Here is a 55,262-nt window from a genome sequence, read left to right as displayed (position 1 = left end):
CTTGAAATGCGCGGCCAGCTGCATCATCGTCACGCAGGCTGCAATCGGGCGCGGAGAAAGCGCCATCGCCTGCAGCAGCGCCGCCGCGGAGCTTTCACAAGCCAGCGCCGCGCCCAGCCAACGGTCCTGGGTCACGCTGTCCGCCCAGCCATAACCGCGTATATCGGCCGCGCGGCCATAGCAGAAATTGCCCATCACCAACTGCGCGTGATACGAGTCCGGGCAGGCGGCTATCCAGGCTTGCAGAAAGTCCGAAGCGTCCTGGTACGACACGGTCGAATAGTCGAACAGCGTGCCGGAATTGGCCGCCTCGAAATAGGGCGCGCCGGGGTTTTCCGTGTCCGCCCAGTCTTGCTGTTCCAGGTCGGCGTAATAGGCGTCGAGCTGCGCGTAGGCGCGGGATTGAACCAGGGCGCGGACGTCGCGGCGGATGGAGGAGAGGGATTGCAAGGAGGCACCTGATGAAAGGGACGTGATTTACCCGCGGGCGGGGCGGGCAGATGATGCCTGAGTTGGGCGCAAGGTTGCGAAACCAATGCGACAAAATGGCAAAAAATATGACAAATAGAAAGCTGGTGCTGGCTTCACGTTCAGGCCCTGCTGGGGCCTGGGAAAGAAGGGGCAAAAGCTGCCTTAGTTTCGGAGTTGAACGCCCCGCCAAAAATGACAGTATACGAATATAGGTTTCAAAATGTATTTTCGCCGAGGCTGAACAGGCGTCGTGTCATCGCCCGCAGCGCCTTGTAGCCAAGACCAAGTTTGGCGCGCAAGGCGGCGCCGGACGGTGTGGTCTTCAGCCAATACCCCGCGTCGCCCCAATCACCAGGGATAAGGCTGCAACATGGCTCACAAGATCTTCAATTGGCAGGACCTCGAAAATGACTTCTCCGACACCTTGCTCGTCGGCAATGGAGCGAGCGTCGCCGTCAGCGGCGAGTTCGGATACACGGGCTTGTTCGAAGCCGCGCAGGTGCACAGCTTTATCGACGCCAAGGCGCAGGATGTATTCGAGCGCTTTGAGACCGATGATTTTGAATTCGTGCTCCGGCGGCTCTGGCAAGCAAAGCAAGTGAATGCCGCCCTGGGTATCGCCGTGAAAGAGGTGGACGAAGCCTATGCCGCGGTACGCAAGGCGCTCATTCAAACGGTCCGGAAAGTGCATGTTTCCTACGAGGAGGCCAGACCCCACCTGGAACCGATCTACAAGTTCATGCGGCGGTTCCGCACCGTCGTTTCATTGAATTACGACCTCATCGTCTACTGGGCAGCGCAATTGGGAAATGAAGCGCTGGGCAGCCGCTATCACTTCAAGGACGGCTTCAACAAGAACGCCTTCGCGGATAACTGGGCGATGTATCGGCAATCCTATGGATCTGTCGATAATCCAACGATCTATTGCTACCCGCACGGCAACATCGTGCTGGGAGTGACGCCGTCCTTCGAAGAACACAAGCTCGTAGCCGGACCGCAGGGCTTGCTTGATCTGATCTTCGAAGAGTGGCGCTCGGGCGGCCGCGTGCCGCTGTTCGTGTGCGACGGCACGTCCGACCAGAAGTTGGACGCCATCCAGAAGTCGCATTACTTGCGCAGCGTTTACAACGGCCCCTTGAGCGAGGTCGGAGAGTCCCTCGTCATCTATGGCTGGGGCATCGCCAAGCAGGAAGGGCACATTCTCAATCAGATCGCCGTGGCAGCGCCCGATCGCGTCGCCGTGTCTGTCCACGAAGGCATGCAGACGTATTGCGACCATGCGCACAAAGCGCTTACGGATATAGGCGTCAAGGACGTGCGGTTCTTCCATTCAGATAGCGACGGCGCCTGGCACAACCCCTAATCCTTCAACCCGATCGGCTCCCATTGATCGGTCCGGTATTGCGTTGCTGGCAGCAGACAGGAGCCTGCGCGGCAAGTTTCTGTCCAAGGAGTACGTATGGCGGCAAGAAAGACCAAGCGACCTCAGAATGCGTGCCGCGAATGCGGCCACACCTGGTATCCAAGGGGCAACAGCCGTTCGCTGAAGTGTCCGAACTGCGGCAATCGGGATGTGAAAATCGTGGGGCCGGGCATATTGGGAGTCGCAGTGCTAGCCGGTTTCCTGTTTCTTTCGAGCGGCAACAAACCGGATACATCGAAGGCGTCGGCGCCGGCCAATCCCGCAGTCAACGCCGCGATTGCGCAAACGTCGCCAGCACCTGCTGCAATGGGTACCCCTCAGCGGCAGGAGCAGGCGCTCAGCGTACCCAAAGCGCCGAACGGGGCAACGTGGCCGACCGGAGCAGGATACGTCAACGGATATGAGTCGCGGGATTTCGGTGGTTCGGTCGTCAACCTGGTCAATCAAAAAACAGGCAACGCATTCTTTGTGAAGCTGGTCAGCAGCGCGCGGGGCGTCCAGTTCAGCAGCAGGCATGTCTATGTAGGACCCAACCAACAATTCTCGATCGTCAATGTCGCGCCGGGCGATTACTACCTGGCGTTCCAGGACTTGATGAGCAGGAAGTTCTACAGGACCAAGGACTTTTCCCTGACCCAGGGGCCGTCGTCGGTGGATGCCGGCAGGCTGCGCTACACCACCATCGGATTCGAATTCACCGGGCAGGGCGGCGGATATGAGGATGCCCAACAGATTCCGGCGGCGGATTTTGGGGGCAGGTGACCTTTGGGTTTGGTTCAAACAGCTTCCGGTTTGATGCCTGCCGCAATCAGACGCCAGGATGGAATTCGATACTCGTACGATGCCTCCTCCAGCGTCTGATACCGCTGAAACCAGGGCGCAAGATGGTTTTCAACATCCGTTGCCAAGGTCGACAGCCAGTCTTCCATGTCTTGCGCATCGCTGATCTTGAGCACAGCGACGCTGCCAAGGGTGGGTTCCTGGACCAGCCCCTCTCCCGGTTTCAAATAAGCGCGGCGGTACATGCGCCCCTTGTTCCATACCTCGGCCGGCACGTAGACCGGCCATTCCTTTTCATATGGAAAGGACACGTAGACGCCCAAGGACACGTGCTGCGCGTTGTCGAACGAACCCTTGTAGCGGATCAGTTCCACGCCTTGCTGCAATTCGCCGCAGGCTCGCCACAGGCAACGCTTGCCCTTTTTCTTCCAGCCCGCGAACGCAGGCTGCGCGCGCAACCGCTCCATGACGCCTTGCTCCAGATCGGCCAGGGCTATCGGCATGCGAGCCTCCAGGGCATAAGGGCAAATTTCTGATTGCAATATTGCAAATGCATGTTCGTAGGTCCTCCGTGCTGGAGCTCTTCAGGCTTCAACGGTGTGTCGCAAGGTATCATGCGCTGGTTTTCACGGCTCGACCTCCTTGACAGTCAGAAGGCTCTTCAATGAAAAAAAGCATGCCACTGGTATTGCTGTCGTCCATGCTGCTGACGGCTTGCGGTCCCGACAAAATCATCGCCGATCTGCCTTCGCCTGACGGGAAATATCACGTTGAGGTCCGCAAGTGTCCGCAGCGCGGGTCCCTGACCTGGGACGAGCAGACCCAGGTATCCGTGGTCGAGGCGGGCGTATCGGAAAAGTGCAATGCGTTCATCGTGGCGCTGACGCAGTTCCGGTCCTATACGCCTGATGAGCAACTGCAGCTTGAATGGATTTCCGATACGGAACTCAGGGCCTGGCATCCCGCGTTCGAGCCGAAGAATGGCCCTTGGGCCAGCACGATCAAGCAGGGCGCGCCGGTCAAGGTGATATTCGCGCCCAAGAGCTAGTCGGAGGCCGGTCATACCGCGATCTGCCGGGGCCGTGTCGTAAACGTGATAACTTGTTGCCCCGTCGGCGCAGTTGTTACTGCTTGAATCCACAGCTTCCAGTGAGTTCGGATTATCCGCAGGCATATGCCATGGATTGCCGATTTTTTGCCCATCCGTGCAGTGCCATTTGTGTTTGAATACGCGCCGTTTGCGCGCGTGGTTTGGCCAGCCGCAAGACCCATATTCGACGGAGCCTGATCCAGTATGCATTTCAGAGTTTTGGCCATAGGGCTGCTGATGGCCGGCGGCAACATTGCGCAGGCCGCCACGGTGCAGGACGTCTTCAACGGAAAAATGCTGGGCAAGAGCCAGGCGCATTTGGAATCGATAACCGGCGCGCCGCAGGAATCCTACGGCGATGATCGCGTGTTCGAGGTGCAGGGCTGCCTGATCACCGCGACGATCAAGTCGGGCAAGGTATCGGCGCTGAGCATGGATGCATCCGAAGCCTGCCAGCCCGACCTCGCCAGTTTCATTGGCGAATATGCGCCCAAGCCAGGGCAGAAACTCACCCCCGCCGCCTTTGGTCCGGACCTGACCTATACGGCCGATTGCCTGACGGACTGCGGCAATGCCGCCGATCCCTGGGTCTACGCAAGCTGGACCGCGCCGCGCGCAGCCGGCGGCATGGAGGTCATGCTGGGCTTTGTGCAGGCCGGAGACGAGGCGCTGGATGCAGCCGAAAGATGGGCCTCGCAGATGGAAAAGGCCGAAGGCCAGGATTACCTGCTCAACAACAAATTCAATTGCGACGCCCGCTACAACGATGTGGCCGAGGCCGCCTTCAGGAATGTGGCCGCGACCAGCGTCAAGGTCGGGTTCGATCTGCCGAAGGAACCTTGCCGCTAGGCTGCGCCGCAATGGGTTGAGATTGAGCATGGACATCGACAAAATCAAGGGCCGGCTGGCCTTTCTGCAGGAAGCCGAAAAACTCAAGAGCGTGCTGCGTAGCGGATTCACGTCCACGGGCCGCCCGGAAAGCACTGCTGAACACAGCTGGCGCTTGTGCCTGATGGCCATGGCCTTTGAGGACGAGTTGGCCGGCCTGGACATGCTCAAGGTCCTGAAGCTGTGCGTGCTACACGATCTGGGCGAGGCCATACACGGCGACGTGCCGGCCATCGAGAAACACCAGCACCCGGACAAGAGCGAGCAGGAGAAAGTCGACCTGCTGCACCTGACGCGGTCCCTGGACGAGAAGCAGCGCGCAGGAATCATGGCGCTTTGGCAGGAATATGAGGATGCCGCCACGCCGGAAGCCAAGGCCGTCAAGGCCCTGGACAAGCTGGAGACCATCTTGCAGCACTCGCAGGGTTTGAATCCGCCGGATTTTGATTATGGGTTCAATCTGACCTACGGCCAGAAGCATACCGACGCGGATCCCTTGTTTGCGCTGGTGCGCAGCGTCCTGGACGAGAAAACACGCGCCCGGATCAATCCAGAGGCCTGAACGGTTTGGCGGCCCGGAGGCCGCTCAAGCGGCGTTTGCGGGTGCGCTTGCGCGCCGTTCATGCGTGCCGAACCAGACGCCGGACAGGACCAGAACAAAAGCCCCTGTCAGGCGCCAGGTCAACGGATACGAGCCACTCAATAGCTCGATCAACACGGCCGTGATCGGCGCCAGCGCCTGAAACGACATGACGCGGCTTGCCTCCAGGCGGCTCAGCGCCCACAGCAGGCAGAAATAGCCCACCGCGCTGGACAGTCCGATGAACACCACATTCGCCCACTGAAAGCCCGACAGACTGGGCAGCAATGGCGCGCTTCGCGCCAGGCAGACGCCCGCCAGGAACAAGACCGAGACAAGCATCGCCACCACGCTGACATACATGGATGGATAGCGACGCAGGTACGGACGATATAAAAGACTGCAAGCCGCGCCGATAAACGTCGCGCCCAACAAGGCGGCCCAAGCCCAGCCATCCGCGGCGCTGCCCACCGCGGCGGCAGAAGGTTGCAGCAATAGTGCAATCCCCGAGACCGCCACGCCCGCGCCGATCAGCCGCGGCCAGCTGAACCGCTCGCGTCCCGTGGCAATCGCCAGGCACAGCGTCACCAGCGGCAGCGTGGAAAACACCAGCGCGCACGTGGCGGCCGGCAGGCGGGCCAGCGCGTAGTTCAACAGCAATATCAGCATCGCGAATTGCAGTATGCCCAGGCCCGCCACCGCGCAGAAATCCTTGGCCGTAAACCGTACCGACCATCGCCGCAGCATGGGCGCGGCAAGCATGAGCGCCCCGATGGCATAACGCAGGAAAGCCAAGGTCTCCGGTGACACGTCGTTCGACACTGCGCGTGTCGAGACCATTGCGGCCCCCACCAGCGCGCCCGTGATCGCGGCGGCGCAAATGGCCTGGGTGCGTTCACTCATCGGAGCCGCGCCTGTCCGCAAGCACGGATTTCATCTGGTTGCTGGGATGCATTGCGCTTCCTACAGATCCCGCGCCCAATACTGGCCCACCAGATCCTTGCCGAAGCTGTGATGCTGTTCTTCCTCGACCAGCTCGAAACCGGCCTTTTCATAGATCCGGCGCGCATCCGTCAGCACGCTGTTGGTCCACAACACCATGCGCTGGTAGCCTGCCTGCCGCGCAAAACGCAGACACTCGTCCACCAGCCGATGCCCTATGCCCAGCCCGCGCGCGGCGCCGTCCACGTACAACAGGCGCAGCTTCGCCGTGGTTTCGTCCTGCCGCACCACGAAGACCGAGCCCACCATCTTGCCGTCCTTCTCGGCGATCCAGCAGCGCTCTCGCTCGCGGTCGAATTCCCGGATGAACTTCGCCACGATCTCGGCCACCAGCGCCTCGTACTCCGAGTTCCAGCCGAATTCCTGGGCATAGACCCTCGCCTGGTTCGCCACTACCAGCCCCATGTCGCCCGGCCGCGGATCGCGCAGCACGTAGGGCAGGGGAGCTTTGTCGCCGAGCAGGTTCTGGATTTCGTTCATGGCATTGACCAGCTGCGCTTGCGCCGGCTCCGATAGCTGTTTGAGGATGGCGATGATCTCGTTGCGCGACGCTTCATTGAGCGGCGCAAACGCCGCCCGGCCCGCGTCCGTCAGTTCCAGCAAACCCACGCGCGCGTCCGCCGCCGAGCGCGTCTTGGCGATCAAACCTTTCTTTTCGAAGCCCGAGATCACGCGGCTGACATACCCGGCGTCCAGGTTCAGCTCCCGGCACAGGTCCGAGGTGCTGAGCGCCGGTCGGTGAGCCAGCTCGTAGAGAATGCGGACTTCGGTCAGCGAGAACTCGCTGGCCAGCAGATGCTCGTGCAGCACCCCGATCTGGCGGGTGTAGAAGCGGTTGAAATGCCGGACCGCTTCGGCGCGGTCGTAGAGCGATTGCTCTGTCATGGAAAGTTCCAATTACTTGCTTAAGGCATATTATTGTTTGCTTTAGGCAAGTATTGGAAGATCTTTTTCTGTTCGACGGCGATCATTCCGATAGGCCGGCGCTATCCGGCGCGCGGCACGGGAGGGGCCGCCATTACCGCTGCCGGAACTGCTTCCGATACCCCGCAGGCGACACCGAGAACGCCGCCGTGAAATGCTGCCGCAGCGACACCGTCGACCCGAACCCCGTGGCCTCGGCCACCCGGTCCACCGACAGCCCGCCCGTCTCCAGCAGCCGCTGCGCGGCGGCCAGCCTGTGGTTCAGCACCCATTGCGTCACGGTCGTGCCCGTCTTCAGCTTGAAGCGCCGCGTGAAATTGCGGCGGCTCAGCCCGGCCTCGTTGGCCAGGCGGTCCAGCCCCAGCGGCTCCTGCAAATGCTCGATGGCCCATTCCATGGCCACGCTTATCGGATCGCCGCCGTCCTCGCGCGTGAGCGGCCGTTCGATGTACTGCGCCTGCCCGCCATCGCGATGCGGCGCCATCACCATGCGGCGGGCCACCCGGTTCGCCAACTCCGCGCCATGGTCGCAACGCAGCAGATGCAGGCAGCAATCGATGGCGGCAGCGGTGCCGGCCGAGGTCAGGATGTCGCCGTCGTCCACGTACAAGGCCTTGCGGTCGAGCCGGATCTGCGGGTACTTGCGGGCGAAGTCATCGCTCCAGACCCAGTGCGTCGAGGCCGGACGGCCGTCGAGCAAACCCGCCTCGGCCAGCACAAAGGCGCCCAGGCACAGGCCGATGACGCGCGCGCCGCGCGCATGCGCATCGCGCAGGGCCTGCAACATGGTTTCCGGCGGGCGCTCGTCCGGATCGCGCCAGGCGGGCACGATCACCGTGTCGGCCTCGGCCAGGGCCGAATAATCGTGCGGCACATGGATATCGAAACCCGACATGGTCGTGACCGGCCCGACCGCTTCGCCGCAGACCAGCAGGCGATAGCGCGGTACGCCCAGCCGGGCCAGGTCGTCGCCGAACACCATGCAGGGTACGGACAGGTGAAAGGAACTGATGCCCGCGAAGGCGACGACGGCGATGGTATGCATGGCGCAATGGGCAGGAATGCGGATTTGGCCCGATCCTATCATTTATTGGTATTCGGGCCACTTTCGGGTTCCAACCCGATGGCGCATCCTTGATGCCGTTCGCCCTCGTGCGTGAACGGCACACTAAACGCCTACAGATCAAGGACCTACGATGAACCACCCGACCATCCGCGCCATCGCCGGCGCCACCGCCCCGCAGTCCATCGACCCGACCAGCACCGCCTTGCTGGTGATTGACTTCCAGAATGAATATTTCAGCGGCAGGTTGCCCATTCCCGAAGGTCCGGCGGCCCTGCGCAACGCGGCTAAGCTCGTCGCCCATGCCGATCGGCATGGCATTCCGGTCTTCCATATCCAACACGGCACGCCCGCCGGCAGCCCGGTCTTCGCCGACGGCAGCGCCGGCATCGAGTTCCATCCCGACCTGCAGCCCGCGGCGGGCCATACGGTGCTGCGCAAGTCGACGGTCAGCGTGTTCCCCAGCACTGACATCGACCAGCGCCTGAAGGCGGCGGGCGTGCGCACGCTGCTTATCACCGGCCTGATGACCCACGCCTGCGTTGCAGGCGCTGCCCGGGACGCGGTGCCGCTGGGGTATCAGGTGATCGTGGCGGCTGATGCCTGCGCCACGCGCGACCTGGATACGGGTGCGGGGGAGCAGGCTGCGTTGCCGCACGCGATGCTGCATCGTGCGGCGCTGGCGAGCATCGATGACACCTTCGGCGACATCATGACGACGAAGCAGGTGCTGGAGCTGCCGTTGGCTTGAGAGGATAAGGGGCCGGGCAGGTCAGCCGGTCTGGTGCGAGTCCATCGGCATCTTGCCTGTGAGCGCGCGTTCGGGCACATGGCGTCGGCCTGCTTCATCTCTGGTGTTCACGGTGCCTTGCTTACCGGCTGGGCTGGGAGCCCTCGCGTTTCGGGGGATTCAGCAGCGAATCGATGATCGGATCGGTTGGCGCCAGCGGCGCTGCGGTATCGGCGGTAGCCAGGGCGGCTGCCACTGAAGCAGGGACTACCGGAGACCCCGTCTTTACGCATGAGTCGATATCCAGGAGGGCCAGCTTTACCTCCTTGGCGAGCCGTTCAGCTGCTGCGTAATCAGGAATGGTTTTGCCCAGGACAGTCACGGCTGAACCTTTTAGCGGCGTACCCTGCATCTTGTAATAGCCGTTGTACGCAGCCAGTACGGCAGCGGCATCGATGGGAGCAGGTGTCAGCGCGTTGAGATTCTGGCGCAGCTGCGATTGAATCTCCATCGACGCGAAATTCATGGATCGCACCAGGATGGGTAGCTTGTTGAGCTCGTCGCTCAACTCCGATGGGGCGCTGTTCTGCAAGGCGTACGTCACCGTGACCACACAGCCCGCCTTCTTCGCCGCCGCATCGAAAAGGCCGCGCTGAGCCTCCAGGTGATACCGCGCACCCAATTGACTCGCACCTGCCGCAATGCCGGCGCCGGTAGCCGTGGTCGCCACGTTTCCAATCAAGCCGCCCGTGACGCCGACGACCACGCCTGCCAACGTCCAGTCGCTCTGTTCATACAAGGCTAGCTGCGCCCGGTCCGCGCGGTCTTGATACGCCGTCCGTTCGGCGACAAGGCGGTCATTGCCTTCGGGGACGGTGGCGAAAGGCTTGAGTGGCGCGGGCGTGTACATCGGATAGGCGCCCGGAGGACGGGCGGCACAGCCGGCCAATAGGACCGAGACCAAGAATAATGGCAACCAATGGCGGCTCGCCGTCCCTTGCGCCGACAGCCGCAATAGCCGAGCAAAAGGGGTATTACCCTTCAGGCGCTTGAGCATATTCTTGGGTGGAAATAATTGGACCGAGCGTTTCTGGCGAATGCTGGTAGCCAGCGTAGCAACGAGGATCCGATGCGGCTAGCCATCCAAAAGCACGATGCAAGAGGTCCGAGGAGCCCATCCAGGCACCCCGGCGCCTAGCGGCCGACCACCTTATTTGGTCCCGGACCCGGTCCGCTCCACGTAGATCGGGCTGGAATAGATGAAGAAGCCGTCCTCGGTCGTGATGCGCAGGTACACCGCATTGTCGGAGTCTGTGTGCAGCGGCACGCGCACCCGCGCCTGCATCCGCCGCACCGGATTCTCGTCAGGTAGGCGATAGACTTGAAGCCGGCGCCGGATGCCGCCGTTTTCCACGACGACCGGCTCCAGTCCAATCTGGTCGACGGGGATCTCGGTACGCACCACCGGCGTGTCGATTTTCAGCACGCCGGCGCGCGGATTGCTCAGCCGCACATCGATGCCGCTGTAGCCGCCGGTGGTCAGCGAGCGCCAGCTCAGCATGTCGGGGCGAGGTTGCGCCAAGGTCTTGTCCAGGTTCCAGAAATTGATCGGTAGCGGATCGACGAAGGTGTTGCCTTCGAGGGTCGCGCTACCGTCCCAGACCGTCTGGCGGCCGCGCCCGCGATACTCGGATCCTTCCCAGACGATGCGGATCCGGCTGCCCAGCGCGGCCTCGTCGTAGGGGTACAGCGTCTGCACCACGTCCATGCGGTTGCGGACTTCCACGCGCTCGATGGCGCCATGGGTCAGGACCTCGAAGGACAGCTCCAGCGAGTCGCCGTCGTACGACAGGATGGCGCCCATATCGGCCTGCGTGACGGGCTCGCGCGTGACTGGGGCGCCCAGCTTGGGATCGTCGGAATAGCGCTGCGCCGGCCTGTCGAAATGCGCTTGCACGTCCAGGTAGGCGCGGCATCCGGTGGTGGCGTAGTGGCGGCGTTGGCGCAGGCATTCGGCGATCGACTGGCGTGTCAGCTGGTCGGCAATCAGACAGCTCAGGCCGCCATATGCGCCAAACAACGATGCGCCCGGATGGCTGGCGCCATGCCGGCCCTTGTGCCCGTCGCTATTGGCCAGGATGCCCACCCGGTAGCCCAGCCGGAAGGCATCCTCCAGCAGCCATTCGAAGGTGCCCCAGTCGGAGTGGATCTCGATGGAGCGCTCCAGCCGCGCGTCATGGGACCGCGTAATGTCGGCGTAGCGGCCGCCTATGTGCGCGAACACCACCACATCCTCGTCCTTCAACGCGTCGAAGAGCGCATCGGCATCGTTGGCGTCCAGCGCCAGGTCCGACAGGTCGTCGATCAGCGCGTGCGAGGAACGATGAATGGGGCGGCCTTCCTTCAGGTACAGCACGTTGCGGTCGCCGCCCAGGCCGGTGTTGCCCGACCATTCATAGCCGGGAAAGATGATGAACGATCCATCCTGGTTGTATTGCGCGGTCAGCTGGTTCAACTGTTCCCAGAACGGCGTGGTGATCTGGAAGTCATTGCCCTGATGGCTCATGACGTCCAGAAAGGCGCGGTCGCGCGCGAACAGGATCAGGTCCTCGGCGGAATTGGTGCCTATGGTTTCCTCGGACTGCCCGTGCAGGTCGGCCCAGTAGTGCCCGCGTGTGCCGCCGCCGGCCGCGACGATGCGGCAGGGCGTGCTTTGCGCCACGGGCAGGCCGTCGCGCAGCACCTCGATGCGCAGCTCGCCGGGCGCTTCCGCCACCAATCCCTCAAGCCGCGCGGCAAACTCGCCCTCGCGCATCAAGAACGTGGCGGGCAGGCCGCGCAGCGGCAGGCTGCTGCGCAGGGTGAACTCGCCCGCGACCTGATCGCTGGGGTTGCCCCATTTGTCTTCGCCCTTGAAACCCAGGCTGAAGGACTCGCCCGCGACCGCCTGGCTGGGCAGGATGGCCTTGTAGGCGACCGGCGGCCCGGCCACCACGGCAATGGTGGGCGAGTGCTGGAGCTCGGTGTAGTTGTAGGTGGCGAAGGCGTCCACCAGCACCTTGAATTCGAACGTAGGCTCGCTGAACGTCTGCACCCGCATGCCGGGCGAGCCCTGCCGCGTATCGCCGAAGCGCACCACGATTTGATCGCCTTCCTCCAGGTAGCCGCGCACCACCCGGATGAATAGCGTCTTATCCCAAGGCCGGATGTTGCGCTTGCCGTCGTACTCCACCTGCAACACCGCGCCGTTGGAAGCCTCGACCGTGGTGTAGTTCCAGCCGTCCGGCTGATCGAACTGCGGCTTGCCCATGTCGCTGGCGAAACGGTGCACGATCTTGATCGATCCGGTGTCGTCGATGCCGAAATAGCCCGCGGTGTACGTCAGCGTGAACGACGCGAAGCTGCCCGCTTCGAAGCGGCCGGTAGGTTCGACGATGGCCGATCCCATGCGGTCGGCGGCGTAGGAAGAGTGGGGCATTGCGGTTCCTGGCGGGTTAGGGAAATCCCATCTTAGGGACCGCACATCCATATAGCTATAGTATGCAAACTATTCCATCATGACGTCACTACATGACCGAGCCGATCGAGTCCGTCTCCCTGCGCCAACTGCGCGCGCTGGTCGCTATCGGTGAAACGGCCAGCTTCACGGCCGCCGGCGAACGCCTGGGCCTGTCGCAACCCTCGGTCAGCCACTTGATCCGCCGCCTGGAGGCCGAAGTCGGCCAGCCGCTGGTGGTGCGCGGCCGCGAGGTCTCCTTGACGCGCGACGGCCAGGCCATGGTCGACGCGGCGCGACGTGCCATCCTGGCCATCGACAGTTCCATCCAGGAATGCCGCGAACACTCCGACCTGAAGCGCGGCAAAGTCATGGTCGCCGTGGGCCACGTCAGCGCGGCCACCTTGTTGCCGCACATCCTGATGGAGTTCCGCCAGCGCCACCCCCAACTGGACCTGATCGTGGTCGATTGCATGGTGCAGCAGATCCGCACGCGCCTGCTCTCGCACGAGGCCGATGTCGGCCTGGGCGCGGTCATGCAGGACGACGACTCCCGCATCATGGTGGAACAGCTTTCGGACAGCGGCGTCGCGCTCTTCGCGCGCATGGATCATCCCCTGGCCAGGCTCGACCAGGTCGATGCCAAGGTGCTGGCCGAATTGCCCTGCATCCAGCTGAATCCCGAAGCGCCCGCCTGGCTCAACATCAGCCGCCGCTTGATCGCCGCGAATATCTATCCGCGCGTCGAACAGCGCGTCGTCCTGCTGTCCACGGCCATCGGTCTGATACAGGCCGGCATGGGCGTGGCCATGCTGCCGCAGATCGCGCGCGGGCAGATGCCCGCCGGCATCAAGGGCATCGCCTTGCGCAACCCGGCGCTGGAATGGCCGATCTCCATCGCGCGCCTGGCCAACTACCCTTTGTCTCCGGCAGCCCAGGCCTTCGTCGCCGCGGTCCGTTCCGTCTCCCAACGCCTGCGCCGCGACGCCGCCATGCCGTGATGGCATGACGCTATAGCACCCCGCCTATTTTTCGGGGTTGGCTCCTCCGATACGCTGCTTGGCATCATGCAAGCCCGCATGGTTTCCATTGCTCGCGCCAGCGCGGAGGCATCATGAAAACACTACAAGGGGTTCTACTGGGGGCCGTACTGGCCTGTGCGTCGCTTGTCGTGACGCCAGCCGAGGCGGCGCCGTTTCCGGATCGTCCTATCACGCTGGTCGTGCCGCTGGCGGCGGGCAGCACGGCCGATATCCTGGCGCGCTCGATCCAGCCCGGCCTTAGCCAGCAACTGGGGCAGACGGTCGTCGTCGAGAACAAACCCGGGGGCGGAGGCCAGATCGCCATGAGCTACGTAGCCAAGGCCTCGCCCGACGGCTATACGCTGGTGCTGGGCTCTAACAATACCTGGGCCATCAACCTGGGACTGTTCTCGAAGCTGTCCTACGACCCGACCAAGGACTTCGTGCCGGTCGCCTATCTGGCCGGCGGCTCCAATGTGCTGGTCGTGCCGTCCGACAGCCCGTACCGCTCCGTGCGCGAACTGGTCTCGGCCTTGAAAGCCCAACCCGGCAAACTGATGTACTCGTCCGGCGGCAACGGCACCACGCACCACCTCTCGGCCGAACTGCTGCTGTCGATCACCGGCACCCAGGCCGCGCACATTCCCTACCGCGGCGCGCCACAAGGCGTGGCCGCCGTCATGGCGCATGAGGTCGCCTTCGCGTTCTACAACACGCCAAGCGTGTCCGGCCTCGTCAAGGAAGGCAAGCTGCGCGCCCTGGCGGTCACCGGCGAGGCCCGATCCCCCTTGCTGCCAGACGTGCCGACCATGATGGAAGAGGGCGTGCCGAGCTACGTGATCACCGTCGATCTAGGTCTGATGGCCCCCGCCGGCACGCCGCCGGACGTCGTGGCAAAACTCAACGCCGCGGCGCGCAAAGTCATGGACAGCGCCGAACAGCGCCAGCGGTTGCAGGGCTTGGGGTATGAGATCTTCCACGACGGGCCGCCCAGCGGTTTGGCGGCATTTATCCAGGCGGATATCGCCAAATGGGTGCCGCTGGTGCAGCGGTCGGGGGCGAAGGTGGATTAAGTGTTTGCATTGCCTGATTCCTCTGCCTGGGGAAATGCGCGGGGCGCCAGCTTACAATTCGCCGGCCCCAGCCACCTCAGCAGAGAGAGTCTCGCCCATGTCCGAACACCACCAGTTCCTGTGCCCCCGCGACATGCATTTGCCGCCGCCTGATTGGCGGGCGCTGGAAACCAAACTGCTGGAAGGCGGATATGTGATGGAACCGCGCGGCGACGGTGTTCCGTATCGCGCGCTGTTGAACCTGAGCTTCGACCTGGCCAGCTTGAACGAAGGCTCGTACCAATATCAGGAAGGCCTGCGCACCACGGGAGATGTGATCGCCATGTACGTGGGGGCGGGGTATCTGCCGGCGGAGATACCGATACGCCACAACGACACGATGGAAGAGGCCATGGCGTTGCTGGCTGAGCACGGCATTACGCCGGGGGATCGGTATGCCGATAACGAGAGCAGCGACTGGAATAGTCCGCAGTACTGCCTGGGGCCGGTGGCTCGTGCTTTTCTGACTGACGATACGCGGGCTTCTTATGATGCAGATCCCAAGAATTTTCCGTTGATGCTGCTGGCATATGACGGCCCTGAGCCGCATGTGGCGGTGGGGGAGAATCTCTCGGAGCCTAGCTTGCCGGGGTCAGATGAATTGTTGGAAGCCATGCCGCCGTTTGACTCGCATGTTGATTTCATTGGAGCGGCTTACGAGGATCCGGCGGCGCAATGGCATTGTGCGGAGAATGGGCGCGATTACCGAATATTGGAGTTGGATTGGCAGTACAGCCTGGCGATGGGGTTTCGGATGGTTCGGACGGAATGGCTGGATGATGGCAGCGCGAGGGGGCTGGCCAGGCTGATCGAGGGGCTGACTGGGCAGGTTATGGTTTGCAGCCATCGGCATTTGTGAATGCGGGGTAGGGGATAGGTGCTGGGCTGTTATTCCCTGGTTCTTGCGAGACATAAACCTGCGGTGCGGATGAGAGGTGTCGCTACGGCTGTTCTAGCGGCCACACCTCAACGACCCCGTGCGCGACGGCGCAGGGCGTTTGCGACACCATCGCTATAGCTTCGGCCATGTCGGCGGCTTCGATGATGGCGAAGCCGGCTACTGGCAAGGATGATTTCATGAATGGGCCGTTTGTTGTTTCGACCCGAGCGGCCTCGCGGTTGCGCACTTGCACTGGCATGCCTGCAATGCCCATCAGTACACCGTCTTTCTGCAATTTTGCGTCGTGCGCATGCGCTGCGTTTCGGATGGTCGCGGGCGTACGATCGTAGCCCTCTTGATCGCCATATCCGATGGTCACGAATTTGGGCATGGTTTGTCCCCTTTGCGCGTGGGAGAAATGGTGTCTGGCTGCAATCCGCCGAGAGAATTGTAGTCTGACACCATTTCTCCATTTTTCGCACGGTCGCCAGCAGCCCATCACTAACGACGGCTCGCGGCCAGGAACAGTCTCTCGGCCTCCGTTCCGAAATCGTTGACAATATTTGTGAGGAGTTGTCGACTGACGGCTTCTAGGTAAGCGCTAGCAACATCGCCCGTGCATCCAAGATGGAGAAGCCAGAAATGCAATCATTGCTTCCACATGACCAACAGAAGGTGGACGAATTCTCGTCGCTATATGCGGCCTATGCCGATGCCTATAAATATCCGAATTTCAGCTTTATTGCGGTTGATGGGCCTAACGGCTTGGAACTTGCTCAAGGTCATATTAGCCATCCAATAGGGGGTCCATCGTTCCCGGAATTGACCGTCAGAACATCGACTATTTGCGGATGCTCAGTACCCTTATCAAGGCTTGGCGTTGACTATGCGGGCCTGATTTCGGCTTTGCAAGGTGATGGAATAGAAACCCCCGTTGGCTGGGTGCGATTTGGAAGGGAAGAATCCACTCACAATAATTTCACTGTCTATCTTGAGAAGTTGCCATCGAATTTCTATACACCAATCATTCATCCGCTGCGGATGTCAATTTCGACAGGTTCCCACGTTTTCCAGAGTCGTATGGCTGAATTCCAGAGCGATCTTCGCTCGGGAATTGTGCCTTACGACTCAGTGGCCGAATTGGCAGGCGAATTAAATCTGTACCCGTTAAGATGGGACATCTGTTCTCTTGACGTCACGGCGGAAGGAATCGTCGCCATAGACTTGAGTGGTCGCGCACGTATACAGAATGGTGTCGCCAGTTTGATGATTCGTGTTGCAAAAGGGACCGATCGTAAGCAGGCAAGGCTTGGATATCGCGTGCAGGCCCCTGATAGGAGGGCAACTAAACGAGGGGCGTTTGATTCAAGTCAGCTAACGTGGTCTGAAGACGGAGACTATGCTGTTGTAGGCTCCGTTGACATCGATGTGCCAAAAGGATCAGTTGTGCAGGCGTTTGCATCGTATGGAGGCCGATGGATTCATCAGGGTTGGATTACTGATCCTGACAATTCAGCCAACGTCCGTCGTTCAATGCATGAGGTATTCGATCAAAATCTCGAAGGAACCAAGAAATCTCTATTTGATGTGAAATCACATAAACAAGATGCTCGAATACTTGAGGCAGGAGTGGGCAACCTCTTGTTCATGTACGGCTTCGCCGTAAATCCTCTTTCGAGTCACTTTACAACTGATGCGGCCGATCTACTGGCCGTTAGTCCGAACGGTAACATTGCGGTCATTGAGTGCACGACTGGGGCAATTAATAGCAATGGAAAGTTGTCCAAACTCCTTGCTCGATCGGCTGCATTGTTGGAGAAGCTAGAGCAAACAGGAAATCCGCATTTGAAAGTTCTGCCAATCGTCGTTACAACCATGAGGCGAGAGGCTCTGACGGACGAAGAAATCGCATCAAGCAAGGGGATATGTATTGCTACCTGCGAAGACCTTGAGAGATTGGTTGGGGAATCCTTAATTCCCCAAAATGCCGACCAGGCATTTGAATCGCTGTGGTCTCTAGTTCACTCGCCACAAGAACAGCTAATTCTTGATCGGTAAGAAAAATGGTGTCAGATTACAATTTAGCGAGTTAAATTGTAGTCTGACACCTTAATCCGATGCAAAAAGTCTGTCCACGCGTTTGATGCGATGCCTTATAGCCTGTCCTGTAGGCAGACCACGCGCCAACCCGCTGAGCGTCAGGCGCCGTGTTGTCATCGCACTTCGCACTGTGCTTATCAGGGCCTTGAGCCGGTTCAGATGTAGGCTGGGGATCGAATCCTGGAGCAGTTTCTGCAATACTCCGACTGCGGGCATGGCCTATCTTCTTTCAAACGGTTCGGTCGCCTGATGAAGGGTATAAGACTGGCGCCATGCACGCCCTGATCACCGACGAGCGAGTCTTCAGACTTCGCCTCGCATCTCAAGCCTCTGAAGTGAAATGGATTTCCCTGGAAATTCGTGGGGAAACCTCAGAGTCTGACACCATTTTTCGCTTTGGTATCGGTCGTCTCCTTCATGTGAATGGAATTTGAGCGGGCTTGAGGTATAAATTTACAGAATACAAAAAAGTGTTAGCCTTCGATTTCGATAGTCGTAGTCTGATTCCTACTTTTCATAACGTTAAATTAATATTGCGATGATGAAAGATATCTCTGCTCTTCCCGATTACGCTGCACTAAAGAAACTCGCATTGACACTTTGGCAGCAGGATAGCGCCTATCACGGGGCGGCAGTCATGGTGGGGGCAGGCTTTAGCAGAAGCGCTGCCTCGACGGGTGATGTCACTAAGAAACTACCTCTCTGGAACGATTTTTCAAAAACGCTTTCCGCTGAGTTGGATTCAGACAGCATGGATCCTCTGCGCTTGGCGGAAGAATATTGCGCCTATTTCGGCAGGCAAGCGCTGCATGATCTGATCAAGAAAGAACTAAACGATCCAGCTTGGACGCCTGGCGATCTACATAAATCTCTACTGGAATTGCCATGGTCAGAGGTTTTGACAACAAACTGGGATACTCTGCTAGAGCGTGCATCAACCGAGGTGCATCAACCCGTTTACAGCGTGGTATCCAAACAAGAGGATCTGTCCAGCGCAAGATCACCAAGAATCGTCAAATTGCATGGGACGATCGATAAAACCCAGGACTTAGTCTTCACTCAGGAAGACTATCGAAAATACCCGCAACATCATGCAGCATTTGTCAATTTTGCGCGTCAGGTATTTATCGAAAACGAACTGTGTTTGTTAGGCTTTTCTGGCGATGATCCAAATTTCATCCAATGGGCCGGGTGGGTCAGAGATCATCTGGCAATGCACGCCAGACGAATATATCTCGTTGGAGCCCTGGGATTGAACTCCGCAAAGCGGAAATATTTGGAATCAATAAATGTTGCGCCAATCGACTTGGGTGACTTGGTTGCAGCCTACGATGAACGCGATATCAGACATCTAGAAGCGACAAGGATATTCATCCAAGCGCTAAAAGATCTTAAGCCTAAACAAGCTTGGGAATGGGCTCCAGCGCAACTGCATAGTACAACAGCGACTGGAACCGAGGCTTCCAGAGCTAATCAAGATGCCAGCCGTGCGGCCAAGTTGCTGGAGGAGAGGCTTCCGTCTTTGGAGAAAGATAGATCCTCTTACCCTGGTTGGTTGGTCTGCCCATATCCGGAGCGATTCGAGTTGCAAGGGCAGATAGCCGATCCTTGGCCAACCCCCAAGAACTTGTCTGCAATGGACGAAAATTATAAAGCCAAGCTATTGTACGAGATCACATGGAATTACCAAGTAACCTATGAGGCTATACCATCTTGGTTGGCGAATGAGTTGCTTCTCGTATGTGATCCAGATAAGCCATGCATTTTGACAAAAAAACAGCAGTTGGAAATTGCTCTTCTTCTATTGAAAAACACGCGTTGGATGGATAGTCCAGAAGCCGAGCATATTTTTCAGGTAACAAACGCCATATTGAGGAAAGGAAAGAGATACTGGCCGGAAAGCAGCGATGAACTCACATATCATAATGCCCTCGCAGTGCGCGATAGGTTCGATTATGCTGCGTTGGAGCAATGCGTCGAGAAAATTACTAGTAGCGATCCTGTTTGGAAATTGAGAAAAGCTGCTCTGCTTGCCGAACTTGGGAGTTTTGGTGATGGCGAGACGCTGATAGCAGAGGCATATAAGGAGCTCTTAGTCCAGTATCGAAATGATCGCAACTCGATTCATGTCCTTTCGCGCTTAGCTTGGGCGCATTGGTTAATGCGTGGTGTCGATATGTCGTCATTTAGCGAAGACTTCAAAGCGTTCCCATCCAGCTATCGGGATTCCAAGTGTGATCCATGGAATCACGTTGAGTATATTAGAGAACGGATAGCCAAAGGGCTGGATAAACAGGAGAAAGAACGGGCAATCGAACCTTTATTCGAACCGGGATGTTACAGAGATAACGCCAATACACTGAGTTTTAGCAATGAACTGCATCCATTGTTTCTGCTCGAGGGTGTTTCTGGTGCCGTAGGCATTCCACTGCGATGGAACGGTGTTAGTTTTCTTGGTGAACAAGCGGCTAGGCTCGCCGAGCTGGAAGGAATTGATAATGTTCATCGCTTTGCATTGGCTATCCGTTCAGCGAATAGTGATACCTCAGATGTCTTAAAAAATATATTCTCAAGAATTCGGGTTGCTTGTTATTCGGACGATGATGTGGTTTTTTTACTGAATCAATGCACTCGGGCGATTAACTATTGGGCAGAAAAATGGAGAGAGAAATCTACATCTGTTGCGCATATCGCTATTGAGCGTCTGCGAGTCTTTGTTGAGGTTATGGCACGTGTTTCAGTGCGAGCCACACCGGAAAAGGCAAAAGAGATTTTTCGTTTTACCATGTCTCTAGGTAAAAGATCTGAGTTTCATCATTTTTGGCTTTTCGATCCAGTTAATCATCTGGCAAATTTCTCTCTCGAGAGTATTCCAGAGTCCCAGCAGTATGATGTTCTGCTGGATGCTTTGTCGTTTCCGCTTTCAAATGAAATAGGGGTTAATGACCGTAAAGAGTGGCCTAATCCAGTCGTAAAATATCCTGGGAAAAGGAAGCAAGACTCTGCTCTTGATCGTCGTATAGATGAAATAATAGACCTCATCGCGCCGTGCTCATCTCAAAGCGCGCCAGCCCTCATGCGCCTTTTGCCGTTGATTGAGAAGTGCTTTCTGACAGATCTAGAGCTCAAGAAAATCGCAGAGAAAGTGTGGGGGAGTGATCCCGATATTCATGCTCTTCCTGAAACAGGTTTGCTCAGGTATGTACTACTTGAACTCCCCGCGCCAGAATCTTTTGCTGTGAAAGTTCTTGTCAGGCGCTATCTGTTTGAGGCAAAAGGTGCAAACTTGCTTAGTAGGGAGCTTCTGACAGATATTGCCAATGCCGCGCAAGCGAAAAATATCAATGAATTGCCGTCTGCAGATCAGGCTGTCGATTACTTCGAGCAGCTAATTGTTTGGCGGCCGAAGAAAAAAGGTGACATGTTCGGCTTTTCCCAGCATGAAGAAAACCGAACTGCTGAACTAATCGGCAAGGTTTTGGCTCGATCAGTTGTTCCTTCACTTCCTAAGGAGAGATTGACTGAAGACCGCTTTCAAAGCCTATGTGCGTTTTATTCCGACAACGAAGCGCCAGCAGTCTTAGTCGCATTCTCGTACTTTGTTGTAGCGAACGAGAAATTTTCTGAGCGCGTGGAAAGGTTGATCAGACAAGGGTTTCAATCGGGCAGTGAAAGTAGGCTGGCATATGCTTCATATGCCCTTTTGATCTGGAGAAATCAGAACGAGTCGCCTGCTCTGGATAGATTGATCTTAAGGCTGATTTATCTTATAGGGGAAAATAGAATAAAAGGTTTGTCCGCGCTGCTTTGGACTGTTGATCAAATGTATTGCAAAAATTATCTTTCTGACGAAAATGTCGAATCATTGGTAGAAATACTTCCAGTTATATTTGATAATTCAGACTACAGAAAAATATCTCCCTCCGGTCGGGAGTCGGTTAGTGTTTCGTTTGTGCGTGCGGCGTGTGTCAGGCTGGTAGGAAATATCGTTAGAAATAGTCAGAATCAGAATGGCGAGTTACTTCGAATCTTGGAGGATGCTAAGCACGACGCCCTTCCCGAAGTTAGGTTTGTTGAAATAAATAATGCATAGAAAAATAAGGTGGTCAGACTAAAATTTGACCATCCAAATTGTAGTCTGAAACCTTTTTTGCATTTTCGAAAAATACGGAGAGGGCAGCAATGGGAGTGCTTTGGACGGTTTGGCCAATAGACACGCAGATGAAGGCTTGGCTTGATGAACAAGGCATTGCACATTCGGATGCCTGCTCGCGCTTTCCGACTGGATGCGAGATCAAAGCAGTCTTATCTAAGCTTCAGGGTTTTAACGTAGAAAGCCGCGCCAATGGGATCGACGGTTCGTGGCAAGCATGGATTACGTCGGCTCTCGGTGGGGAGAGTGCCGAATGGACACTGCTTAACATCAGTGAGTATTCGGGCGACCAAGAGGAACAACGACTTTGGTTTGAGAAGGGCTCGGAATCTCTGATAAAGAGAGTTCTCGGTGGACTGGTCAAGTCAACAGGACCTCTTGTGCTAATCGACGACGCGAGTGGTCAGCCGCAGGTCATTGTCTGACTTCGTCGCCGAGATGTACACGTAGCGATGCTTCGCCCTCAGTGAGATATATTCTAGGGTAGTAGCGGATAATGTGTCAGACTACAATTTCATCTACCGCATGCAGTCAATCGTCACCCGGTGCGCTTTCCCCAAGATTGGATTCGTCAAGATTCGACCCCACAAGGTCCGCCATGTGATCGCATAGGCTTTCAATTCCTCCGATCAAATTGGACATAATCCAAGCATCTAGCGGTCGCCCGCCACTAGCCTCAGGCTCATTCGCGCCGTTCCCCACAATTCGAGCAATAGCCCAAATCGCAGCGCACGCCCGTTCCATTTTCCGAAAGTCCGCAAACCGCACAGTGCAGAACTCCGGATCGTCCGGCGTAGCCCATCGGTCATGAGTCAAAGGGTGATCGTTCATCAGCCGCTCCAGTATTGACGTAATAAAGAGAAGGCAGTCGCTATTGCAGCGACCATGTCGTCCGTCTTTTCCAGCTGTCAATCTGGGCGATCTTTGTGGGATTGCGATGCCAGTATCGAGTCCGGCGGGCATCGCAATCAAGCGTGACCCGTGCCAAATTGAGCACACTTGAGCCCAAATCCACGCCATGCATTGCGGCCATTTCCAGTTCAGGCTCAGGTCACGCCGGCTCAGTCGTCATCTCCATCCCTTACACTTACTCCGATCACCAGGGAGCGATATGTCGATTCAAAGATTGGGCCGTTGCAGCATCCTCTTGTTCCTTGCCGCCTTGAGCTCCGGATGCTCATTAGGCGGCGAGTGCGGATGGAACCGCAGCAGCTGCATGTATGAGGGCAAGTACGAAGAGGGCGAGGAAGACTACGCGGAAGACGAAGCGAAGCGCTTGAACAAGAACTCGTCCGATCGGTTGCGCCGCAGTTCTGGCAATTGATCCGCGGATCGAGCTTTTCAAGCCTGTGAGGCCTTAGCTTGAGACCCGCCAGTCGCGAAACTGCTTGAACAAGCGAAACCCGACATAAGTTTCGCTTCTGGGCCAACGCCGCCGGTAGTAGCAATCCCAGTAGCTGGTCATGCGTTGCTGCGCCAGATCCAGAAGGGCCGGATTGCCTCGCAGAACCGTTCCATAGACGCGCTTGTCCAGCAAGGGCAAGCACGCCTCGATGTCCTGCAGGATTTCAACGACGTACTCGCTGCAGAGCTGCACCACGAACGGCACAACCCAAGGCTCGGATGCCTCTGCCAGCCGCTCAATTTGGCGCTGGCGCACGTGGCCGTCATGATGGCGTGACTGTATGCACGCGTAGATCAGTGCCTGGGGTTCGTCCAGCTTGGAAAACAAGGAGTCGCTGCCCTCATGCTGAACGCGATAGGGCAGCGTCAATGACTCGTCCTGCACGATGACGGACAATCCGCGGCCGCTCATGACCGAGGGGCAGATCTCCTCGGCGATATGTGCCACTTCGGTTCGCAGTCGCGCGGGGAAGGCCGCTGTTAGCAGCGCCGTCTGCTCCGGGGATGCCTTGCGCGGGCGAGAGGACATGTGGGGAATGCTGCTCGAATGGCGTTCACCGCGTCATGCGGTGCATCCGGCAGCAGACGACGGCACGCACCACGGATGCTGACGCTGCTGCATGAAGCACGACAGGCGCTTATGCCGCCGCCTCTGCAGGTTTCTGCACAAAGAACCGATCCTTCAATTCTTGCAACCCAATCCTCTCCAGCATCTCCGTCAGTCGCTCAGCCGCCTTCCTGCGCGGCAAATCCTTGTACTGCGCGATGATGAGCTCATTCTTCATCGAATGCTCCCATCCCACCAGCTCAGTCACGCTGACCTGATACCCATGCGCTTCCAGTTGCAAGCAGCGCAGCACATTGGTGATCTGGCTCCCAAACTCCCGCGTATGTAGCGGATGCCGCCAAATCTCAGCCAGCGGATCAGCCAGCGCCTTCGCCTTGTTCTTGCGCAGCACCGACGCCACTTCCGCCTGGCAGCAAGGCACGACGACGATGTACTTGGCCTTCTTCTCCAAGGCGAAGTGGATCGCGTCGTCGGTGGCGGTGTTGCAGGCGTGCAGGGCGGTGACGACGTCGATTGTGGCGGGCAGTTTGTCCGACGTGATGGAATCGGCCACCGACAGGTTCAGGAACGACATGCCGCCAAAACCCAGTCGCTTGGCCAGTTCTTCCGACGACTTCACCAGTTCTTCGCGGGTTTCGATGCCGTAGATGTGGGAGCCGTTCTTCAGCGCCTCGGGCTGTTCCTTGAAGAACAGGTCGTAGAGGATGAAGCCCAGGTACGACTTGCCCGCGCCGTGGTCGGCGAGGGTGACGGCGCCGCGTTGTTGTTGGACGTCTTTGAGCAGCGGTTCGATGAACTGGAACAGGTGGTAGACCTGTTTCAGCTTGCGGCGGCTGTCCTGGTTCATCTTGCCGTCGCGGGTCAGGATGTGCAGGGCCTTGAGCAGTTCGATCGACTGGCCGGGGCGGATGTCGTGGGTTTTGTCGGACATGGGGTAAGGCAATGCGCCCCGCGATGGGCGGGGCGCAGGAGTAGGCGGAAAGTGTCAGTTTAACGAAAACGCCGCCGACGCTGGCGAACCGGGAAAACCAGCCACGGACTGTGCGGTATCTGGCGATCCAGATTATCTGGCAGGCGAGTAACATGCCCGATGCGATTGAGGCATGTCATGCATTTCTGAAAGCGCCTGACCATCAGGGCGGGCGCGTGGAGAGTCATCAAATGTTCAGCCACATCACTGTCGGGACGCGTGATCTTGAACGCGCGGGCCGTTTTTATGACGCGGTGCTGCTTCCGCTCGGACTGAAGCGCCGCGTTGTCACGCCGGATGGCGGGTCCTTGGCGCTTTGCTGGGTGACTGGCCAGGCGCTGCTGCCGCGCTTCTACGTCTACATGCCCTACGACGGCGAGCCGGCGACGGTGGGCAATGGCAGCATGGTCGCTTTTCTGGCTCCTTCGCAGGAAGCCGTGAGCACGGCCCATGCGGGCGGTCTGGCGCAGGGCGGGACGGACGAAGGCGCGCCGGGCGCGCGTCCTCATTACGGTGATGGCTACTTCGGCGCGTATCTGCGCGATCCCGATGGGAACAAGGTCCATATCGTCCATCGCGGGGACCTCCTGCTGTAACGCGGGATATGACCTGGCATCCCTGGAGAAACGCAAATGCTCGTGAGTCAGCTTGCTCTTGTGTACGGCACCTATCTGATTGCCACCGCCAGTCCCGGACCCAGCAACATGGCGATCATGGCGACGGCGATGCGTGACGGCCGTGTGCCGGCGCTTGCGCTGGCGGCGGGCGTGATTACCGGCTCGCTATTCTGGGCCACGCTGGCGGCGACGGGCATTTCCGCCGTGCTAGCGGCGTCCGCGCAGGCGCTTTACATCATGAAGATGGTGGGAGGCGTCTATCTGCTCTATCTGGCGTTCCGCACTGGCAGGTCGGCGCTGAGGCCGGGCGCGGCCTTTGTGAATGTGAAAACGGGCCGTGCGACGCCGCGCTATCGGGTGCTCTACCGCCAGGGCGTGCTCATGCACATCGGCAATCCGAAGGCGGTGCTGGCCTGGATGGCGATCATGTCGCTGGGGCTGGGGGAGAGCGCGTCGGACGGCACCTTGCCCGCGATCATCGGCGGTTGCGCGTTGCTCGGCGTGATGGTGTTCGGCGGCTATGCGATTGCCTTCTCGACTGCGCCAATGATTGCGCTGTATGCCAGGCTGCGGCGCTGGATCGAAGGGACGGTGGCCGTGGTGTTTGCCGTTGCGGGCGTCAAGCTACTGACCTGGCAGCGTTGATATCGCGGCTTGTCATCGCCGATACTGGTCGGCGATGACAAGCCGCAGGCAAAGCGTCCGGCACGCAAGCGGCCGGACGCCGCGGGGTCAAGCCTGCGGGAAAACTGGCTCGCCCAGGTTCAGCATCAAGCGATTCGCCCAAGCAAAGATCGCATCCGAATGCAGCAGATCCAGGATCTCGCCTTCATTCAAGCCCGCATCCTTCAAAGCCTGGATGCTGTTGGCATTCACCGAGGCAGGCGCTTCGGTGATCTGGATCGAGAACTTGCCGATAGCCAGTTCACGAGCCGTGGTGCCGGCGGTGGCGGGATCCTCGAACACCTGCGCGATGACTTCATTGCGCTTGGCCAGCTGTTCGAAACGCTGGGCATGCACGGACGCGCAGTACACGCAGCCGTTGATGCGCGATACGTAGGTCGAACCCAGTTCGCGCTCCGCACGCGACAGTCCGCCCGGCGCATACATGATGGCGTTGAACGCCGTGGAGCGCTGGCGCAGGATTTCCGGCTGATGCACCAGGAACAGGTAGTAGTCCGAGACCTTGGCCTTGGGGTGGCTTTCTTCCAGGACGGCGACTTGTTCGGGCGTGGCGGTTTCGACGTTGACGACGTCGAGCCAGGCCTTCCATTCCAGCGATTCGTTGGTGAAGCCGTGGGCCTTGATGACGGCGCCGGGCGCGGTGGCGGCGGTGTTGGCGGGGAAGGGCGCGGGCGGGGTGGCTGCGGCGCGCTCGGGCTGGCCTTCCAGGGCCTTCATGGCTTCCAGGCCGGCGACCAGGCGGACCTGGTAGGACAGGAAGGCGACTAGCTGGGACAGCGTGACCACGGCGGGCGTGGAGACGCCGGCGGCGGGCAGGGTCTTGAGCGCGGCTTCGTCGCCTTCGACGGGCTTCTCGATCAGCTTGCGCGTGAATTCCAGGATGGCGGCCAGGCGCGGAGTGGCGGCGTCTGACGGCTTGCCGGATTCGGCGACGGCGATGTCGGCCGGCGCGGCACCGGCGTCGGCCAGGCGGGCGCGGTAGTGCGCGGCCAGCAGCGGCGACGGGGTGATGCGGGTGGCGTACAGCGCGACCAGCAGGCGCTCGGCCAGGGACAGGCCGGGCAGCGCGGGGTCGAACAGGGCATCGTAGCTGCCTTGGGTGGCGGCGGCGACCTTCTCGCGGAAGTGGCGCACTTCGTAGGTCTTGGCGCCCGGGGCCAGGCCGATCAGGCGGTCGACGAGGTCGTCCGTGACGTTGTAGACGATGGGTTCAGCCATGCGGATCTCCTTGATGCTTTACTTGGCGGCGCGCGCTGCGACAGCGGCGTCCAGGAACTGCTTGACGCCTTCCCAGGATTCCTGGTCGGCGCGGGCGTTGTCCTTGGGGTTGCCGCCGCTGGTGCTGATCTTGCCGGACACGGGGTGGGCGTAGACGAGCTGGGTGGTGGGCACGTAGGGGAACAGGATGGAGTGCCCGCCGTTCTCGTAGTCCAGCCACTCGACCGGATAGGGATGGTTCACCTCGGCCAGCTTGTCCTGCACCATCTTGGAATAGATGCTGGACGGCCAGGAGCCGTCGTCGGTGCCGGACAGCAGCATGACGGGACCCTGGATGTCTTCGACCTTGATGCGGGCGCGGGCCACGGCGTCGGGGTCTTGCAGGGCGGTGAGGATGGCTTTTTCGTGGCGGTGCGGCGAGGGGCCTTCGTCGAAGGGCGCCCAGGTGGCGGTGCGGTTGTTTTCCCAGACGTGGGGGATGGGCTTGCCGCCCAGCAGCCACGTGGGGCCTTCGCGGCCGATCTTGGGATCGCAGGCGTTCTGGCCGCTGTGGACCACGGCGCCGGGCACGTAGGCGACCACGGCCGAGACTTCCTCGGGGAAGGTGGCGCCCAAGAGCAGCACCAGTTCGCCGCCGCGCGACTGGCCGCTGATGGCGACGAAGTCGTGCTTGGGGCTTACCTTCTTGCGCAGCCAGCGCAGGCCGGTCTGGAAGTATTCCAGCGGGGTGTTGGAGATGTAGTCCGACAGGCCCGGCGCCTTGAAGTAGGCCAGCGCGAAGGCGGCGTAGCCGCGCGACGCATACAGCGCCGCGCGCGGTTCGTTGATGCCGCCGCCGGAGCCGTTCAGGATCATGACGGCCGGGAACGGGCCGGGGCCGGGCGGCAGGTACAGCGTGCCGACCAGGCCTTCCTCGCGCACGTCCTGGCGGGTGACGCCGTCAGCCGCCAGGCGCTGGGTGAAGCTGGCCTGGGCCTGCGCGCCCGCGGCGCGCGCCACCACGTCGGTGACCAGGGCATCGGTCACCGGGTGGTTGAAGTGTTCGCGGCTGGACGAGTCCACGGGGGACTGCGACCAGACCAGGCCCATGGGCGCCACGCCTTCGTAGTCGCCGGACACGGGCGCGTCGCGGCCCAGGTCGACCGTGCCATCCGCGCCCGCCACGAAGGCGGCCTGGCTTTGCCAGAGCACGCCGTTGCGGCGGGTCAGGGCGGTGATCTCCACCGTCTGGCCGGGCGCCACGTGTTCGACACGGATCTGGCGCGGCACGTCGATCAGGTCGACGGCCGGGGTGATGGTTAGGGTGGGCGTCATGGCTTACTTGCCCGACTCTTTCGTCACCATCATGGCGGCCGTGCGGTCGCTGGTCATGGGGGTGACCTTCAGGCCCTTCTTGGTGGCCCAGATGTTCTTGTAGTGGAACAGCGGGATGATGCCGACGTCGTCGTACACGATCTTGACGGAGTCGCGCAGGATGGCTTCACGCTTGGCCACGTCGAATTCCGAGGTGGATTGCTCCAGCGCGGCGTCGACCTTGGGGTTGCTGTAGCGGCCCCAGTTGGACGCGCCCAGGCCCTTCTTGGCGTCGGCGGTGGCCAGGATATTGACCAGCGCGTAGCTGCCTTCGCCGGTGCCGTTGCCCCAGGCCAGCATGCTGACCGCGAATTCGTTCTTGTTGGCGCGGCCCGAGTACACGGCCCATGGCACCACTTCCACCTGGGTCTTGACGCCGGCGCGGGTCCAGAACTGCGCCACGGCCTGGGCGGTTTCCGGGCCTTGCGGGTAGCGGTCGTTGGGCACGTGCATGGTCAGCTTGAAGCCGTCCGGGTAGCCGGCTTCGGCCAGCAGCTTCTTGGCCTGGGCGACGTCGTTGGGGATGTCCTTGACGTCGGGGTTGTAGCCGATGGTGCCCTTGGGCATCCACTGGTTGGCTTCGGTGGCGGCGCCTTGCAGGATGCGGTCGGCGATGGCCTTGCGGTTGATGGCCAGGTTCAGGGCCTGGCGCACGCGCACGTCCAGGAGCGGGTTCTTGTCCAGCGGCTTGCCGTTGTTGTCGGTGATGTACTGGTTGGGCGCGGGGTTGAAGCTGGGTTGCAGCAGCATGACGCGCAGGCCGTCGTAGGGGTAGACCGACACGTTGGCGGCCTTTTGCAGCTTGGCCAGGTCCGACACCGAGACCTTGTCGATCACGTCCACGTCGCCGGCCAAGAGCGCGGCGGTGCGGGCGGCGGCGTTGTTGATGTAGCGGTAGTTGACCTTGTCCCAGATCTGCTTGTCGCCCCAGTAGCCGTCGTTGCGTTCCATGATGACGCGGTCGCCGGGGGTGTAGGACACGAACTTGTAGGGGCCGGTGCCGACCATGGCCTTGCCCGAGTTGTAGTCTTCGGTGGTGGACTTTTCACCGACGTGCTTGCTGACCACGTGCACCGAGGCCAGGTTCAGCGGCAGGTCGGGGTTGGGGGCCTTGGTCTTGACGATGAGCGTCAGCGGGTCCTTGGCGGTCATCGTGTCGATGGTGCGCAGGTAGCCGGCGTAGGTGGCCACGCTGCCCGGCACGGCGCGCGCGCGGGTGTAGGAGTAGATCAGGTCGTCGGCGGTGAAGGGCGTGCCGTCCTGCCACTTGACGCCTTCGCGCAGCTTGAATTCCCAGGTCTTGTCGTCCAGCGGCTTCCAGCTGACGGCCAGGCCGGGCTGCAGCTTGTTCCACTTGTTCTCGATCAGCAGGTCCCAGAAGTGCAGGGCCACCGAGCGGTCGCCGGCGTGGTTATTCAGCTGCGGGTCCAGGGACGACAGCGGGTCGGCGAAGCCGATGGACAGGTCGTCCGCGCTGGCGGCGGCGGAAGCGCCGAGGATGGCGGCGGTCAGGGTGGTGAGAATCAGGCGTTTCATGTTCGGAGTCCTTGGTATAGGGGGAACTGGCGGTTAATTCGGGCGCCGCGGCGCGGCGGCTGGATTCACGCCATGTCGTTCAGGTGACAGGCGCTCAGGTGGTTGATGGCGATTCCCTTCAAGGTGGGAACCTCGGTCTTGCAGCGCGGCATCGCATGCGGGCAGCGCGGATGGAAATGGCAGCCTCCCGGCGGATTCAGCGGGCTGGGGATCTCGCCCTTGATCGCGGTAAAGGTCTTGTGGCGCGACTTCAGGCTGGGGATCTCGGCCAGCAGGGCCTGCGTGTACGGGTGGTTGGGGTGGCGGAAGACTTCTTCCACCGTGGCCGTTTCCACCACGCGGCCCAGGTACATGATCACGACGCGGTCGGACAGGTGCTCGACCACGCCCAGGTCATGGCTGATGAAGAGATAGGTCAGCCCCAGGTCTTCGCGCAGGTCCATGAAAAGGTTCAGGATCTGCGCCTGGATCGACACGTCCAGCGCGGCCACGGCTTCGTCGCACACCAGCATGGTGGGCTGCACGGCCAGCGCGCGGGCGATGCCGATGCGCTGGCGCTGGCCGCCGCTGAACTGGTGCGGATAGCGCTGGCGCAGGGCCGGGTCCAGGCCGGCGCGTTCCAGCTGGGCGCTGACGTAGTCGTCGAAGTCGCCGTTGCCGACCAGGCCGTGGATGCGCGCCGCTTCGCCCACGATCTCGTCCACGCGCAGGCGCGGGTTGAGGCTGGCGTAGGGGTCCTGGAAGATCATCTGCACTTGCAGGCGCGCGGCGTGGGCCTGGGCCGAATTCATGTCGGCCGGGCGCACGCCGTTGATGCGGATCTCGCCGCCGGACGGCGTCAAGAGGCCGGCAGCGATGCGGCCCAGCGTGGACTTGCCGCAGCCGGACTCGCCGACCAGGCCGACCACTTCGCCGGGGTTGACGATCAGGTCGACGTTGTCGACGGCGCGGGTCACGGCGGGCGGCTTGGACAGGCCTAGGCGCTGCATGGCGCGCGTCGCGGGGCCGGTGGGGCGTTCGCCGAAACGCTTGCTGACTTGGCTGAGATCAATCAGCGGGGTAGGGGCGGTCGCGCTCATGCCAATACCTCACTGGTCTGGATCGTGGGATGGAAGCAACGCACTTTGTGTTCGGGCAGGGCCTGGGTGATGCCGGGCTGCTGGCCGCAGGCGGCGGTGGCGCGCGAGCAGCGCGCCGCGAAGGCACAGCCCGCGGGCAGGTTGAGCAGGTTGGGCGTCATGCCGGGAATCTGGCGCAGGCGTTGGCCGCGCCGGTTGTTGCTGGGCAGGCTGTCGATCAGGCCCACGGTGTAGGGGTGCTGCGGACGGTCCAGCACGTCGTCGACGGTGCCGTGCTCGACGATGCGGCCGGCGTACATCACCGCCACGTCGTCGGCCAGGCCGGCCACCACCGACAGGTCATGGGTGATCCAGATCAGGCTGGTGCCGTGCTGTTGCGCGAGCTTCTGCACTTCGGACAGGATCTGCGCCTGGATGGTGACGTCCAGCGCGGTGGTGGGCTCGTCGGCGATGATCAGGTCGGGCCGGTGCAGCATGGCAATCGCAATGGCCACGCGCTGGCGCATGCCGCCGGACAGCTGATGCGGGTAGGCCAGCAGCCGTTCTTCGGGGCTGGGGATGCCCATCATGCCCAGGGTGTCGCGCGACAGGGCGCGGGCTTGCGCCACGCTCATCTTGTTGTGGGCGCGCACGGTCTCGATCATTTGCGCATCCACCCGCAGCACGGGGTTCAGCGTCATCATCGGATCCTGGAAGATCATGGCGATGCGGTTGCCCTGCAGCTTGCGCAGTTCGCGCGGCGCCAGCTTGGTCAGGTCGCGGCCCTGGAACAGCACCTCGCCGCCGACGATACGGCCCGGCGCGTCGACCAGGCCCATGATGGAGAAGCCCGTGACGGACTTGCCCGAGCCGGACTCGCCGACCAGGCCCAGGATCTTGCCGCGTTCCAGCGTGAAGGAAACGTCGTCCACGGCGGGCAGCACGCCCGCGCGGGTGTGGAAGTGGGTGCGCAGGTTGCGCACCTCCAGCGTCGGCGCGCCGGCAGTATGGCGGTCGGCGCTCATTTGTGGGTCCTCGGGTTCAGCACGTCGCGCAGGCGGTCGCCCACCAGGTTGATCGCCACGATGGTGATCAGGAGCGCGATGCCGGGGTAGAAGCTGATCCAGTATTCGCCGGACAGCATGGTCTGGAAGCCGTTGGAGATCAGCAGCCCCAGCGACGGTTCGGTCACGGGCACGCCCAGGCCCAGGAAGCTCAAGGTCGCTTCCAGCGTGATGGCGCGCGCGATCTGCAGGGTGCCGATGACGATCAACGGCGGCAGGCAGTTGGGCAGGATGTGCTTCAACATGATGCGCCAGTTGGGGATGTCCAGGCAGCGGGCGGCTTCCACGTATTCGCGGCGGCGCTCGACCAGGGCCTGGCCGCGCGCGGTGCGGGCGTAGTAGGCCCATTCCAGGATCACCAGCGTCAGCACCACGTTGCCCACGCCCTTGCCCAGGTAGGCCAGGATCATCATGGCGACCAGGATGGACGGGAACGACAGGATCAGGTCGACCAGGCGCATGATCAGGGCGTCGACCTTGCCGCCGGCGTAGGCGGCCAAGAGGCCCAGCAGCGTGCCGACGATGCCGGCGATGAGGGCCGAGCCCACGCCCACCACCAGGCTGATGCGCAGGCCGTACAGAATGCCCGAGAGCAGGTCGCGGCCCTGGCCGTCGGTACCCAGCCAGTAGTGGAAGGTGTCCAGGCCGTTCATGCTGCCCGGCGGCAGGCGCGCGTCCAGCACGTCGATCTGCAGCAGGTCATACGGATTCTGCGGCGCGATCCAGGGCGCCAGGATGGCGGCCAGGATCAGCAGCGTGGCGACAGCCAGGCCCAGCACTGCCGTCTTGGACGACATGAACTCGGCCAGGTTGCGCCGCCACGGCGATTCGCGGCGCAGCGCGGGGGTAGGGTTCGGGGTAGATACGGCGCTCATGCCGAGGCCTCCAGCCGCACCCGCGGGTCCAGCACTTTATAAAGAATGTCCACGATCAGGTTCAGGGTCACGAACAGGCACACCACCACGATCAGGTAGGCCACGATGACGGGGCGGTCCAGCGCGTTCAGGCTGTCCAGGATCAGCTTGCCGGCGCCGGGCCAGGCGAAGATGCTTTCCGTGACCACGGCGAAGGCGATGGTGGAGCCCAGCTCCAGGCCCAGCACCGTCACCAGCGGAATCATGGTGTTGCGCAGCACGTGCACACAGACCACGCGCATGGGCGACAGGCCTTTGGCGCGCGCGAACTTCACGAAGTCCAGCGGCAGCACGTCGCGCACGCCGGCGCGGGTCAGGCGGATCACCAGCGAAATCTTGAACAGCGACAGGTTGAACGCCGGCAGGATCAGGTGGCGCCAGCCGTCGGCCGTCAGCCACGACCACTGGAAGCCCAGGAACTCCACGGTTTCGCCGCGGCCGCTGGCCGGCAGCCAGCCCAGCGACACGCTGAAGGTCATGATCAGCATCAGCGCGATCCAGAACGTCGGCAGCGAGAAGCCGACGATGCTGCCCGCCATGATCATCTTGGCGAAACGGCTATCCGGATACAGACCGGCGTAGAGGCCCAGAGGCAGACCGACCACCACGGCCAGCATCATTGCGGCGATGGCCAGCTCGAATGTCGCCGGCAGGCGCTGGATCACCAGTTCGACGGCAGGGATGTTGTAGACGAAGCTGTTGCCCAGATTGCCGTGCAGGGCGCCGTTCAGGAACGCCAGATACTGTTCCCACAGCGGCTTGTCCAGGCCGAGTTCGGCGATGATGCGGGCGCGGTCCACCTGGTCCACGTCCTGGCCGATCAGGATGTCCACCGGATTGCCGATGGCATGCAGGCCCACGAAGACGATCAGCGTCATCAGGAAGACCACCACCGCGGCTTGCGCGATGCGGCGCAGCAACCAGCCCGTCATTGCGCGGTCTCCGCTTGCGGGGCCGGGGCCGGCGTCCATTCGTCACCGAACACTTCGGGTTCGGAGAACGCTTCCATATTGGCGTAGTGCGTCTCCACGTCCTCGCGGTAAAACAGGCCGGCGATGCCTTGCGCCAGGCGCTTGGCGCCTTCGCTGATGGCCGGGATGTCGCCCGAGATCGTGCCCTGCGTCAGCGCTGCCGGGTAGGAGAAGCAATGCACGCGGTCCAGGCCGGGACAGGCGCCCGGGGTTTTTTCCTGCAATTCGAACACCGCGCCCAGGTCGGGCGAGTCATGCAGTTCCTGGTCTTCTTCGCCGGCCGGCGGCACGTAGCGGTCGCCCCAGGCGCGCACGTGCGGCGCCAGCGCGGCGAACTCCGGACGCACGGTCCAGTCGATGCGGAAACCCGTGGAGAAGATCAGGAAGTCCAGCACGAACACGCCCTTCGGCGTGGTGACGTGGATCTCGTCGCCGACCAGCGCCAGGTCCTGCACGCCGCAGCCCAGATTAAAGCGGGCGTTGGGGTGGCGCGAGACGCGCAGCGTGCTGCCGCGCGGCGGCGGCACCTGGGCGGCGTTGATGTAGTGGCGGATCTTCCACTTCCATTCGTCGGGCAGGGTCAGGTGGCCGTGGGTCAGGCCGGGGTTACCCGCGCCCTTGCCCTTGTTGATGCGCGGAATGTCGTTGCGGCGGATCAGCAGGTCTACGCTGGCGGCGCCGGCTTCCAGCGCGGTGCCCGCGCTGTCCATGGCCGACGCGCCCGCGCCCACCACGCCCACGCGCTTGCCGGCCAGGGTGTTGTAGTCCATCACGTCGGACGAATGCGCCCAGCGGTTGCGCGGCAGCTTCTTCGAAAAATCAGGCACATAGGCGCCGCCCAGGCCGTCGCGGCCGGTGGCCAGCACCACCCGGCGCGCCAGCACCGTGCTGCGTCCGGCGGGGGATTCGATGTCCAGCTGCACCAGCTGGTCGGCGCGCGGCAGTACGGCCAGGATGCGGTGTTCGTTGCGCACATCCAGTTCCAGCGCGCGGCGGTACCAGCGCAGGTAATCCATCCATTGCAGGCGCGGGATCTTGTCCAGCGCTTCCCAGGCCTCGGAACCGAACTGGGCTTCGAACCAGGCGCGGAAGGTCAGCGCCGGCAGGCCCAGCGCGGGGCCGGTCAGCTGCTTGGGCGAACGCAGGGTTTCCATGCGGGCGGTGGTGGCCCAGGGACCTTCATAGCCCTCGGGCGCCTGGTCGAAGATCGGGGCATTGATGCCCAGGTGCTTGAGCGAGGCGGCCGCGGCCAGGCCGGCCATGCCGCCGCCGACGACGGCCACGTCCAGCACGGGCTGGCCATCGACGAGGCGCGGCGTGACCCAGTTCTTGGCGGGGATTTCCAGCCAGGACAGGTCTTGCCGCAGGCGCGCTTCCAGCGCGGCTAGGCCTTGCGGCGGGGTGGCTACAGGCTGATTCATATAGCAGGGGATTCCGTAAGAGGGGCGTCGTCGCCATAGATCGACTGCAGCAGCGCCGAATGTTCGGCGGCGTCGTGCAGGGCGAAGCCGGGCAGCAGGGCTGCGGCGGCTTGGGCCAGCGCGTCGACCATGGCCTGGCAGGCTGGCGTCGGCGTTTGCGACTGCGGGGTGATGACCCCGAAGAAAAAGGGAATGTCCAGGTCGATGGGCCGGATCGCCACGCCCGGCATGGGGGCGCCGTAGGCGGTGATCGGTTCCAGCACCGACACGCCCAGTCCGGCGCGCACGGCGGCCAGGGCGTTGACGGACGAATTGGTTTCCATGGTGCCCAGCGTCTGGGCGTTCTGCGCCAGCGCGGCGTCCAGGCGGCGGCGCAGGCGGTAGGGATTGGCCATCGTGATCATGCGGCGTCCAGCCAGCGCGGCGACCGGCACCACGGCTTGTTGCGCCAGCGGATCGTTTTCCGGCAGCGCGACCACACAGGGCGCTTGCCCGATCCAGTGCACCGTCAGGCCGCGATGCTCCAGCGGCAGGCTGGTCGCGCCCAGTTGCGCGGCGCCCGACAGCACGGCGTGCACCACGCGCTCGGGCGAGGCGCTGCGCAACTGGATGCGCGCGGCGCCGATCCGGTCCTCGACGCGCTTGAGCGCGTCGGGCACCAGGCCCGCCGCCAGGGCGGAGGTGGCGGCCATCAGCAGCGGCTGGGCCTGGCCGCGGGCGATTTCATCGGCGCGGCTGCGGATCTGCTGCATGCCCGCCAACGCGCGCTCGACGTCGTCATACAGCAGGAAGCCCTGCTCGGTGGGCGTCACGCGCGGGCCGCTGCGCGCAAACAAGGGATAGCCGATCTCGGCTTCCAGTTCCTGCAACAACCGGCTGATCGCCGGCTGGGAGCGTCCCAACAGCCGGCCGGCAGCAGTGACGCTGCCCGTGGACATGACGGCCGCGAAGGCCTCGAGTTGACGAAGTTCCATCTGAATTGATTTATGCCAAGGACGAATTCTTGCCCGGCAAGTATGCGCTTTGCAAATAATTAAAGCGCATAAGTAAATTCCCTGATGGGGTTTTCATCAGGGAATTTCATAACTGCTAGTTATTTCAAGGATTTAGAGCGCAAGCGGCTCAGCAGCCCGGTATCGGGCTGGCGGCATGCGGGTGCGCGCGGAGAGCCCGCGGGCGCGGAGATCCTGATCAGGCCCGGGTGCGCAGTGCGTCTGCAACCGAGTCCAGGGAGTACCCCAGGTTCTGCAGGACTTTGGCCGTGGCCGTGCGCGTGAATTCATCGGACGCGGTCTTCATGAACGCCGCGATCAATTCTGGATGCTCTCGGGCGTAGCCCCCACCGAAAACCGCATCGATCTGGGTTTCGGCTGCCCGCAGATAGCTTTCGGTACGGCTCTGGGCAAGCGTGAACAGAGTGTCAAGGTTCGCTTCAATGAACTCGGGCATGAGAGGTCTCCAATGACGGCGGCAGGCCATTTCAAGGCTAGCACCAGGCCCTTGCGGCTGCCAACGACCAGAAGTTCAAGAATGCCCGCGCCCCTCGCGCCGGTAGTACAGATAGCGTTCGATTTCCGCCTGTTCCACCGCCGGTTCCAGCGAGCGCCACCGGACCACGTAGCCGCGATGCGCAGGCGGCATCCAGCCCAATACGGAGTACATCGTGACTTCGGTCTGGCCAGTATTGAATTCCGTCTCGAAGAATCCCTGGCGACCCGGCGGCTCGCTGCCGCAAATCCAGCTGGAATCTGGCATGGCGCTCTCCCGTACGGCTTCAATCCTACGCGCCGGTCCGGGAAATGGCATACGTTCTAGCCCCGATGCGGGCCGCGCCTGCCTTGTGTTAGAAACGTGGATGGGGCTCTTGCGGCATGATTGCCGCGATCTTTGCGAACCTTTGCAGTTCGATTTGGCGGATGCCGGTAGTATTCGTCCATCGAACCTCAGGAGCCCGTCATGCACAGTCAGCAACCCGCGCCCGAGCCGAACAAGCGCCGTTGGCCTTTTGGTTACGGCGAAGAGGAGTAGTCCGGCTGCCGTAGCCGATACGTGCAATCACGTTCACCGGACGCCCGGAAACGCATTCACCCAGGTGATCGTCACGTCGGGAAAGGCATCCACCAACTGGATCTTGAAGTCCGGGAAGCTGTCGACGATTTTCCATTCGCCGCAACTGTCGGCGAAAGCGTCGACCTTCTTCACCGACAGGTCGGCTAACGCGCTGACCACCTTGACCTTGATGTCGGGGAACGCGGTGACGATCTTCACCTTGCCATATAGCGGGACACCTTTGTAGGTGCAGTTGGCCTTGTTCAGATCGCCGGCCACGGCGGCAAATGGAGCAGCCAGCAAGGCGCAAGCAAGGACGGCTCGGTGGATGAGGCGCATGGGAGTACTTCCTGCAACGCCGGCACGCGTCGGCGACATGGGGACAATGACGCGCGCATAGTACCGCAGGCCGTGCGAGGTCTGCGGCGCAATGATGCGGCCACCTATGCGGCAACCTCGCCCCTTGCGCTCAGTGCTTGGGCAGCACGAACTCCACCCTCCGGTTCTGCGCCCGTCCTTGCGGATTGTCCGCGCCATTGGCCAGCTTGTTCGATTGGATCGGCTGGGTATCGCCGTATCCCTTGACGGTCAGCCGCGACTTGTCCACGCCATGATTCGCCAGCCATTGCGCCACCGCCTGCGCGCGGCGCAATGACAGATCCTTGTTGTAGGAGGCCGAGCCTTTGGAGTCGGTGTGGCCTTCGATGCCGACGGTGCCGGCCGAACTCGATTGGATCAGGCTGGCGATGTCCCGCAGCGTAGGTTCGGCGGCCAGGCGTATGGCGGTCTTGTCGAAATCGAACAGCACGTCGCCCAGCATGGCGACGGTCACGGCGTTCTTGTCCTGCCGCACCGACAGGCCGTCGTGGCGCGCGGCCAGTCCGTCTATCTGCGCGTTCAGGTCCGATATGCCGCCGCTGGCATCGGAAGGCAGCCCCTTCAGGTCCAGGATGGTGGCCTGCAGATCCAGGATCTCGGCCTTGTAGGGTGGCTCCTGCGCCATGGAGCCGCTGGCGGCGGCGAGCAACGCCGCGGCCAGCAGAGTGGACGTGCCCGGGTAGCCGGCCATGGCTAGCGGTCGGTGATCTTGATGGCGTCGAAGGTCTCGACGCCAGGTATCGTCAACGAGACCTCTTTGATCTCTTTGGGCGGGGCGGGGAACTTCCCCTGCCAGGAGCCGGCGATCGGGGCGTCCTTCTCGGTCCGGATCATCAGTTTGGGATTGGTCAGCGGCTTGTCGTTGCTGTCTCTCAGCAGCAGATGCTTCTTGTTGCCGGCGACCACGTAGAAGCTGTTTTCATAGTCGCTCTTGCTGATCTGCGGATAGAGCATCTCCGTCTTGCCCATGACGACGGGCTTGAACCGTACCTTGATGGACAGGATGTCGCCGCTGCGCACCGCTTCGATGACCTGGCCCTCGGCGCTGCCGGAGTCGGTCAGGCCGGTGGCCAGCGGCGCGGGAGCATCGGCCTGGGCTTGGGCAAAAACGGTCTGGCCGGCTGCCGCCACCATCATGCCCAAACCCAGGGCACAGGCGGCGGCTGTCTTTCTGATCGGAATCACGATAAGCATCCTTTGTCGTTGAAAACCATTCAGGGCAGGGCATCAGGACCGGGACTCATCCTTTCGGTCCCGTCCAAAGTCCAACGCAAGATGGTCCAACTTTCAGGCGCTTATTTCAGTTCGATGTTTTTCCAAGACGTTACGGAATCTAGCCGACGCGGGCCTCATCCGCCGCGGTGCCCGTGGTAGCGCGGCGCGGCGACGCTGCGGACGTTTTCCTTGTGCTGCGAGCCGACCAGGGCCTTGCGCCGGGCTTCCTCATGCTGGTGATCCGCGCGGGCGCGTTCCTTGTCGGCCTGCGCGTCTGGCGCGGCGTGGGAGGGATTGGGGTGGGGAGTGTTGGGCGCCATGGTGCGTACCTATTAAGCAGGTGAGGCGGCATATGCCGCTTTTCCACATTACGCCCCTCATCCGTGTTTCTCAAGCTGCGGTTACGGCGCTTTTTTTGATCCTGGCGGCGCGATGTTTGAGCATTTGAAGAGGCCGCGGCAGCACAATGGTCCTGCGCTGGTTTCCCGGATGTTCTTCTTTCAGGAGAGCTTCATGTGCGACTGTTCTTCTTTCGCCAATTCCCCGCAGTTCAACCGCCGCCGCTTGCTGTTCGGCGCCGCAGCGATCGCCGCGGTCGGCTCTTCAGGCTGGCTGGGCGATGCCCAAGCCGCCGTGCCGTCAAACGATATCGGCCCCGACGAGGCCTTGAAGCGCCTGATGGCGGGCAATGCCCGCTACGCCGCCAACAAGCCGAACATGCGGGACTATTCCGCGGGACGCGCCGCCCGCGCCGTGAAGCAAAAGCCCATCGCCGCCATCCTGGGCTGTTCGGACTCGCGGGTGGCGCCGGAACTGGCTTTCGACCAAGGGCCGGGCGACCTCTTCATCGTGCGCGTGGCCGGCAACTTCGTGAACGAAGACGGCCTGGCCAGCCTGGAGTACGGCGCCCTGGTCCTGCGCGCGCCGCTGATTCTGGTGCTGGGCCACGACAACTGCGGCGCGGTGGACGCGACGGTGAAGGCATGGAGGGACAAGACCGAACTGCCGGGCCATCTACCCGCGCTGGTGAATGCGCTCAAGCCCGCCGTCGAGCTTGCGGACAAGTCGGGCGCGAAAGACCTGGTGGCCGCAGCGGTCCAGGCCAATGTGCGACTGACGGTCGAACGCCTGAAAACGGCGCAGCCTCTCTTGCAGGAGATGGTGCAGCAGAAAAAGTTGGGAGTGGTCGGCGGCGTGTACAGCCTGGCCACGGGCAAGGTGACATTGGTTTGACGCCAGCGCAGGGGGCGGCTGAACTCCAGCGCCGGCCGGCCCCGCAATGGTGAGAATTGCTGAGCTTTAAGCGTTTTTCCCTTCGTAATATCCGATGAAAGGATACTGAAAGGGGAAGAGGCATGGGGGCGTGTGAAAAATGCGAGGCTATCGTCACGGACCGGCGCGATGCGCCCGGTCATGACAACCTGATCAGCCTGGGCGTGGTGCGGTCGACGGGGCAGCAGCAACGCGGCGTGCAGCACGAAGCGTACACCTGTGCGGTGTGCGGCACGGATTGGGATTATCTCCACGACAAGCGCGATCCGGCTTCGGGGTGGCGCCGCTCCGATGCGGGCGTGTACACGGAAACGGCCGCAGCGCCTTTGGCGAGAGCCGTCGGCGCCGCGTAGCGCGGCGCGCCGTCTTTAATCAGATCCCGTTCCCGCATCGGCTCAGCGGCCGGCGCGGCTACATCTGCATCTTCTTCTTGCCCAATAGCGTCAGCGCCAGGCTGCGGCCGGTGCGCATGAAGGGATAGAGCGCCGTCGACAGGCAGGGGTTGCGGAACACGGCCGCGTTGACGCTGTTGAACAGGTCGTTGCCCGTGCTGAGCAGCGCCAGCCGGTTGATGCAGTCGGCGCCCCAGTAGTCCTGGCCGTCCAGGTGCAGCAGCATGCCCTGGTTCAGATCGTAGCCTTGCGCCTTGTAGGCCACCGCCAGGTCAGGGTGGTCGCGCATGTTCAGCAGATCGATGGGGCCGACGGCCTTCTGCAGTTGCAGCATCCGCACGTAGTTCGAGCAGAAAGGGCAGTCTCCGTCGTAGAGCAGGAAGTTCTTTGCGATGGCCATGATGCACCGTGTGGAAATGCGCGGGCGCGAAAGGCGCGCCTGCCTCTTGCTTCCGATTAAAACGCATATCGCGGCAAGCGCCCACCGCCCGCGTCGTAGGCGCGGAAATCAGCGCATCTGGCGCACGCCGTGCCCCAGGCGCCGGCGCAGCAGGTTGCGCAGCGTGACGCCATCGGCATAGCCGACTTGCGCCGCGATCTGCTCCAGTGACTGGTTGCTGGTCTTCAGCAAATGCGCTGCGCGCTCCACGCGCAGATCCTGGAAAAACGACAGCGGGCTCTTGCCCAGGACCTCCTGCATGCGGCGCGCCAGCGTGCGCTTGCTGGCGCCCAGCGCCTGCGCCGCGGCGTCCAACGAGAATCCCTGCGCAAGATGCGCGCGGGCCCAGCGCTCGAAGGCCTGCACCAGCGGCTCGGCATGCGTCAGGTGGTCGGTGATGACATAGGCCGACTGCGAGGGCCGCTGGTCCACGATCAGATAGCGCGCCACCAACGCGGCCAGTTCCGGACTGGCCTGTCGCACCAGCCACAGCGCCATGTCCATGTGGCTGAGCGCCGCGCCCGCGGTCAGCAGCGACGACGAGCGCACCAGCATGCGTTGGTCCTCCAGGTCCACCGCCGGATAGCGCTGCCTGAACAGCGGCGCCAGCCACCAGGTGGTAGTTGCCTTGTGGCCGTCCAGCAGGCCCGATTCCGCCAGCACGAAGGTGCCGATGCAGGCTGCTGCGGTGTTCGCGCCAGGCGCGCGCTGTCGCAGCATGCGGCCGGCGTCGCGCACGTCGGCGCGGTCCAGCGCGGGCAGCAGGGTTTCGGGCATCTTGCAGGCGATGGCCGGGATCACGAGCCAGTCGGGGTCCGACGGGTCCGGGCTGCCCGAGACGGGCACGCCGAATCCCTGTGCGCTGCGCACCTTGCGGCGCATGCCGACGATGCGCGCGTCGAACGGTTGGACCGGTTCGGGCAGCAGCGGCGCCAGCTCGTTGGCCGTGGTGAACACGTCCAGGATGGCCGACAGGCCGGTATCGAACACGCCCTCCAGGGCCAGGATCTGGATCTTCATGGCAAGAACGCTATCAAAGATGTCAAAACCGCCAATATTAATCAGGCCGGCCCGGACTCACAATGCGGCTGTCTGATCGCGAGCGCAAACGTGCGCCGCGCCTTGCCGGAGCTGTATCTTGTCTTTTGAAAATTTGCTTGCCCTGGCGGTATTCGCCTTCGTGACCTCGGTTTCGCCGGGACCCAGCAACGTCATGTTGATGACCTCGGGCGCCAACTTCGGCTTCGGCCGGACGTTGCCCCAGGTGCTGGGCATCACCGTTGGCTTCACTACGCTGCTGCTTGGGGTAGGTCTGGGCCTGGGCGCGCTGTTCCAAGCCTGGCCGGCCCTGTCGGCAGGCCTGAAGGTAGGGGGCGCGGCCTATCTGCTTTACCTGGCATGGCGCATAGCCCTATCGCGTTCCATCGGTGCGGGGCAGGCGTCTGCCAGGCCGCTCACGTTCATGGAGTCGGCCTTGTTCCAATGGATCAATCCCAAGGCCTGGATCGTCGCGCTGGCCGTGGTTGCGGTTTATGTGGATGCCGCGGCGCCCTGGGCGTCGCTGGCGTGGATGTGCCTGGTGTTCGCGGTGGTGAACGTGCCCAGCGTTTCGCTGTGGGCGGGCTTCGGCGTGGCGCTGCGCGGATTCCTGGCGCAGCCGGGGCGTCTGAAGTGGTTCAACATCGGCATGGGATCGCTGCTGGCGCTGACGTTGTGGCCGATGCTGCGGTGAGGCAAGCCAGCGGCAGCATTGGAGAAAGTGCGGCGAGGAATCCCGTGGCCGCTTTTTTGAGGGGGGGGCGGCCTGCGCAGGCCGCGCCCCGACACGGCTCAGTCCGCGGCGGCTTCAGCGGGCGCGCCCCATGCCAGACCCATGGCGTAGCCATGCACATCTTCGGGCCATGCGGCGATCTGCTGCGTAAAACGCTCGCGGTCGCTGGCATACAGCGCCCGCGTGGCTTCCTCGAAACCGGGCAGGTTGCCGGCCATGCTGGACATGAACCGGTACGCCGCCTCCTGGCGCTCGCGCAGGCGGTCCTGCGCCTCGTTGTCGCGGCGCGCCTGTTCCACCAGCTTGCGCAGGACGACCGAAGCGCCGCCGGGCTGCGCGCCTAGCCAGTCCCAATGGCGCGGCAGCAGAGTCACTTCGCGCGCCACCACGCCGAGCTTGGGGCGACCCCGGCCGCGCGGTTGCGCGTCATCGGCCGCGCCGGCGGGCGCTTCGGGCGCTGGGGCGGCCGGGTCAATGCGGACGCGATGGCGCTCCGCGATGGCGGCATGGCTTCCGCTGAGGTCCAGATCGACCTGTTTGCCGGATAGGTCGTCGAACACGAGGATGGTGGCGTCGCGGCCTTCGTCCATCGCCTGCCTGACCGCGAGCGCCACGTCGGAGAGGGCGCCGGCGGCAAGAATGCGATGACCGGCGAAGGCGGTGTGCGGATCGGCGGAGAGGGGTGTGATTGAGTTGCTCATATTTTATCCGGGTGAAATTAGTGAATGAATTATGATCCGGGTAAAAATAGATGTCAATACACCCGGGTAAAAATAGCGATGCGGAAAAAGCACCACCCTGAGGTACAGAAATATCCCCGAGAACCTAGGGTCAACACCTAGGCAAAACACCCAAGCGGCGTATAATCTTGCTTTGCGCCCGGAGTTACCCATGCGTCTCGTACAAAAAGCGCTCACCTTCGACGATGTGTTGCTGGTGCCTGCGTATTCCGAGGTCCTGCCTCGCGACACTTCCCTGGCTACGCGCCTCACTCGCAACATCACCCTGAATATCCCGCTCGTGTCCGCCGCCATGGACACCGTGACCGAATCGCGCCTGGCCATCGCCATGGCGCAAGAGGGCGGCATCGGGATCATCCACAAGAATCTGTCCGCTGACGCCCAGGCGCGTGAAGTCGCCCGCGTCAAGCGCCACGAATTCGGCATCGTGATCGATCCGGTCACCGTCACCCCCCAGATGAAGGTGCGCGACGCCATCGCGTTGCAGCGCCAGCATGGCATCTCGGGCCTGCCGGTGGTCGAAGGGCGCAAGCTGGTCGGCATCGTCACCAACCGCGACCTGCGTTTCGAAGAGAACCTGGACCAGCCCCTGCGCAACATCATGACGCCGCAGGAACGCCTGGTCACCATGAAGGAAGGCGCCACGCTGGAAGAGGCGCAGTCCCTGATGCACAAGCACCGCCTGGAGCGCGTGCTGATCGTGAACGACGGCTTTGAACTGCGTGGCCTGGCCACCGTCAAGGACATCGTCAAGAACACCGAACACCCGATGGCCAGCAAGGATGCCCAGGGCCAGTTGCGCGTGGGCGCGGCGGTCGGCGTGGGCGCCGGCACTGAAGAACGCGTGGAAAAGCTGGTTGCGGCCGGCGTCGACGTCCTCATCGTCGACACCGCCCACGGCCATTCCAAGGGCGTGCTGGAAGGCGTGCGCTGGGTCAAGCAGAACTACCCCAAGGTTGAAGTCATCGGCGGCAACATTGCCACCGCGGCCGCCGCGCGCGCGCTGGTCGAGTACGGCGCCGACGGCGTCAAGGTCGGCATCGGCCCCGGCTCCATCTGCACCACCCGCATCGTCGCGGGCGTGGGCGTGCCGCAGATCCATGCGATCTCCGAAGTCGCCAAGGCGCTGGAAGGCACGGGCGTGCCCCTGATCGCCGACGGCGGCATCCGTTACTCGGGCGACGTCGCCAAGGCCCTGGCGGCTGGCGCTTTCGCCTGCATGATGGGCGGCATGTTCGCCGGTACCGAAGAGGCGCCGGGCGAAGTCGTGCTGTTCCAGGGCCGTTCGTACAAGTCCTACCGCGGCATGGGCAGCCTGGGCGCCATGACGGACGGCTCCGCCGACCGTTACTTCCAGGATCCGTCCAACAACGCCGACAAGCTGGTTCCCGAAGGCATCGAAGGCCGCGTCCCCTACAAGGGCAGCGTGCTGGCCATCATTTACCAACTGGTCGGCGGCATCCGCGCCTCGATGGGCTACTGCGGCTGCGCCACCATCGACGACATGCGCACCAAGACCGAATTCGTGGAGATCACCTCCGCGGGCGTGCGCGAGTCCCACGTGCACGACGTACAGATCACCAAGGAAGCGCCCAACTACCGCGCCGACTGATCCGTACAGTCAACTACAATGTCATGCATCGCGCACCGGCAGAACCGCAACCTGAATCAGCGGTTCTGCCGGTGCGGTTTTATTTACTGCGGTTTTATTCTTTACCGGTAGAGTCTCCATGCACCAGCGCATCCTCATTCTCGACTACGGTTCGCAAGTCACCCAGCTGATCGCCCGCCGCGTCCGCGAAGCCGGCGTCTACTCCGAAGTGCACCCCGGCGACGTCGACGACGCCTTCGTGCGCGACCAGATGGCGCAAGGCCTGAAGGGCATCATCCTGTCCGGCAGCCACGCTTCCGCCTACGAAGAAGGCTCCATGCGCGTGCCGCATGCGGTGTTCGAACTGGGCGTGCCCGTCCTGGGCATCTGCTACGGCATGCAGTCCATGGCGCAGCAATTGGGCGGCGTGGTCAGCTTCTCCGACCACCGCGAATTCGGCTACGCCGAAGTTCGCGCCCACGGCCACACCAAGCTGCTGGAAGGCCTGGAAGACTTTTCCACCGCCGAAGGCCACGGCATGCTGAAGGTCTGGATGAGCCACGGCGACAAGGTCACCGAACTGCCCCCGGGCTTCAAGCTGATGGCTTCCACGCCGTCCTGCCCCATCGCCGGCATGGCCGACGAAGACCGCAAGTTCTACGCCGTCCAGTTCCACCCCGAAGTCACGCACACCGTCCAGGGCAAGGCCATGCTGGCCCGCTTCGTCAACGAGATCTGCGGCTGCGAAGGCGACTGGAACATGCCCGACTACGTGGCCGAAGCCGTTGCCCGCATCCGCGAGCAGGTCGGCACGGACGAAGTCATCCTGGGCCTGTCCGGCGGCGTGGATTCCTCGGTGGCCGCGGCGCTGATCCACAAGGCCATCGGCGACCAGCTCACCTGCGTATTCGTCGACCACGGCCTGCTGCGCCTGGACGAAGGCAAGCAGGTCATGCAGACCTTCGCCGAAAACATGGGCGTGAAGATCATCCACGTCGACGCCACCGCCCAGTTCATGGGCAAGCTGGCCGGCGTGGCCGACCCCGAAGCCAAGCGCAAGATCATCGGCCGCGAATTCGTCGAAGTGTTCCAGGAACAAGCCGGCAAGCAGCAGAGCGCCAAGTGGCTGGCCCAGGGCACGATCTACCCCGACGTCATCGAATCCGCTGGCGCCAAGACCGGCAAGGCCACCTCCATCAAGTCGCACCACAACGTGGGCGGCCTGCCGGACACGCTCAACCTGCAACTGCTGGAGCCGCTGCGCGAACTGTTCAAGGACGAAGTCCGCGAGCTCGGCGTGGCCCTGGGCCTGCCGCCGCAGATGGTCTACCGCCACCCGTTCCCCGGCCCCGGCCTGGGCGTGCGCATCCTGGGCGAAGTCAAGCACGAGTACGCCGAACTGCTGCGCCGCGCCGACGCGATCTTCATCGAGGAACTGCGCAACACCAAGGACGAGGCCAGCGGCCTGACCTGGTACGAGCTGACCTCGCAAGCGTTTGCCGTGTTCCTGCCGGTGAAATCGGTGGGCGTGATGGGCGATGGGCGTACCTACGAATACGTCGTGGCGCTGCGTGCGGTGCAGACGTTTGACTTCATGACCGCCGATTGGGCGCCGCTGCCGCATCCGTTGCTGGCTCGGGTGTCGTCGCGCATCATCAATGAAGTGCGCGGCATCAATCGTGTTGTTTACGACGTGTCGAGCAAGCCGCCGGCGACGATCGAGTGGGAGTGAGTCGGGCGGGAGCTATGCGACTAAAATAAAAAAGAGGTTTGGCCCGCGTAACTGCGGGCTTTTTCTTTCCTGGATGATGCAAATTAGCCAAAAAGGCGGGGCCCACATCGCGGAAAGTATATGTCGCTAGCGCCATGGCAGGGAATGTTGCCGCAGGCGGAGGACCGTGCCGGTCATCTATGTCGAAAGGAATTCGAAGAACATCCATGTCTAGACCTAACATCTGTCTCATCAATATCGACTCCGCACTGAATGCTCTGCCGAAGGCTGACGTGACAGCCGAAATCATTGAAGCGCGGATATCGTCACTAGCCTTCAAGAACTTCGACTCTGTCGAGAAGCGCCTCCGCTTCATGTTGGAGTTTTGTACGCATGAACCTAGCTTTTGGATAAAGCTGGCCGAAATCTGCGCGGCGGCATATTTCCTGAAAGCTGAAAGGGAGTGGGTGCTTGTATTTCCTGCGACGATTGACTGTGGCTACATGAGAAGTTACCGATTCCAACCACGAAATCTTGCCGCATCACCACAGCAATACTGTAGGAACATTCTGCTTCTGCCGAACTCCGAGGCGCTATACGAATTGGTGGATACGCCTGCGGCGCATCACGTTTTTGACGAATGGCATAAAGCAAAGACCAAGGCCACAGAGCTGCCTACCGAGCTGGTTTCTGGCAGGCTGGCCAACACGAGTGTCGAACGTGCCATGATTTTTAGCCGGGGGGATGGATGTGTGGTTTGCGGTGCTGTTGCAAGCTGCTACGCCGCAACAACCTTTGGTGATCCAGCCTATGCGTTGCTGATTCAGTTGCCGGTTTGTCAAGAGCACCTTAGAGAGGCCAGGGAACATCCAAGTATTTTTTCTTTTTTTGCGTCGCTATTTCATCTGTCGGCCGAGACTGACTATGAACTTTCCACCTATATTCCCGATGATTTGATCCCAGCCATTCATGCGACGATGGCCGATGAGCTTGAGGGGCGCGTGGGCAGTTCGGACAAGCGGGACAGAGGTTGGCATCTTTGGATTGAACTAGAAACCGGATGGAAATGGCTTCTTCGCGTAGGTTCGCTGAGTGACTACGCATACATGCTCTACGAGCCTGGAGTAAAAAAAGAGAGGTATCGTGCCGACTCTGCGCCAGATCATCCTGATCTAAAGTTCTTTCCGATTCATCAGCATTCCTCTCCAGGCAGAAAGCGAGATGAAGTAAGTCCAAGTTTTTTGTACGGTATCCCTTTGTTCGACGTGAAGCGGTTGCGTGACGTCGGGCGAGAGCTTGGAGCCTATGTGGACCACGCTGTTTAACCCGTCATAACTGCACTGAACGTCAATGTCCAGCCTTGTATCGGCCTTATCGATCCACCGTACGGATATTGGCTCAACGCACTCGCGGAGACTTTCATCGCACCATGTTCAATCACGGCAAGGAAATCCTGATCCTCACGGGCCCGCCGGGTTCGGGCAAGACCACGGCGGCCGTGGCCCTCGCACAGATGGCTGGTTCGCCGAAGGTTCATCTCCATTCGGACGATTTTTGGGCTTTCATCAAGCATGGCGCCATCGCGCCGTATTTGCCTGAATCCCATGCACAAAACACGGTGGTGATGGATGCGCTTTGCCGGACCGTGTCCGCGTATGCCGAAGGCGGCTACTTCGTGGTTCTCGACGGCATCATCGGTCCGTGGTTTCTGCCCGTATTCGAGGGGCTGGCCCTTACCGTCCATTACGTCGTCCTGAGGCCGCCCTTGAGCGTGGTCATCACGAGGTGCCAGCAACGCGGCGGGGATACGCTGGTCGATCCCGCTGCCATTGCTTCGCTGCATGGGCAGTTCGGTTCGCTGGGGGCGCTAGAGCGGCACGTACTCACGATCGGGGACGACAGTCCGGCTCAACTGCTTGAGCGTTTGATTGATGCGGTCGACGCCGGCGCCTGCGTCTTGCCGCATTCGCTACATTAGGGCCGGTAGAGCATGGGGGCATCGCGTGCCGCGGAAGCGTGCGGCACCCTGCAATCCTCAGCTAGCGGGCGGTGGCGAAAGTCCGTTCAATGCCGGCGCGCGCATGGATGATGAACGCCGCGGTTTCGGCCTGATGCCGTTGTGCCAGATCATCTTCCTCGTGCCCCTGGTAGATCGCCCGCGCCTTGCTCAGCACGGCTCGGTGGGGGGCAATCTTTACTGCAACCGTGTCGCCGCCAGCTCCTTGGAGGCGATGCCGCCAGGGGCGGCCGTGTACCAGATGCGGGCCAGGGCGAGGACGATGTGCTTTTCGTCGCCCGCCCAGTTGTCGGGCGCGTTCCACTGCACGACGGTGTCGAGCAGCGCGCGCCTCAGGTCCTCACGGGGCACGGGCTCGAAAACCTGTTCGGCTTTCGGCCCCATGATGAGAAAATGCAGTCTGACTCCATTTCCTCTCAAGTCCTCGGGCAGCAGCTCACGGCCAACGGCCGGGGCATCCACCCATTCGCGTTGCTTCGGCGGCAATGGATACTGGCCGGATGCTTCGGCCAGCAGCTCATCGAGCGTGTGGCGCACCCGGTCGGCCGAGACGGCGCGGGCCGGGTCGGCTTTCAGCGCGTCATGGGCCGAGCCGGCCTTCTCATGCAGCCAGGTTTCCAGGTTCATCGGATCAATCATCGGCCGGCCTCATCGAGCAGCGCCGCCAAGCGTTCCAGGTCATCGACCGAATGCGCACGGAAGCGGCCAGCCAGCAGCTCGCCCAGCTCGGCCGGCGTCAATCCAAGAGCAACTGCCGCTTGGTTGTTCGACAACTGCCGCGCAGTGATAGTCTGGCTGATCTCGGTTACGAGTGTGGCCTTGGCCTGCATTTCATCGGCGTCGGGGCGGCCCAGGTCGGCATAGACGTTCGTGCTGCCTTCATGAATTTCCGGCGTTTCGTCGGCGTTCAGGTCGGCGCACAGGGCTTCGACGGAATCGAACCGCTTCAAGCCGCCCCTTCGGGCTTCTTCAATTGCTTCCTCGGTTTCTTTCCTGCCCATCGCCACCTCATGCTGATTTGCCTAGCCCGTCTCATCCAGATCAGGCCAGAGAGAGCACGGCTTTGAAGGCCAAAGGGTACTACGTTGCGTGTTTTCCCCAGGAAAAGGCATGCCGACGACCTTCTTGGCGTAGACCATGTACGACTTGGTGGCTAAAGCACATGACCTTGCCATCGAGCTGGTGCCACGAGCTTGCCGCAACGCATGGCACATGCTGAATCTATGGCTTTGCGCACATGAAATTCGAGATTCATATGGGTGGATCGGATGGTAAACTTGGCCAAACTTTGGAAGACTTCGCCGTGCGACACCAAGCGAGCCGCCTGACATGAACCAACCCGATAGCGAAATTCTCACGCTGGACGAAGTAGCGGCCTACCTCAAGGCAGGGAAGAAGACCGTGTACCGGTTGGCCCAGCAGGGGGAGATACCGGGATTCAAGCTGGGCGGCACCTGGCGGTTTCGTCGCAGCGAGTTGGATCGCTGGATTGCCGCGCAGATAGCCGAGAAAACACAGGACAGAACATGAGCGACTCGCAGAACGATACCAACCTGGCTGCATCACCCAATCCGGCCGACGAGCGGCGCATGCAACTGGCCGCACTCATTCCCGAAGCGTTTTCCGAAGGCAGGCTCGACCTGGCCGCCCTCAAGCGGGCGCTGGGCGAAGGGGCTGTCCTTGAAGGTGGTGAACGTTACGCTCTGACCTGGGCGGGCAAGAGCGACGCCTATAAGGTGCTGCAAACGCCGTCCACTGCTACGGTTCGACCCGAGCGTGACAAGTCGGTGAACTTCGACCGTGCGGAGCATGTGTTCATCGAGGGTGAGAACCTAGAAGTGCTCAAGGTGTTGCAGAAGGCGTACTTCGGCAAGGTCAAGCTGATTTACATCGATCCGCCGTACAACACCGGCTCGGACAGTTTCATCTATCCCGACCGCTTCCAGGAAAGCAAGGAAGACTATTTGCGCCGCATCAACGACCTGGCCGACGACGGCACGCTGATGCGCGAAGGCTTCTTTCGCAAGAACAGCAAGGAAAGTGGGCATTACCACAGCAACTGGCTGTCGATGATGCTGCCGCGCCTATATATCGCACGGAATCTGTTGCGCGAGGATGGCGTGATCTTCGTGTCGTGCGATGACAACGAGGTACATAACCTGCGCTGTTTGATGAATGAAATTTTCGGGGAAGAAAATTTCATTGCCCAAATGGTGTGGGAAGGGGCAAGCAAGAATACCGCAGACCAAATTGGAACCGACCACGAATACGTACTCGTATTTGCTCGCTTGCGCACGTCAGTTCCGAAGACCTGGAAGCTGTCGAAAGACGGTGTCGATCCTGTATTGCGAGAAGTTTCGAGATTAAAAGCAAAGCATGGCAAGAATTTTGACGCTGCTTCGGAGGAGCTTGCAGGCTGGTTCCGGTCTATGAAAGCTACACAGTCTTTCGCGCATCGGCGATTTCGTTACATAGACCAGATCGGCGTTTATAAGGAAGATGATCCTACCGCACCTGGTGGAAGAAAATTCAAGTTAATCAATCCGAAAACAAACGAAGAAATTCCACTCCGTGCAAACCGCGGATGGGCGTTTGATCAAATCGAATTTGATCGCATGGTGGGTGATGGGCGAATCAGCTTCATTACGCCGACCAGTATCATGGTTCGCCGGTATCTCCATGAAACAGACTACACGACGCCTCAGAGTGTATTTTACCAGCCGGCTCGATCGGCGTCCGAAAGATTGGAAAAGTTCCTCGGTGGAGCCTATTTTTCGTATCCAAAAGACGAAGAGGTCATTCGGCAGTTTGTTGAGATGGCAACAGAAAAAGAAGACGATGACTGCATTGTTATGGATTTTTTTGCCGGCTCGGCGACAACCGCCCATGCAGTGTTAGATCAAAACGCTAGAGATGGCGGTGCTCGTAAAGCCATTCTGATTCAGCTTCCGGAGCCGGTAGATACCGAAGAAATAAAGAAGGCTGGTTTCGATTCAATTGCTGACATTTCGCGGGAGCGTTTTAAGAAAAGAATCAGAATGGTCGAAGGGTCTTTGGATTTGGTGGCCTCTTCAGAAGGCATCGGAATGAAGTCTTTCGTGTTGGCCCCTTCCAACTTCAAGCAATGGCGCGGCGACGGCATTGAAACTGGCGAGGAATTGGCCGAGCAGATTCAACTGTTCGCCAAGTCCGAGAAGGAAAGCGCAACCGTCGAAGACATGCTCTACGAGTTGCTGCTGAAGTTCGGTCAGGAACTGATCACGCCCATCGAAACACTGGAGGTGGGTGGCGGCCAGGTCTTCGCCATCCATGGACGGCAGATGCTGTTCGTGTTGGAGTCCTTCACGCAGGAGATGATCGTGCCGTTGGTGGAGATGAAGCCTCGCGAGATCATCACCATCGACGGCGTGTTCAACGACTCGGACATGCTCAAGTCCAATTTGGACTTGCATTGCCGTGACGCGGGCATCCGCTTTACCTGCGTGTGAGGATGGGTCCATGAAATTGCAGTTTGACGCCAATCAGGATTACCAGCTCGATGCGATCCGCGCCGTGACGGCCTTGTTCGCCGGGCAGCCGGATGCCTCCCAAACCTCCGTCATGCGGGACGACGCTCTTTCCAGCCTGGCACTGACCGAAACCGGTATCGCCAACCGGCGGGTAATTGACGATGCGCAGTGGCTGGCTAACCTGCGTGCCGGGCAGGAAGCCAACGGGATCGAACCGTCGGACGCGCTGGCGGCGATGGCGTTGGACGATGGAACGCCCGTTGGCGGCTTTCCCAACTTCACGGTGGAGATGGAGACGGGCACTGGCAAGACCTACGTTTACCTGCGCACCATCCATGAATTGTCCAAGACCTATGGCTTCAAGAAGTTCGTGATCGTGGTGCCTTCGGTGGCGATCCGCGAAGGCGTGCTGTCTAGCCTGAAACTCACGCGCGAACACTTCCAAACGCTTTACGACTATGAACGGATGGAGTTCATGGTGTACGACTCGGGCAAGGTGAACCAACTTCGCAACTTTGCCCTGTCTGACGCGATCCAGATCCTAGTCATCAACATCGACGCCTTCGCCAAGGATTCCACCGAGGGGGACGATGACGCCAAGGGCGGCAAGGCCAAGAAAAAGAGCAAGGGCAACGTCATCAACCAGGTGCGCGAGACGGGGATGAAGCCCATTGAGTTCATCCAGGGCACGCAACCCATCGTGATCTTGGATGAGCCGCAGAACCTGGAAACCGACATTCGCAAGCAGGCCATCGCGCGACTCAACCCGCTGTGCGCGCTACGCTATTCGGCTACCCACCGCAACGCCTACAACCTGATTTATTCGCTTGACCCGGTGCGGGCGTACGAACTGGGCCTGGTCAAGCAGATCGGCGTGGATTCGGTGATCGAATTGAAGGATGCCAACCAGGCTTACGTGGAGGTGGAAGGCTTCAAGACCGGAAAGCGCAGCGTATCGGCCAAGCTCACGATCTGGGTGAACCAGGCTGGCGGGCCAGCCAAGAAGTCGATAACGGTAAAGAACGGCGACGATCTGTACGCCGAGAAGTTCTCCAACAAGCGTGAAATCTATCGCGATGGATTTATCGTCAACGAAATCGACGCGGGCGAGGGCTTCGTCACTTTCGCCAACGACGTGCGCGTGGCGCTGGGGCGCCCACATGGTGCGTTGACCGATGCCATTCTGCGTATGCAGATCGAGGCTACGGTACGCCGCCATTTCGAGAAGGCGCGCAAGTTGCACCCGATGGGCGTCAAGGTGCTGTCGGTGTTCTTCATCGACCGGGTATCGAACTATCGCGTATATGAGGAGGATGGCAGCACGTCCAAAGGCAAGTTCGCGCAGTGGTTCGAGGAAATCTATGCGCAGTACCAGGTCAAGGAGGAGTTCGAGGGAGTCATGAGTGCCGATGCACCAGCAGTGCACAACGGCTACTTCTCGCAGGACAAGCGCGCCGTGTCGCCTTTCGAAACGCTGACGGGAAAGACCAAGGCAGATGCCGAGGCGGGGGCCTTTGAGCTGATCATGCGTGACAAGGAGCGCCTGCTTGGCCTGGACGAGCCGTTGGCCTTCATCTTCAGCCACTCCGCCTTGCGCGAAGGCTGGGACAACCCGAACGTGTTCCAGATTTGCACGCTGGCAGAGTCCAGTTCCGAGATCAAGAAGCGTCAGGAGATTGGGCGCGGCCTGCGCTTGGCGGTGAACCAGGACGGCGAGAGGGTGCGCGATCCGGCCGTCAACCGGCTTACCGTGGTCGCCAACGAGAGCTACGAGGATTTCGCTAACCAGTTGCAAACGGAGATGGTCGAAGCGGGCGTGCGATTCAAGCGCGATATGGTGAAAAACGAGCGCGACAAGGTGACAGTGCGTCTTCGCAAGGGATACGACACCGACTCGCAATTCCTAGCGCTCTGGGAGCGGATTCGGGCGCGCACACGTTACAGCGTGGATTACAAGACTAGCGAACTAATCGCCAAGGCAGCCAGCCGCATCCAATCGAAGATGCCAGCCATCGAAAGACCTAAGGTGGCACTGACTCGCGCAGAGATCGCCATTGGTGTGGAGGGGGTGGTTGGTAAGCAGGTTGGGTATCGCACGCAGAGCGTGGAGGCGAAGTACGTGATGCCGGATTTCGTCGGCCAGGTGCAGGCCAAGACTGGGCTTTCCAAATCCACTGTGGCGCGCATCCTGCTCGATTCTGGACGCTTGAACGAGGCGGTGAACAACCCGCAAGCGTTTATCGACCACACTTCGGAGATCGCCAACGCGGTCAAGCGTGAATTCCTAGTCTATGGTGATGGTTCCGATGGCAGCGGTGTGAAGTACACGAGGCTGGACAATGTGTACTACGAGATGCGCCGCTTCGAGAATGATGACCTGATGGAGGTATTTTCGGCCAATGTCCGGGCCGTTGAGAAACAGGAAAAAACCTTGTTCTCACACATCGTCATTGACTCCAATTCCGGGCCGGAACGCGCTTTTGCGCAGTCATGCGAGGACAACGAGGATGTGCTGTTCTACATCAAGCTGCCGCGCTGGTTCCGAATCGACACGCCGGTCGGGCCGTACAACCCCGACTGGGCACTGGCCTACCGCAACGATGCGACGCTCTATTTTGTGGCGGAAACGAAGAAGACCGGGACTGGCGATCACGTGCAACTCGACTTGTTGCGGCCGATTGAAGAC

56 protein-coding genes (2 of these 56 running past the window's edge) are annotated in these 55,262 nt (G+C 61.2%); 26 read left to right on the top strand and 30 right to left on the bottom strand.

Annotation, left to right across the window (positions count from 1 at the left end):
- Window positions 1-450: part of a DUF4034 domain-containing protein coding region (locus N5C88_RS22295; protein ID WP_280016272.1), annotated on the bottom strand (this coding region is incomplete at its 3' end). 1,260 nt of the annotated region lie to the left of the window's left edge; the window shows 450 of its 1,710 annotated nt.
- A gap of 391 nt (window positions 451-841) precedes the next feature.
- Here N5C88_RS22295 and N5C88_RS22290 point away from each other — a divergent pair.
- Window positions 842-1,834, top strand: a complete 993-nt coding sequence (locus tag N5C88_RS22290; RefSeq protein WP_280016271.1) for a DUF4917 family protein — start codon at window positions 842-844, stop codon at window positions 1,832-1,834.
- A 96-nt stretch (window positions 1,835-1,930) separates the two neighbouring features.
- On the top strand, window positions 1,931-2,656 hold the full coding sequence (locus tag N5C88_RS22285; RefSeq protein ID WP_280016270.1) for a hypothetical protein: 726 nt from the start codon (window positions 1,931-1,933) through the stop codon (window positions 2,654-2,656).
- Between the two features lie 14 nt (window positions 2,657-2,670).
- Here N5C88_RS22285 and N5C88_RS22280 read toward each other — a convergent pair whose 3' ends face one another.
- The gene (locus N5C88_RS22280; protein WP_280016268.1) at window positions 2,671-3,177 is read right to left on the bottom strand and encodes a hypothetical protein; all 507 of its coding nucleotides are present in this window, start codon (window positions 3,175-3,177) and stop codon (window positions 2,671-2,673) included.
- Window positions 3,178-3,350: 173 nt separating this feature from the next.
- Here N5C88_RS22280 and N5C88_RS22275 point away from each other — a divergent pair, with 173 nt between their 5' ends.
- The 3 genes from N5C88_RS22275 to N5C88_RS22265 all read left to right on the top strand — a co-directional run bounded on the left by N5C88_RS22275 (window position 3,351) and on the right by N5C88_RS22265 (window position 5,214).
- Window positions 3,351-3,722 carry a hypothetical protein gene (locus tag N5C88_RS22275; RefSeq protein WP_280016267.1) on the top strand — a complete coding sequence of 124 codons (372 nt, stop codon included), beginning with the start codon at window positions 3,351-3,353 and terminating at the stop codon, window positions 3,720-3,722.
- Window positions 3,723-3,968: 246 nt separating this feature from the next.
- Window positions 3,969-4,613, top strand: coding sequence for a hypothetical protein (locus N5C88_RS22270; RefSeq protein WP_280016266.1), 645 nt, complete (start codon window positions 3,969-3,971; stop codon window positions 4,611-4,613).
- A 28-nt stretch (window positions 4,614-4,641) separates the two neighbouring features.
- Entirely contained in the window at window positions 4,642-5,214 is a 573-nt protein-coding gene (locus N5C88_RS22265) for an HD domain-containing protein (protein WP_251879678.1), read from the top strand.
- 24 nt (window positions 5,215-5,238) lie between these two features.
- On the opposite strand, the gene N5C88_RS22260 is transcribed toward N5C88_RS22265, so the two are convergent.
- The 3 genes from N5C88_RS22260 to N5C88_RS22250 form a co-directional block, all read right to left on the bottom strand.
- On the bottom strand, window positions 5,239-6,135 hold the full coding sequence (locus N5C88_RS22260) for a DMT family transporter (RefSeq protein WP_059373291.1): 897 nt from the start codon (window positions 6,133-6,135) through the stop codon (window positions 5,239-5,241).
- 60 nt (window positions 6,136-6,195) lie between these two features.
- Window positions 6,196-7,119 carry a bifunctional helix-turn-helix transcriptional regulator/GNAT family N-acetyltransferase gene (locus N5C88_RS22255; RefSeq protein ID WP_280016265.1) on the bottom strand — a complete coding sequence of 308 codons (924 nt, stop codon included), beginning with the start codon at window positions 7,117-7,119 and terminating at the stop codon, window positions 6,196-6,198.
- Between the two features lie 133 nt (window positions 7,120-7,252).
- Window positions 7,253-8,203: a helix-turn-helix domain-containing protein gene (locus tag N5C88_RS22250; RefSeq protein WP_280016264.1), complete on the bottom strand. Its 951-nt coding sequence runs from the start codon at window positions 8,201-8,203 to the stop codon at window positions 7,253-7,255.
- 151 nt (window positions 8,204-8,354) lie between these two features.
- Here N5C88_RS22250 and N5C88_RS22245 point away from each other — a divergent pair, with 151 nt between their 5' ends.
- Complete coding sequence (locus N5C88_RS22245) at window positions 8,355-8,972, top strand: cysteine hydrolase family protein (RefSeq protein WP_280016263.1); 618 nt, start codon at window positions 8,355-8,357, stop codon at window positions 8,970-8,972.
- Between the two features lie 121 nt (window positions 8,973-9,093).
- Here the strand turns inward: N5C88_RS22245 and N5C88_RS22240 are convergent, their stop codons facing one another.
- The gene (locus tag N5C88_RS22240) at window positions 9,094-10,008 is read right to left on the bottom strand and encodes a hypothetical protein (protein ID WP_280016262.1); all 915 of its coding nucleotides are present in this window, start codon (window positions 10,006-10,008) and stop codon (window positions 9,094-9,096) included.
- A 153-nt stretch (window positions 10,009-10,161) separates the two neighbouring features.
- Window positions 10,162-12,429 (bottom strand): DUF3604 domain-containing protein, encoded by a 2,268-nt coding sequence (locus N5C88_RS22235; protein ID WP_280016261.1) that lies wholly within the window; start codon window positions 12,427-12,429, stop codon window positions 10,162-10,164.
- A 92-nt stretch (window positions 12,430-12,521) separates the two neighbouring features.
- On the opposite strand from N5C88_RS22235, the gene N5C88_RS22230 reads away from it, so the two are divergent.
- The 3 genes from N5C88_RS22230 to N5C88_RS22220 all read left to right on the top strand — a co-directional run bounded on the left by N5C88_RS22230 (window position 12,522) and on the right by N5C88_RS22220 (window position 15,440).
- Window positions 12,522-13,448, top strand: a complete 927-nt coding sequence (locus N5C88_RS22230; protein WP_280016260.1) for a LysR family transcriptional regulator — start codon at window positions 12,522-12,524, stop codon at window positions 13,446-13,448.
- Window positions 13,449-13,561: 113 nt separating this feature from the next.
- The gene (locus N5C88_RS22225) at window positions 13,562-14,542 is read left to right on the top strand and encodes a tripartite tricarboxylate transporter substrate binding protein (protein ID WP_280016259.1); all 981 of its coding nucleotides are present in this window, start codon (window positions 13,562-13,564) and stop codon (window positions 14,540-14,542) included.
- Window positions 14,543-14,639: 97 nt separating this feature from the next.
- Window positions 14,640-15,440 (top strand): hypothetical protein, encoded by an 801-nt coding sequence (locus N5C88_RS22220; protein WP_118932146.1) that lies wholly within the window; start codon window positions 14,640-14,642, stop codon window positions 15,438-15,440.
- Window positions 15,441-15,522: 82 nt separating this feature from the next.
- On the opposite strand, the gene N5C88_RS22215 is transcribed toward N5C88_RS22220, so the two are convergent.
- Window positions 15,523-15,852, bottom strand: a complete 330-nt coding sequence (locus tag N5C88_RS22215; protein WP_118932147.1) for a YciI family protein — start codon at window positions 15,850-15,852, stop codon at window positions 15,523-15,525.
- A 251-nt stretch (window positions 15,853-16,103) separates the two neighbouring features.
- Here N5C88_RS22215 and N5C88_RS22210 point away from each other — a divergent pair, with 251 nt between their 5' ends.
- From N5C88_RS22210 to N5C88_RS22190, 5 genes are all read left to right on the top strand, one after another.
- Complete coding sequence (locus tag N5C88_RS22210) at window positions 16,104-17,519, top strand: hypothetical protein (RefSeq protein WP_280016258.1); 1,416 nt, start codon at window positions 16,104-16,106, stop codon at window positions 17,517-17,519.
- A 314-nt stretch (window positions 17,520-17,833) separates the two neighbouring features.
- Window positions 17,834-17,995 carry a hypothetical protein gene (locus N5C88_RS22205; RefSeq protein ID WP_165867807.1) on the top strand — a complete coding sequence of 54 codons (162 nt, stop codon included), beginning with the start codon at window positions 17,834-17,836 and terminating at the stop codon, window positions 17,993-17,995.
- Between the two features lie 104 nt (window positions 17,996-18,099).
- Window positions 18,100-21,654: an SIR2 family protein gene (locus N5C88_RS22200; RefSeq protein WP_118932148.1), complete on the top strand. Its 3,555-nt coding sequence runs from the start codon at window positions 18,100-18,102 to the stop codon at window positions 21,652-21,654.
- Window positions 21,655-21,743: 89 nt separating this feature from the next.
- A complete protein-coding gene (locus N5C88_RS22195; protein WP_124260355.1) occupies window positions 21,744-22,139 on the top strand; it encodes a hypothetical protein in 396 nt (131 codons plus the stop codon).
- 686 nt (window positions 22,140-22,825) lie between these two features.
- Complete coding sequence (locus N5C88_RS22190) at window positions 22,826-23,038, top strand: hypothetical protein (protein ID WP_042793954.1); 213 nt, start codon at window positions 22,826-22,828, stop codon at window positions 23,036-23,038.
- 33 nt (window positions 23,039-23,071) lie between these two features.
- On the opposite strand, the gene N5C88_RS22185 is transcribed toward N5C88_RS22190, so the two are convergent.
- Together N5C88_RS22185 and N5C88_RS22180 are read right to left on the bottom strand one after the other, a co-directional pair.
- Window positions 23,072-23,647 (bottom strand): hypothetical protein, encoded by a 576-nt coding sequence (locus N5C88_RS22185; RefSeq protein WP_280016257.1) that lies wholly within the window; start codon window positions 23,645-23,647, stop codon window positions 23,072-23,074.
- 109 nt (window positions 23,648-23,756) lie between these two features.
- The gene (locus tag N5C88_RS22180) at window positions 23,757-24,617 is read right to left on the bottom strand and encodes an SAM-dependent methyltransferase (protein WP_118932151.1); all 861 of its coding nucleotides are present in this window, start codon (window positions 24,615-24,617) and stop codon (window positions 23,757-23,759) included.
- Between the two features lie 230 nt (window positions 24,618-24,847).
- On the opposite strand from N5C88_RS22180, the gene N5C88_RS22175 reads away from it, so the two are divergent.
- Both N5C88_RS22175 and N5C88_RS22170 read left to right on the top strand, forming a co-directional pair.
- On the top strand, window positions 24,848-25,252 hold the full coding sequence (locus tag N5C88_RS22175; RefSeq protein ID WP_280016274.1) for a VOC family protein: 405 nt from the start codon (window positions 24,848-24,850) through the stop codon (window positions 25,250-25,252).
- Window positions 25,253-25,288: 36 nt separating this feature from the next.
- Window positions 25,289-25,918, top strand: coding sequence for a LysE family translocator (locus tag N5C88_RS22170; RefSeq protein WP_280016256.1), 630 nt, complete (start codon window positions 25,289-25,291; stop codon window positions 25,916-25,918).
- 87 nt (window positions 25,919-26,005) lie between these two features.
- Here N5C88_RS22170 and N5C88_RS22165 read toward each other — a convergent pair whose 3' ends face one another.
- The 15 genes from N5C88_RS22165 to N5C88_RS22095 form a co-directional block, all read right to left on the bottom strand.
- Entirely contained in the window at window positions 26,006-27,175 is a 1,170-nt protein-coding gene (locus N5C88_RS22165) for a CMD domain protein (protein ID WP_280016255.1), read from the bottom strand.
- Window positions 27,176-27,193: 18 nt separating this feature from the next.
- Complete coding sequence (locus N5C88_RS22160; protein ID WP_280016254.1) at window positions 27,194-28,489, bottom strand: acyl-CoA thioester hydrolase/BAAT C-terminal domain-containing protein; 1,296 nt, start codon at window positions 28,487-28,489, stop codon at window positions 27,194-27,196.
- Between the two features lie 3 nt (window positions 28,490-28,492).
- Window positions 28,493-30,064 (bottom strand): ABC transporter substrate-binding protein, encoded by a 1,572-nt coding sequence (locus N5C88_RS22155; RefSeq protein WP_054456311.1) that lies wholly within the window; start codon window positions 30,062-30,064, stop codon window positions 28,493-28,495.
- 65 nt (window positions 30,065-30,129) lie between these two features.
- Window positions 30,130-31,143: an oligopeptide/dipeptide ABC transporter ATP-binding protein gene (locus N5C88_RS22150; protein WP_054456312.1), complete on the bottom strand. Its 1,014-nt coding sequence runs from the start codon at window positions 31,141-31,143 to the stop codon at window positions 30,130-30,132.
- Window positions 31,140-32,147, bottom strand: coding sequence for an ABC transporter ATP-binding protein (locus N5C88_RS22145; RefSeq protein ID WP_280016253.1), 1,008 nt, complete (start codon window positions 32,145-32,147; stop codon window positions 31,140-31,142). The genes N5C88_RS22150 and N5C88_RS22145 overlap by 4 nt, the downstream gene beginning before the upstream one ends.
- The gene (locus N5C88_RS22140) at window positions 32,144-33,061 is read right to left on the bottom strand and encodes an ABC transporter permease (protein WP_059373243.1); all 918 of its coding nucleotides are present in this window, start codon (window positions 33,059-33,061) and stop codon (window positions 32,144-32,146) included. The genes N5C88_RS22145 and N5C88_RS22140 overlap by 4 nt, the downstream gene beginning before the upstream one ends.
- Entirely contained in the window at window positions 33,058-34,032 is a 975-nt protein-coding gene (locus N5C88_RS22135) for an ABC transporter permease (protein WP_054456315.1), read from the bottom strand. The genes N5C88_RS22140 and N5C88_RS22135 overlap by 4 nt, the downstream gene beginning before the upstream one ends.
- Complete coding sequence (locus N5C88_RS22130; RefSeq protein WP_059373241.1) at window positions 34,029-35,492, bottom strand: NAD(P)/FAD-dependent oxidoreductase; 1,464 nt, start codon at window positions 35,490-35,492, stop codon at window positions 34,029-34,031. Before N5C88_RS22130 ends, N5C88_RS22135 begins: the two co-directional genes overlap by 4 nt.
- Complete coding sequence (locus N5C88_RS22125) at window positions 35,489-36,466, bottom strand: LysR family transcriptional regulator (RefSeq protein ID WP_280016252.1); 978 nt, start codon at window positions 36,464-36,466, stop codon at window positions 35,489-35,491. The genes N5C88_RS22130 and N5C88_RS22125 overlap by 4 nt, the downstream gene beginning before the upstream one ends.
- A 217-nt stretch (window positions 36,467-36,683) precedes the next feature.
- Window positions 36,684-36,941: a hypothetical protein gene (locus N5C88_RS22120; RefSeq protein ID WP_059373237.1), complete on the bottom strand. Its 258-nt coding sequence runs from the start codon at window positions 36,939-36,941 to the stop codon at window positions 36,684-36,686.
- Window positions 36,942-37,016: 75 nt separating this feature from the next.
- The gene (locus N5C88_RS22115; RefSeq protein ID WP_054456318.1) at window positions 37,017-37,247 is read right to left on the bottom strand and encodes a hypothetical protein; all 231 of its coding nucleotides are present in this window, start codon (window positions 37,245-37,247) and stop codon (window positions 37,017-37,019) included.
- 306 nt (window positions 37,248-37,553) lie between these two features.
- Window positions 37,554-37,880, bottom strand: coding sequence for a hypothetical protein (locus N5C88_RS22110; protein WP_187523947.1), 327 nt, complete (start codon window positions 37,878-37,880; stop codon window positions 37,554-37,556).
- A 130-nt stretch (window positions 37,881-38,010) separates the two neighbouring features.
- Complete coding sequence (locus N5C88_RS22105) at window positions 38,011-38,610, bottom strand: OmpA family protein (protein WP_280016251.1); 600 nt, start codon at window positions 38,608-38,610, stop codon at window positions 38,011-38,013.
- Between the two features lie 2 nt (window positions 38,611-38,612).
- Entirely contained in the window at window positions 38,613-39,113 is a 501-nt protein-coding gene (locus N5C88_RS22100) for a hypothetical protein (RefSeq protein ID WP_280016250.1), read from the bottom strand.
- A gap of 155 nt (window positions 39,114-39,268) precedes the next feature.
- Window positions 39,269-39,454 carry a hypothetical protein gene (locus N5C88_RS22095; protein WP_280016249.1) on the bottom strand — a complete coding sequence of 62 codons (186 nt, stop codon included), beginning with the start codon at window positions 39,452-39,454 and terminating at the stop codon, window positions 39,269-39,271.
- A 193-nt stretch (window positions 39,455-39,647) separates the two neighbouring features.
- On the opposite strand from N5C88_RS22095, the gene N5C88_RS22090 reads away from it, so the two are divergent.
- Together N5C88_RS22090 and N5C88_RS22085 are read left to right on the top strand one after the other, a co-directional pair.
- Window positions 39,648-40,367: a carbonic anhydrase gene (locus N5C88_RS22090; RefSeq protein WP_280016248.1), complete on the top strand. Its 720-nt coding sequence runs from the start codon at window positions 39,648-39,650 to the stop codon at window positions 40,365-40,367.
- A gap of 122 nt (window positions 40,368-40,489) precedes the next feature.
- Window positions 40,490-40,759, top strand: a complete 270-nt coding sequence (locus N5C88_RS22085) for a hypothetical protein (protein WP_280016247.1) — start codon at window positions 40,490-40,492, stop codon at window positions 40,757-40,759.
- A 58-nt stretch (window positions 40,760-40,817) separates the two neighbouring features.
- On the opposite strand, the gene N5C88_RS22080 is transcribed toward N5C88_RS22085, so the two are convergent.
- Window positions 40,818-41,198 (bottom strand): DCC1-like thiol-disulfide oxidoreductase family protein, encoded by a 381-nt coding sequence (locus N5C88_RS22080; RefSeq protein WP_118932162.1) that lies wholly within the window; start codon window positions 41,196-41,198, stop codon window positions 40,818-40,820.
- A 108-nt stretch (window positions 41,199-41,306) separates the two neighbouring features.
- On the bottom strand, window positions 41,307-42,257 hold the full coding sequence (locus N5C88_RS22075) for a helix-turn-helix domain-containing protein (RefSeq protein ID WP_280016246.1): 951 nt from the start codon (window positions 42,255-42,257) through the stop codon (window positions 41,307-41,309).
- A 118-nt stretch (window positions 42,258-42,375) separates the two neighbouring features.
- Here N5C88_RS22075 and N5C88_RS22070 point away from each other — a divergent pair, with 118 nt between their 5' ends.
- On the top strand, window positions 42,376-42,969 hold the full coding sequence (locus N5C88_RS22070; RefSeq protein WP_280016245.1) for a LysE family translocator: 594 nt from the start codon (window positions 42,376-42,378) through the stop codon (window positions 42,967-42,969).
- Window positions 42,970-43,067: 98 nt separating this feature from the next.
- Here the strand turns inward: N5C88_RS22070 and N5C88_RS22065 are convergent, their stop codons facing one another.
- On the bottom strand, window positions 43,068-43,709 hold the full coding sequence (locus tag N5C88_RS22065; RefSeq protein ID WP_280016244.1) for a DUF2239 family protein: 642 nt from the start codon (window positions 43,707-43,709) through the stop codon (window positions 43,068-43,070).
- Window positions 43,710-43,899: 190 nt separating this feature from the next.
- Here N5C88_RS22065 and guaB point away from each other — a divergent pair, with 190 nt between their 5' ends.
- The 4 genes from guaB to N5C88_RS22045 all read left to right on the top strand — a co-directional run bounded on the left by guaB (window position 43,900) and on the right by N5C88_RS22045 (window position 49,028).
- Entirely contained in the window at window positions 43,900-45,360 is a 1,461-nt protein-coding gene (guaB, locus tag N5C88_RS22060; protein WP_059373216.1) for an IMP dehydrogenase, read from the top strand.
- A gap of 118 nt (window positions 45,361-45,478) precedes the next feature.
- A complete protein-coding gene (gene guaA, locus N5C88_RS22055; protein WP_059373213.1) occupies window positions 45,479-47,071 on the top strand; it encodes a glutamine-hydrolyzing GMP synthase in 1,593 nt (530 codons plus the stop codon).
- Between the two features lie 206 nt (window positions 47,072-47,277).
- The gene (locus N5C88_RS22050) at window positions 47,278-48,375 is read left to right on the top strand and encodes a hypothetical protein (RefSeq protein ID WP_280016243.1); all 1,098 of its coding nucleotides are present in this window, start codon (window positions 47,278-47,280) and stop codon (window positions 48,373-48,375) included.
- Between the two features lie 104 nt (window positions 48,376-48,479).
- Window positions 48,480-49,028 (top strand): AAA family ATPase, encoded by a 549-nt coding sequence (locus tag N5C88_RS22045; RefSeq protein WP_119451347.1) that lies wholly within the window; start codon window positions 48,480-48,482, stop codon window positions 49,026-49,028.
- Between the two features lie 216 nt (window positions 49,029-49,244).
- Here the strand turns inward: N5C88_RS22045 and N5C88_RS22040 are convergent, their stop codons facing one another.
- Together N5C88_RS22040 and N5C88_RS22035 are read right to left on the bottom strand one after the other, a co-directional pair.
- Window positions 49,245-49,706 (bottom strand): aminoglycoside adenylyltransferase domain-containing protein, encoded by a 462-nt coding sequence (locus N5C88_RS22040; protein WP_280016242.1) that lies wholly within the window; start codon window positions 49,704-49,706, stop codon window positions 49,245-49,247.
- Window positions 49,703-50,068, bottom strand: coding sequence for an XRE family transcriptional regulator (locus tag N5C88_RS22035; protein WP_280016241.1), 366 nt, complete (start codon window positions 50,066-50,068; stop codon window positions 49,703-49,705). The genes N5C88_RS22040 and N5C88_RS22035 overlap by 4 nt, the downstream gene beginning before the upstream one ends.
- Window positions 50,069-50,396: 328 nt before the next feature.
- Between N5C88_RS22035 and N5C88_RS22030 the strand changes: the two genes are divergently transcribed.
- The 3 genes in view from N5C88_RS22030 to N5C88_RS22020 are tightly spaced (at most 10 nt apart) and all read left to right on the top strand, a layout consistent with a single transcriptional unit that may run on beyond the window.
- On the top strand, window positions 50,397-50,597 hold the full coding sequence (locus N5C88_RS22030; RefSeq protein WP_280016240.1) for a helix-turn-helix domain-containing protein: 201 nt from the start codon (window positions 50,397-50,399) through the stop codon (window positions 50,595-50,597).
- Complete coding sequence (locus N5C88_RS22025; protein WP_280016239.1) at window positions 50,594-52,555, top strand: site-specific DNA-methyltransferase; 1,962 nt, start codon at window positions 50,594-50,596, stop codon at window positions 52,553-52,555. Before N5C88_RS22030 ends, N5C88_RS22025 begins: the two co-directional genes overlap by 4 nt.
- Before the next feature lie 10 nt (window positions 52,556-52,565).
- Window positions 52,566-55,262: the 5' portion of a DEAD/DEAH box helicase family protein gene (locus tag N5C88_RS22020; protein WP_280016238.1), read on the top strand. Its footprint extends 90 nt past the window's final position; only the first 2,697 of its 2,787 coding nucleotides appear in the window; its start codon is at window positions 52,566-52,568; the stop codon falls past the right edge of the window.

It is taken from the genome of Achromobacter sp. GD03932 (genome assembly GCF_029839485.1).
GTDB lineage: Bacteria > Pseudomonadota > Gammaproteobacteria > Burkholderiales > Burkholderiaceae_B > Achromobacter > Achromobacter bronchisepticus_A.
This window is presented reverse-complemented; position numbering and strand designations above follow the sequence as displayed.

Excerpts from the sequence above, each read along its gene's own strand:
- N5C88_RS22090 (WP_280016248.1), top strand. The coding sequence starts at position 39,648 with ATGTGCGACTGTTCTTCTTTCGCCAATTCCCCGCAGTTCAACCGCCGC.
- N5C88_RS22215 (WP_118932147.1), bottom strand. The coding sequence starts at position 15,852 with ATGCCCAAATTCGTGACCATCGGATATGGCGATCAAGAGGGCTACGAT.
- N5C88_RS22140 (WP_059373243.1), bottom strand. The coding sequence starts at position 33,061 with ATGAGCGCCGTATCTACCCCGAACCCTACCCCCGCGCTGCGCCGCGAA.
- N5C88_RS22165 (WP_280016255.1), bottom strand. The coding sequence starts at position 27,175 with ATGGCTGAACCCATCGTCTACAACGTCACGGACGACCTCGTCGACCGC.
- N5C88_RS22100 (WP_280016250.1), bottom strand. The coding sequence starts at position 39,113 with ATGCTTATCGTGATTCCGATCAGAAAGACAGCCGCCGCCTGTGCCCTG.
- N5C88_RS22145 (WP_280016253.1), bottom strand. The coding sequence starts at position 32,147 with ATGAGCGCCGACCGCCATACTGCCGGCGCGCCGACGCTGGAGGTGCGC.
- N5C88_RS22130 (WP_059373241.1), bottom strand. The coding sequence starts at position 35,492 with ATGAATCAGCCTGTAGCCACCCCGCCGCAAGGCCTAGCCGCGCTGGAA.
- N5C88_RS22190 (WP_042793954.1), top strand. The coding sequence starts at position 22,826 with ATGTCGATTCAAAGATTGGGCCGTTGCAGCATCCTCTTGTTCCTTGCC.
- N5C88_RS22285 (WP_280016270.1), top strand. The coding sequence starts at position 1,931 with ATGGCGGCAAGAAAGACCAAGCGACCTCAGAATGCGTGCCGCGAATGC.
- N5C88_RS22195 (WP_124260355.1), top strand. The coding sequence starts at position 21,744 with ATGGGAGTGCTTTGGACGGTTTGGCCAATAGACACGCAGATGAAGGCT.
- N5C88_RS22120 (WP_059373237.1), bottom strand. The coding sequence starts at position 36,941 with ATGCCCGAGTTCATTGAAGCGAACCTTGACACTCTGTTCACGCTTGCC.
- N5C88_RS22095 (WP_280016249.1), bottom strand. The coding sequence starts at position 39,454 with ATGGCGCCCAACACTCCCCACCCCAATCCCTCCCACGCCGCGCCAGAC.
- N5C88_RS22115 (WP_054456318.1), bottom strand. The coding sequence starts at position 37,247 with ATGCCAGATTCCAGCTGGATTTGCGGCAGCGAGCCGCCGGGTCGCCAG.
- N5C88_RS22045 (WP_119451347.1), top strand. The coding sequence starts at position 48,480 with ATGTTCAATCACGGCAAGGAAATCCTGATCCTCACGGGCCCGCCGGGT.
- N5C88_RS22030 (WP_280016240.1), top strand. The coding sequence starts at position 50,397 with ATGAACCAACCCGATAGCGAAATTCTCACGCTGGACGAAGTAGCGGCC.
- N5C88_RS22050 (WP_280016243.1), top strand. The coding sequence starts at position 47,278 with ATGTCTAGACCTAACATCTGTCTCATCAATATCGACTCCGCACTGAAT.
- N5C88_RS22235 (WP_280016261.1), bottom strand. The coding sequence starts at position 12,429 with ATGCCCCACTCTTCCTACGCCGCCGACCGCATGGGATCGGCCATCGTC.
- N5C88_RS22025 (WP_280016239.1), top strand. The coding sequence starts at position 50,594 with ATGAGCGACTCGCAGAACGATACCAACCTGGCTGCATCACCCAATCCG.
- N5C88_RS22065 (WP_280016244.1), bottom strand. The coding sequence starts at position 43,709 with ATGAGCAACTCAATCACACCCCTCTCCGCCGATCCGCACACCGCCTTC.
- N5C88_RS22175 (WP_280016274.1), top strand. The coding sequence starts at position 24,848 with ATGTTCAGCCACATCACTGTCGGGACGCGTGATCTTGAACGCGCGGGC.
- N5C88_RS22040 (WP_280016242.1), bottom strand. The coding sequence starts at position 49,706 with ATGATTGATCCGATGAACCTGGAAACCTGGCTGCATGAGAAGGCCGGC.
- guaB (WP_059373216.1), top strand. The coding sequence starts at position 43,900 with ATGCGTCTCGTACAAAAAGCGCTCACCTTCGACGATGTGTTGCTGGTG.
- N5C88_RS22205 (WP_165867807.1), top strand. The coding sequence starts at position 17,834 with ATGCACGCCCTGATCACCGACGAGCGAGTCTTCAGACTTCGCCTCGCA.
- N5C88_RS22135 (WP_054456315.1), bottom strand. The coding sequence starts at position 34,032 with ATGACGGGCTGGTTGCTGCGCCGCATCGCGCAAGCCGCGGTGGTGGTC.
- N5C88_RS22160 (WP_280016254.1), bottom strand. The coding sequence starts at position 28,489 with ATGACGCCCACCCTAACCATCACCCCGGCCGTCGACCTGATCGACGTG.
- N5C88_RS22250 (WP_280016264.1), bottom strand. The coding sequence starts at position 8,203 with ATGCATACCATCGCCGTCGTCGCCTTCGCGGGCATCAGTTCCTTTCAC.
- N5C88_RS22245 (WP_280016263.1), top strand. The coding sequence starts at position 8,355 with ATGAACCACCCGACCATCCGCGCCATCGCCGGCGCCACCGCCCCGCAG.
- N5C88_RS22260 (WP_059373291.1), bottom strand. The coding sequence starts at position 6,135 with ATGAGTGAACGCACCCAGGCCATTTGCGCCGCCGCGATCACGGGCGCG.
- N5C88_RS22240 (WP_280016262.1), bottom strand. The coding sequence starts at position 10,008 with ATGCTCAAGCGCCTGAAGGGTAATACCCCTTTTGCTCGGCTATTGCGG.
- N5C88_RS22080 (WP_118932162.1), bottom strand. The coding sequence starts at position 41,198 with ATGGCCATCGCAAAGAACTTCCTGCTCTACGACGGAGACTGCCCTTTC.
- N5C88_RS22035 (WP_280016241.1), bottom strand. The coding sequence starts at position 50,068 with ATGGGCAGGAAAGAAACCGAGGAAGCAATTGAAGAAGCCCGAAGGGGC.
- N5C88_RS22290 (WP_280016271.1), top strand. The coding sequence starts at position 842 with ATGGCTCACAAGATCTTCAATTGGCAGGACCTCGAAAATGACTTCTCC.
- N5C88_RS22225 (WP_280016259.1), top strand. The coding sequence starts at position 13,562 with ATGAAAACACTACAAGGGGTTCTACTGGGGGCCGTACTGGCCTGTGCG.
- guaA (WP_059373213.1), top strand. The coding sequence starts at position 45,479 with ATGCACCAGCGCATCCTCATTCTCGACTACGGTTCGCAAGTCACCCAG.
- N5C88_RS22220 (WP_118932146.1), top strand. The coding sequence starts at position 14,640 with ATGTCCGAACACCACCAGTTCCTGTGCCCCCGCGACATGCATTTGCCG.
- N5C88_RS22085 (WP_280016247.1), top strand. The coding sequence starts at position 40,490 with ATGGGGGCGTGTGAAAAATGCGAGGCTATCGTCACGGACCGGCGCGAT.
- N5C88_RS22105 (WP_280016251.1), bottom strand. The coding sequence starts at position 38,610 with ATGGCCGGCTACCCGGGCACGTCCACTCTGCTGGCCGCGGCGTTGCTC.
- N5C88_RS22180 (WP_118932151.1), bottom strand. The coding sequence starts at position 24,617 with ATGTCCGACAAAACCCACGACATCCGCCCCGGCCAGTCGATCGAACTG.
- N5C88_RS22230 (WP_280016260.1), top strand. The coding sequence starts at position 12,522 with ATGACCGAGCCGATCGAGTCCGTCTCCCTGCGCCAACTGCGCGCGCTG.
- N5C88_RS22185 (WP_280016257.1), bottom strand. The coding sequence starts at position 23,647 with ATGTCCTCTCGCCCGCGCAAGGCATCCCCGGAGCAGACGGCGCTGCTA.
- N5C88_RS22170 (WP_280016256.1), top strand. The coding sequence starts at position 25,289 with ATGCTCGTGAGTCAGCTTGCTCTTGTGTACGGCACCTATCTGATTGCC.
- N5C88_RS22155 (WP_054456311.1), bottom strand. The coding sequence starts at position 30,064 with ATGAAACGCCTGATTCTCACCACCCTGACCGCCGCCATCCTCGGCGCT.
- N5C88_RS22255 (WP_280016265.1), bottom strand. The coding sequence starts at position 7,119 with ATGACAGAGCAATCGCTCTACGACCGCGCCGAAGCGGTCCGGCATTTC.
- N5C88_RS22210 (WP_280016258.1), top strand. The coding sequence starts at position 16,104 with ATGCAATCATTGCTTCCACATGACCAACAGAAGGTGGACGAATTCTCG.
- N5C88_RS22280 (WP_280016268.1), bottom strand. The coding sequence starts at position 3,177 with ATGCCGATAGCCCTGGCCGATCTGGAGCAAGGCGTCATGGAGCGGTTG.
- N5C88_RS22200 (WP_118932148.1), top strand. The coding sequence starts at position 18,100 with ATGATGAAAGATATCTCTGCTCTTCCCGATTACGCTGCACTAAAGAAA.
- N5C88_RS22265 (WP_251879678.1), top strand. The coding sequence starts at position 4,642 with ATGGACATCGACAAAATCAAGGGCCGGCTGGCCTTTCTGCAGGAAGCC.
- N5C88_RS22110 (WP_187523947.1), bottom strand. The coding sequence starts at position 37,880 with ATGCGCCTCATCCACCGAGCCGTCCTTGCTTGCGCCTTGCTGGCTGCT.
- N5C88_RS22075 (WP_280016246.1), bottom strand. The coding sequence starts at position 42,257 with ATGAAGATCCAGATCCTGGCCCTGGAGGGCGTGTTCGATACCGGCCTG.
- N5C88_RS22150 (WP_054456312.1), bottom strand. The coding sequence starts at position 31,143 with ATGAGCGCGACCGCCCCTACCCCGCTGATTGATCTCAGCCAAGTCAGC.
- N5C88_RS22275 (WP_280016267.1), top strand. The coding sequence starts at position 3,351 with ATGCCACTGGTATTGCTGTCGTCCATGCTGCTGACGGCTTGCGGTCCC.
- N5C88_RS22270 (WP_280016266.1), top strand. The coding sequence starts at position 3,969 with ATGCATTTCAGAGTTTTGGCCATAGGGCTGCTGATGGCCGGCGGCAAC.
- N5C88_RS22125 (WP_280016252.1), bottom strand. The coding sequence starts at position 36,466 with ATGGAACTTCGTCAACTCGAGGCCTTCGCGGCCGTCATGTCCACGGGC.